This is a genomic window from Micromonospora sp. HM5-17, from assembly GCF_003762835.1.
GTDB lineage: Bacteria > Actinomycetota > Actinomycetes > Mycobacteriales > Micromonosporaceae > Plantactinospora.
The window spans coordinates 1-48,500 of the sequence record NZ_RJWA01000015.1 but is presented as its reverse complement, the minus strand read 5'-3'; the positions used below and the strand labels follow the sequence as shown (position 1 = coordinate 48,500).

44 protein-coding genes and 1 riboswitch are annotated in these 48,500 nt (G+C 73.1%); of the genes, 18 read left to right on the top strand and 26 right to left on the bottom strand.

Features of this window, described 5'->3' with window-relative positions:
- Nucleotides 1-908: 908 nt before the first annotated feature.
- Nucleotides 909-1,112, bottom strand: a complete 204-nt coding sequence (locus EF879_RS25880; protein WP_123563110.1) for a cold-shock protein — start codon at nucleotides 1,110-1,112, stop codon at nucleotides 909-911.
- A 298-nt stretch (nucleotides 1,113-1,410) separates the two neighbouring features.
- Between EF879_RS25880 and EF879_RS25875 the strand changes: the two genes are divergently transcribed.
- Nucleotides 1,411-2,013 carry a GNAT family N-acetyltransferase gene (locus EF879_RS25875; RefSeq protein ID WP_123563095.1) on the top strand — a complete coding sequence of 201 codons (603 nt, stop codon included), beginning with the start codon at nucleotides 1,411-1,413 and terminating at the stop codon, nucleotides 2,011-2,013.
- Between the two features lie 88 nt (nucleotides 2,014-2,101).
- On the opposite strand, the gene paaN is transcribed toward EF879_RS25875, so the two are convergent.
- The 4 genes from paaN to EF879_RS25855 all read right to left on the bottom strand — a co-directional run bounded on the left by paaN (nucleotide 2,102) and on the right by EF879_RS25855 (nucleotide 7,874).
- Entirely contained in the window at nucleotides 2,102-3,766 is a 1,665-nt protein-coding gene (paaN, locus tag EF879_RS25870; RefSeq protein WP_123563093.1) for a phenylacetic acid degradation protein PaaN, read from the bottom strand.
- A 94-nt stretch (nucleotides 3,767-3,860) separates the two neighbouring features.
- A complete protein-coding gene (locus EF879_RS25865) occupies nucleotides 3,861-4,874 on the bottom strand; it encodes a GNAT family N-acetyltransferase (RefSeq protein WP_123563091.1) in 1,014 nt (337 codons plus the stop codon).
- Between the two features lie 437 nt (nucleotides 4,875-5,311).
- Nucleotides 5,312-6,610, bottom strand: a complete 1,299-nt coding sequence (gene thrC / locus EF879_RS25860; protein ID WP_123563089.1) for a threonine synthase — start codon at nucleotides 6,608-6,610, stop codon at nucleotides 5,312-5,314.
- Between the two features lie 12 nt (nucleotides 6,611-6,622).
- A riboswitch (SAM riboswitch) is annotated at nucleotides 6,623-6,756 on the bottom strand.
- 35 nt (nucleotides 6,757-6,791) lie between these two features.
- Complete coding sequence (locus EF879_RS25855) at nucleotides 6,792-7,874, bottom strand: hypothetical protein (RefSeq protein WP_123563087.1); 1,083 nt, start codon at nucleotides 7,872-7,874, stop codon at nucleotides 6,792-6,794.
- A gap of 234 nt (nucleotides 7,875-8,108) precedes the next feature.
- On the opposite strand from EF879_RS25855, the gene EF879_RS25850 reads away from it, so the two are divergent.
- The 4 genes from EF879_RS25850 (at nucleotide 8,109) to EF879_RS25835 (ending at nucleotide 12,392) form a co-directional block, all read left to right on the top strand.
- A complete protein-coding gene (locus EF879_RS25850; protein ID WP_123563085.1) occupies nucleotides 8,109-8,828 on the top strand; it encodes a GntR family transcriptional regulator in 720 nt (239 codons plus the stop codon).
- A complete protein-coding gene (locus tag EF879_RS25845) occupies nucleotides 8,825-9,844 on the top strand; it encodes an ADP-ribosylglycohydrolase family protein (protein ID WP_123563109.1) in 1,020 nt (339 codons plus the stop codon). The genes EF879_RS25850 and EF879_RS25845 overlap by 4 nt, the downstream gene beginning before the upstream one ends.
- Before the next feature lie 86 nt (nucleotides 9,845-9,930).
- Nucleotides 9,931-11,451: a cytosine permease gene (locus EF879_RS25840; protein WP_123563083.1), complete on the top strand. Its 1,521-nt coding sequence runs from the start codon at nucleotides 9,931-9,933 to the stop codon at nucleotides 11,449-11,451.
- Complete coding sequence (locus tag EF879_RS25835) at nucleotides 11,448-12,392, top strand: PfkB family carbohydrate kinase (RefSeq protein ID WP_123563081.1); 945 nt, start codon at nucleotides 11,448-11,450, stop codon at nucleotides 12,390-12,392. The genes EF879_RS25840 and EF879_RS25835 overlap by 4 nt, the downstream gene beginning before the upstream one ends.
- Nucleotides 12,393-12,510: 118 nt before the next feature.
- Here the strand turns inward: EF879_RS25835 and EF879_RS25830 are convergent, their stop codons facing one another.
- From EF879_RS25830 to EF879_RS25820, 3 genes are read right to left on the bottom strand one after another with little or no spacing between them, the layout of a single operon-like run.
- Nucleotides 12,511-13,437, bottom strand: coding sequence for an aminoglycoside phosphotransferase family protein (locus EF879_RS25830; protein ID WP_123563079.1), 927 nt, complete (start codon nucleotides 13,435-13,437; stop codon nucleotides 12,511-12,513).
- A 60-nt stretch (nucleotides 13,438-13,497) separates the two neighbouring features.
- Nucleotides 13,498-14,385 (bottom strand): ABC transporter permease, encoded by an 888-nt coding sequence (locus EF879_RS25825; protein WP_233604760.1) that lies wholly within the window; start codon nucleotides 14,383-14,385, stop codon nucleotides 13,498-13,500.
- 5 nt (nucleotides 14,386-14,390) lie between these two features.
- Complete coding sequence (locus EF879_RS25820) at nucleotides 14,391-17,417, bottom strand: alpha/beta fold hydrolase (protein ID WP_123563106.1); 3,027 nt, start codon at nucleotides 17,415-17,417, stop codon at nucleotides 14,391-14,393.
- A 283-nt stretch (nucleotides 17,418-17,700) separates the two neighbouring features.
- Between EF879_RS25820 and EF879_RS25815 the strand changes: the two genes are divergently transcribed.
- Both EF879_RS25815 and EF879_RS25810 read left to right on the top strand, forming a co-directional pair.
- On the top strand, nucleotides 17,701-18,120 hold the full coding sequence (locus tag EF879_RS25815; protein WP_123563105.1) for a hypothetical protein: 420 nt from the start codon (nucleotides 17,701-17,703) through the stop codon (nucleotides 18,118-18,120).
- A gap of 37 nt (nucleotides 18,121-18,157) precedes the next feature.
- The gene (locus EF879_RS25810) at nucleotides 18,158-20,491 is read left to right on the top strand and encodes an AAA family ATPase (protein WP_123563076.1); all 2,334 of its coding nucleotides are present in this window, start codon (nucleotides 18,158-18,160) and stop codon (nucleotides 20,489-20,491) included.
- 102 nt (nucleotides 20,492-20,593) lie between these two features.
- On the opposite strand, the gene EF879_RS25805 is transcribed toward EF879_RS25810, so the two are convergent.
- From EF879_RS25805 to EF879_RS25790, 4 genes are all read right to left on the bottom strand, one after another.
- The gene (locus EF879_RS25805) at nucleotides 20,594-21,121 is read right to left on the bottom strand and encodes a GNAT family N-acetyltransferase (RefSeq protein WP_123563103.1); all 528 of its coding nucleotides are present in this window, start codon (nucleotides 21,119-21,121) and stop codon (nucleotides 20,594-20,596) included.
- A 171-nt stretch (nucleotides 21,122-21,292) separates the two neighbouring features.
- Nucleotides 21,293-21,892, bottom strand: coding sequence for a DUF4291 domain-containing protein (locus EF879_RS25800; RefSeq protein ID WP_199736613.1), 600 nt, complete (start codon nucleotides 21,890-21,892; stop codon nucleotides 21,293-21,295).
- A gap of 103 nt (nucleotides 21,893-21,995) precedes the next feature.
- Nucleotides 21,996-22,901 (bottom strand): hypothetical protein, encoded by a 906-nt coding sequence (locus EF879_RS25795; RefSeq protein ID WP_233604759.1) that lies wholly within the window; start codon nucleotides 22,899-22,901, stop codon nucleotides 21,996-21,998.
- Nucleotides 22,902-22,996: 95 nt separating this feature from the next.
- The gene (locus tag EF879_RS25790) at nucleotides 22,997-23,422 is read right to left on the bottom strand and encodes a molybdopterin-binding protein (protein ID WP_123563072.1); all 426 of its coding nucleotides are present in this window, start codon (nucleotides 23,420-23,422) and stop codon (nucleotides 22,997-22,999) included.
- Between the two features lie 204 nt (nucleotides 23,423-23,626).
- Here EF879_RS25790 and EF879_RS25785 point away from each other — a divergent pair, with 204 nt between their 5' ends.
- Nucleotides 23,627-23,839: a hypothetical protein gene (locus EF879_RS25785; RefSeq protein ID WP_123563070.1), complete on the top strand. Its 213-nt coding sequence runs from the start codon at nucleotides 23,627-23,629 to the stop codon at nucleotides 23,837-23,839.
- 92 nt (nucleotides 23,840-23,931) lie between these two features.
- Here EF879_RS25785 and EF879_RS25780 read toward each other — a convergent pair whose 3' ends face one another.
- The 4 genes from EF879_RS25780 to EF879_RS25765 all read right to left on the bottom strand — a co-directional run bounded on the left by EF879_RS25780 (nucleotide 23,932) and on the right by EF879_RS25765 (nucleotide 27,722).
- On the bottom strand, nucleotides 23,932-24,345 hold the full coding sequence (locus EF879_RS25780) for a DUF3263 domain-containing protein (RefSeq protein ID WP_123563068.1): 414 nt from the start codon (nucleotides 24,343-24,345) through the stop codon (nucleotides 23,932-23,934).
- A 254-nt stretch (nucleotides 24,346-24,599) separates the two neighbouring features.
- Nucleotides 24,600-25,613, bottom strand: a complete 1,014-nt coding sequence (locus tag EF879_RS25775; protein ID WP_123563066.1) for an ABC transporter permease subunit — start codon at nucleotides 25,611-25,613, stop codon at nucleotides 24,600-24,602.
- On the bottom strand, nucleotides 25,610-26,629 hold the full coding sequence (locus EF879_RS25770; protein WP_123563064.1) for an ABC transporter ATP-binding protein: 1,020 nt from the start codon (nucleotides 26,627-26,629) through the stop codon (nucleotides 25,610-25,612). Before EF879_RS25770 ends, EF879_RS25775 begins: the two co-directional genes overlap by 4 nt.
- A gap of 304 nt (nucleotides 26,630-26,933) precedes the next feature.
- A complete protein-coding gene (locus EF879_RS25765) occupies nucleotides 26,934-27,722 on the bottom strand; it encodes a DeoR/GlpR family DNA-binding transcription regulator (protein ID WP_123563062.1) in 789 nt (262 codons plus the stop codon).
- 174 nt (nucleotides 27,723-27,896) lie between these two features.
- Between EF879_RS25765 and EF879_RS25760 the strand changes: the two genes are divergently transcribed.
- From EF879_RS25760 to EF879_RS25745, 4 genes are all read left to right on the top strand, one after another.
- The gene (locus EF879_RS25760) at nucleotides 27,897-28,814 is read left to right on the top strand and encodes an SIS domain-containing protein (RefSeq protein WP_123563060.1); all 918 of its coding nucleotides are present in this window, start codon (nucleotides 27,897-27,899) and stop codon (nucleotides 28,812-28,814) included.
- Nucleotides 28,811-29,770, top strand: a complete 960-nt coding sequence (locus EF879_RS25755) for an ROK family protein (protein ID WP_255420939.1) — start codon at nucleotides 28,811-28,813, stop codon at nucleotides 29,768-29,770. The genes EF879_RS25760 and EF879_RS25755 overlap by 4 nt, the downstream gene beginning before the upstream one ends.
- 68 nt (nucleotides 29,771-29,838) lie before the next feature.
- Entirely contained in the window at nucleotides 29,839-30,960 is a 1,122-nt protein-coding gene (gene nagA, locus EF879_RS25750) for an N-acetylglucosamine-6-phosphate deacetylase (RefSeq protein WP_123563059.1), read from the top strand.
- Nucleotides 30,961-31,194: 234 nt separating this feature from the next.
- Nucleotides 31,195-32,202: a LuxR C-terminal-related transcriptional regulator gene (locus EF879_RS25745; protein ID WP_123563058.1), complete on the top strand. Its 1,008-nt coding sequence runs from the start codon at nucleotides 31,195-31,197 to the stop codon at nucleotides 32,200-32,202.
- Nucleotides 32,203-32,301: 99 nt separating this feature from the next.
- Here EF879_RS25745 and EF879_RS25740 read toward each other — a convergent pair whose 3' ends face one another.
- The 3 genes from EF879_RS25740 to EF879_RS25730 all read right to left on the bottom strand — a co-directional run bounded on the left by EF879_RS25740 (nucleotide 32,302) and on the right by EF879_RS25730 (nucleotide 35,589).
- On the bottom strand, nucleotides 32,302-33,933 hold the full coding sequence (locus EF879_RS25740; RefSeq protein WP_123563057.1) for an alpha/beta hydrolase: 1,632 nt from the start codon (nucleotides 33,931-33,933) through the stop codon (nucleotides 32,302-32,304).
- Entirely contained in the window at nucleotides 33,930-34,274 is a 345-nt protein-coding gene (locus EF879_RS25735) for a hypothetical protein (protein WP_148086555.1), read from the bottom strand. Before EF879_RS25735 ends, EF879_RS25740 begins: the two co-directional genes overlap by 4 nt.
- A gap of 91 nt (nucleotides 34,275-34,365) precedes the next feature.
- A complete protein-coding gene (locus tag EF879_RS25730) occupies nucleotides 34,366-35,589 on the bottom strand; it encodes an EI24 domain-containing protein (RefSeq protein WP_123563055.1) in 1,224 nt (407 codons plus the stop codon).
- A gap of 421 nt (nucleotides 35,590-36,010) precedes the next feature.
- Between EF879_RS25730 and EF879_RS25725 the strand changes: the two genes are divergently transcribed.
- Nucleotides 36,011-36,649, top strand: coding sequence for a DUF3105 domain-containing protein (locus tag EF879_RS25725; RefSeq protein WP_158624297.1), 639 nt, complete (start codon nucleotides 36,011-36,013; stop codon nucleotides 36,647-36,649).
- A 45-nt stretch (nucleotides 36,650-36,694) separates the two neighbouring features.
- Here EF879_RS25725 and EF879_RS25720 read toward each other — a convergent pair whose 3' ends face one another.
- A complete protein-coding gene (locus EF879_RS25720) occupies nucleotides 36,695-37,054 on the bottom strand; it encodes a helix-turn-helix domain-containing protein (protein WP_123563053.1) in 360 nt (119 codons plus the stop codon).
- 238 nt (nucleotides 37,055-37,292) lie between these two features.
- Between EF879_RS25720 and EF879_RS25715 the strand changes: the two genes are divergently transcribed.
- Nucleotides 37,293-38,075 (top strand): NAD(P)-dependent oxidoreductase, encoded by a 783-nt coding sequence (locus tag EF879_RS25715; protein WP_199736612.1) that lies wholly within the window; start codon nucleotides 37,293-37,295, stop codon nucleotides 38,073-38,075.
- 112 nt (nucleotides 38,076-38,187) lie between these two features.
- On the opposite strand, the gene EF879_RS25710 is transcribed toward EF879_RS25715, so the two are convergent.
- A complete protein-coding gene (locus tag EF879_RS25710) occupies nucleotides 38,188-38,952 on the bottom strand; it encodes a phosphatase PAP2 family protein (RefSeq protein ID WP_123563052.1) in 765 nt (254 codons plus the stop codon).
- A 144-nt stretch (nucleotides 38,953-39,096) separates the two neighbouring features.
- Between EF879_RS25710 and EF879_RS25705 the strand changes: the two genes are divergently transcribed.
- The gene (locus tag EF879_RS25705; protein ID WP_123563051.1) at nucleotides 39,097-40,299 is read left to right on the top strand and encodes a DUF4032 domain-containing protein; all 1,203 of its coding nucleotides are present in this window, start codon (nucleotides 39,097-39,099) and stop codon (nucleotides 40,297-40,299) included.
- Nucleotides 40,300-40,416: 117 nt separating this feature from the next.
- On the opposite strand, the gene EF879_RS25700 is transcribed toward EF879_RS25705, so the two are convergent.
- A complete protein-coding gene (locus EF879_RS25700) occupies nucleotides 40,417-42,303 on the bottom strand; it encodes a potassium channel protein (RefSeq protein WP_123563099.1) in 1,887 nt (628 codons plus the stop codon).
- 104 nt (nucleotides 42,304-42,407) lie between these two features.
- On the opposite strand from EF879_RS25700, the gene EF879_RS25695 reads away from it, so the two are divergent.
- A complete protein-coding gene (locus EF879_RS25695) occupies nucleotides 42,408-42,932 on the top strand; it encodes an MSMEG_6728 family protein (protein WP_123563050.1) in 525 nt (174 codons plus the stop codon).
- Between the two features lie 5 nt (nucleotides 42,933-42,937).
- Nucleotides 42,938-44,383 (top strand): FAD-dependent oxidoreductase, encoded by a 1,446-nt coding sequence (locus tag EF879_RS25690; protein WP_123563097.1) that lies wholly within the window; start codon nucleotides 42,938-42,940, stop codon nucleotides 44,381-44,383.
- 14 nt (nucleotides 44,384-44,397) lie between these two features.
- On the opposite strand, the gene EF879_RS25685 is transcribed toward EF879_RS25690, so the two are convergent.
- The 3 genes from EF879_RS25685 to EF879_RS25675 all read right to left on the bottom strand — a co-directional run bounded on the left by EF879_RS25685 (nucleotide 44,398) and on the right by EF879_RS25675 (nucleotide 46,556).
- The gene (locus EF879_RS25685) at nucleotides 44,398-44,634 is read right to left on the bottom strand and encodes a hypothetical protein (protein ID WP_123563048.1); all 237 of its coding nucleotides are present in this window, start codon (nucleotides 44,632-44,634) and stop codon (nucleotides 44,398-44,400) included.
- Nucleotides 44,635-44,700: 66 nt separating this feature from the next.
- On the bottom strand, nucleotides 44,701-45,888 hold the full coding sequence (lhgO, locus tag EF879_RS25680) for an L-2-hydroxyglutarate oxidase (protein ID WP_123563046.1): 1,188 nt from the start codon (nucleotides 45,886-45,888) through the stop codon (nucleotides 44,701-44,703).
- A gap of 200 nt (nucleotides 45,889-46,088) precedes the next feature.
- The gene (locus tag EF879_RS25675) at nucleotides 46,089-46,556 is read right to left on the bottom strand and encodes a helix-turn-helix domain-containing protein (protein ID WP_158624295.1); all 468 of its coding nucleotides are present in this window, start codon (nucleotides 46,554-46,556) and stop codon (nucleotides 46,089-46,091) included.
- A 195-nt stretch (nucleotides 46,557-46,751) separates the two neighbouring features.
- Between EF879_RS25675 and EF879_RS25670 the strand changes: the two genes are divergently transcribed.
- On the top strand, nucleotides 46,752-47,033 hold the full coding sequence (locus EF879_RS25670) for a RodZ family helix-turn-helix domain-containing protein (protein ID WP_123563042.1): 282 nt from the start codon (nucleotides 46,752-46,754) through the stop codon (nucleotides 47,031-47,033).
- Nucleotides 47,034-48,185: 1,152 nt separating this feature from the next.
- Here the strand turns inward: EF879_RS25670 and EF879_RS25665 are convergent.
- Nucleotides 48,186-48,416, bottom strand: coding sequence for a GntR family transcriptional regulator (locus tag EF879_RS25665; RefSeq protein ID WP_123563040.1), 231 nt, complete (start codon nucleotides 48,414-48,416; stop codon nucleotides 48,186-48,188).
- Nucleotides 48,417-48,500 lie beyond the last annotated feature (84 nt).

Below are 48,500 nucleotides of genomic sequence, written 5' to 3'. Positions count from 1 at the left end.
GATCATCTTGGCCATACGGCGTTGTCCTCCTGGACACTCACGGCCGCCAGAGTCTGTCGACTCCGACCTGCCGCCTGATTACGCACCTTCGGACGTCACTACGGCACTGGCGGACGGGGCCACCGGGCCGTCGAACCGGCCCGATCGGCTCCGTCGTCGGTGCGACGGTGGCGTCCGCTGGCCGGGCCGGACAGCCCGCGACGACCGGCCATGTGCCGCGAACCCATACGACGAACCCGCGGCCGTGGCCCTACCGCCCCGACCTCTGGCACTCACGACGCGCGAGTGCCAATGACTTGTTTAGCACTCTACCCAGGCGAGTGCAAGCGAACGGGTCGACCGAGGCCCCCGCTCCCGGTGGTTGACGAGGCCCGAAAACCCCGGTCGGGCGGACCCGACCCACCCGGATCACCCCTCCTCCGGAGGCGGTCACCGGCCGCCGGGCGACCGGCATCGGGACAACGTCGGGACAACGAACCGGCGGGCGGGGCGGCGGCCACGAGGCGGGGCACCGCGGGCCGTCAGGGGTGGGGGGAGGGGCGAGGGCCGGGCGGGATTCGGTCGGCGGCGAGCCCCGGCAACCAGGAAACGAGCCCGGGGAACCGGGAAACCGGCACGGGCGAGCCACGCACGCCGTACGCCGACGCACGAAATCGGCGTGGCCAGAGCCCGTGGGAAATCGGCCGAAGGATACGAGAGAGCCCGAATACGGACGTCAGGCACCGAGGCGGGATGAGTGACACGTGGCGGACCGCCTGATTCAGGTTGACCAGGACGGCCCGTCCGTGCTTCATCGACTCCTGACCCGGGTCGAACCGCGGGTCAGGGTCGACGGACCAAGCGGGGTGTGGGACCGCGGAACGGTTCGGACGTAGCCGGAGGACGGGGGGTTGGTGACCCGCCGGACCTCAGGCGATGACCCGAACCTTCTCCGCCTGCGGACCCTTCTGCCCCTGAGCGATTTCGAACTCGACGCGCTGACCGTCGTCAAGCGCCTTGTAGCCGTCCATCTGGATCGCGGAGAAGTGGACGAAGACGTCCTGCCCGCCGTCGACCGCGATGAAGCCGTAGCCCTTTTCGCTGTTGAACCACTTCACGGTGCCCTGCGCCACGGTGCACTTCCTTACTTCGCGCCGGGACTGACGAAGCCCGGCGTCGACGTACGCCTGCCGGGACCGCCGGATCTGCTGGTTCCCAGCGGGATCGAACAAATCAAGCGGCCGAATCCGCACCGTACACCAAGGTCGGCCAGCAGCGCACTAGTCCAAAACGGTCAGCGGACGGGGCACCGAACGGTCACGAGCCTCTGATCGACAATTGGCGCCCGTCGCTGCCCAGGTCATCGGCCTTCTGGCGTCGCCGGCGCCGACGCGACAACCCGGGAAAATCGTTGGGCCGCGACGTGCGACCATGACCGACGTGTCGGCTTCCGCCCCGGAAACCGCCGCCGGTCCGGGCGCCGGCGGCCCCACCGGCCTGCTCCCGCCGCTCTCCTCGGGCCCGCCGCGTCCCGGGCTGCCGCCGGTACGCCGAATCCGCGCCGAGGACACCGCCCGCTGGCGTGCGCTCCGGCTGGAAATGCTCGCCGACTCGCCACTGGCCTTCCTGGAGACGCTCGCCGACGCGGCCGCCCGGCCGCACTCCGAATACGCCCTCCGGACGGCGGCCATGGCGACCGGCTCCCGAACCGCCGCGTTCGTCGCCGAGGTCGGCGGCCGGTTCGTCGGACACGCGGGCGGCCAGGCGGCCCCGGGGCAACCCCACCGCACCGTCGTCTTCGCCGTCTACCTGACCCCGGCCTGGCGGGGCAGCGGGCTGCTCGCCGCGCTGGTCGAGGCGGTCGCCGCCTGGTCCCGGGCGGCCGGGCGGCCCGAGCTGATGCTCGAGGTCGTGGTCGGCAACGACCGCGCGGTCCGGGCGTACGAGCGGCTCGGCTTCGTCAGCTCGGGGGTTCGGGTGCCGCACCCGACCATTCCGGTCCTCCAGGAGCTACAGATGGTCCGGGCCGCCTGAGCGGCACCCGCCCGGCCGCCCGAGGCGGTACCCGTCGGGCGGGCCGTCCGAAGCGCCGCGTCGCTCCGGACGGCCTGGGCACTGCCGGTCAGCGACGCGACTGCACGACCCGGAACCGGCTGGCGACGTACGCACCGTCGGTGAGGGCGGCGTTCGCCGCCGGGTTGGCGCCGCTGCCGTGGAAGTCGGAGAACGCCGCCGACTGGTTGACGAAGACCCCGCCGGTGAGATTGCAGGACAGGTGCGTCCCGGTCTCGATCGCGGCGGTCTCGGCGGCCGCCAACACCGCCTCGTCGGTGGCGTAGACCGAGGCGGTCAGGGCACCGCGTTCGCCGACCGTCCGCCGGAACAGGGCCAGGCTGTGGTCGGTGGAGTCGGTCGTCACCACGAACGAGATCGGTCCGAACCACTCCCGCCCGTACGTCGCCACCGCCGCCGCGTCGAGCTTCACGATCAGCGGGGTCCGGACCACCGCTCGGGGGTAACTCGGGTGTGTGACCGTCCGGGACGGCAGCACCACCTCGCCGACACCGCCGGCCTCGTCGAGCCGGGCCAGGACGCCGTCGTTGACGATCGCGCCGGTCAGCTCGACCGCTCGAGCCGGGTCTCCGGTGAGCTTGCCGACCGCCGCGGCGATCCCCGCCACCACCTCGTCGACGCTCTTGTGCCCCTGGTCGGTCTGGATGCCGCCGGCCGGAACGAGGATGTTCTGCGGCGTGGTGCACATCTGTCCGCTGTAGAGGACCAGCGAAAACCCGATGTTGCGGCACATCCCGGCGAAGTCGTCGGTCGAGTCGATGATGACCGTGTTGACCCCGGCCTTCTCGGTGTAGACGACCGCCTGCCGGGCGTTCGCCTCCAGCCAGTCGCCGTACTCGGGGGAGCCGGTGAAGTCGACGATCCGCACCTCGGGCCGGAGCGCGAGGGTCGAGGCAAGCCCCTCCCCGGGCGCCTCGGCGGCGAGCAGCACCAGGTTCGGGTCGAAGCCCGCCTCGGCCAGCACCTCGCGGGCGTACCGGACGGTGATCGCCAGCGGGAGCACGGCGCGCGGGTGCGGCTTCACCACCACCGGGTTCCCGGTTACCAGCGACGCGAAGAGCCCGGGGTACGAGTTCCAGGTCGGGAAGGTGTTGCAGCCGATCGTCAACGCGACCCCGCGCGGCACCACGTGGAACGTCTTCGTCATCCGCAGCGGCTCGCCCTTGGCCGGCTTCTCCCAGGTCGCCGTCGCGGGATGCCGGGTCATCTCCCGGTACGCGTAGGCGAGCGCCTCCAGCGCCCTGTCCAGGGCGTGCGTGCCGCCGGCCTGGAAGGCCATCACGAAGGCCTGGCCGGTGGTCGCGTGCACCGCGTGGGCCAGTTCGAAGACGTGGGCGTGCAGCCGGGCGAGGATCTCCAGGCAGACACCCGTGCGGGTCTGCGGGCCGGCGTCCCGCCAGCCGGGCAGCGCGGTGGCGGCGGCGGCGAGCAGCGCCTCGGCGTCCGCGTGCGGGTACTGTACGCCGAGGTCGATCCCGAAGGGGCTCGCCTCGGTGGCGACCCAGTCCAGGGTGCCGGGCTGGTCGAGCGGGAACTTCCCGGCGAGGTACGACCGGAAGGCGGCCTCGCCCTCGGCGGCGGCAATCTCGCCGTACACCCGAGGGCTGGGCGATTCGGGATAGGCGGACCAGTAGCCGCGGTCGGCGATGGCGGTCAGCGCACGCTCCAGGGTGTCGGCGTGCCGGGTGAAGAGCGGGTGCGGGGTCTCCGTCATCCCGTCATCATGCCGCAGCCGTCGCCGCCGGCCCAGCCCGCGGTCCCGGGTCTCCGGCCGGCCGCGGACCAGCGACGATTGGCCCGGGGCGGCGCTACAGCGTCGCCTGCCAGCTGGTGAGGCCGGCGACCGCCCGGAACCCGATCGCCTCGTTGATCGAGATCATGTAGCTGTTCGACCTGGCGTTGTAGGTGTCGATGACCCGCAGCCCGGGCTCGTGCGCCATGACGTACCGAAGGTTCTCGATCTTGATGATCGTGCCCAGCCGGTGGCCGCGGTGCCCGGGCTCGACCAGGGTGATCTGCTGGAACGCGTGCCAGTCGTGGCTCTCGGACCGGGAGATCGTGGTCAGGGCGACGAGTCGGCCGGTGGCGTCGTGCCGGGCGCCGCAGCTGTACCAGCGCGTGCCCCACCGGGCCAGGGCCGCCTCCTCGCCCCGGATCCGCTCGGTGTCCGGCGCCGGCGGATCCCACGTGATGTCACCGAGCGGCGCGTCCGAGGCCAGCCGGCTGTCCAGGTAGGCCACGTCGGCGAGGTACTCCTCCGGGGTCGGCCCCTGCCAGGTGACCACCGAGTACCCCTCGGCGCGGCCCCGGCTCGCGGCGAGCAGGCGGTCGAGCTCCGGTTCGTCGAGCCGGGTCAGGTCGAGCCGGCGGCGGATGTCGGTGAGCGCGGCCTGCGCGCCCATCGCGGCGGCGAAGGCGGCGCCCGCGCCGCCGGCCGCCCCGGCCGGGTCCCTGGTGACCGTCTCGGCCAGAATACGCTTGCGTCCGAGCCCCCGGAGCTGCCGGACCATGTACTCGTGGAGCGCGCGGCCCACGCCCCGACGACGGCAGGCCGGACGTACCGTCAGGGTGATGCTGGCGTTCTCTCGGTTCTGCCGCTGTGGCAGCCGCAGCTGCAGGAAGCCGGCCGGGGTCCCATCGAGGTACGCCAGTGCCTGCCGCTGCTCGGTGTTGGGCATCGGGTGCCGGATCCCCCCGACGAAGCGCCGTCGGCACAACGGCACATCGGGTTGCTCGGCTGCCCAGACCTCGGCCTGAATCTCGTACGCCCGCTCGACAGCCGCGTCGTCGGCCGGGTCCAGGGCGGTGACCGCGATGTCCATACGGGCAAGGATTCCGGAGGGGCTGGTGGAACGCGAGCGAATATCCCGCCGGCACGCGTCACCCGGACCGGCTCACCGTCGTTGGATATCGCGGGCCGCCGGTCGGCGGGGGAAGCGGGTCGGCCGGGATAACCCTCACCGGCCGGAAGACATTGGTCGGGAGGGACGCCCGCACAACGCCTCCGGCGTTGGGTCGTAAGAGCTTTGAAAGTCTACGGCGGAGCGCCCTCCCGCACGGAGCATCTTGCGTCCTGCAGTTGCAGCAGTCAAGCCTTCGGCGGCGTGTTTTCATCACCTGCGGCAAAGCCGCAGCTACCCGCCGCAATCCCGGATCGGGACGCACCTGCAACCCGCAACCGCGGCGGATCGAGGGCGGGATCGACCGCGGCGCGCGGTCCGGGCGGGGCCCGGCGAGCGCGCCGACGGCTCGTGCGGAGTCAGCCGAGCAGCCCCGCGTCGCGCACCGCGCGCAGCGACGGCTTCACCCGGTACGTCGGACCGACCTGGTTTGCCACCGCATCCAGGGTCTTCAGCCCCTCACCGGTGTTGTAGACGACGGTCTCGGCCTCCGGGTTGAGCCGGCCGGTCGCCACCAGCTTCTTGAGCACCGCGACGGTGACCCCGCCGGCTGTCTCGGCGAAGATCCCGGTGGTCCGGGCCAGCAGTCGGATCCCCTCGCGGATCTCGTCGTCGTCGGCGTCATCCATCCAGCCGCCGGTCCGGCGCACCGCCTTGAGGGCGTACTGGCCGGCGGCCGGGTCGCCGATGTTGAGCGACTTGGCGATGCCGGTCGGCCGAACCGGGGTGATCACGTCGGTGCCGGCGTGGAGCGCGGCGACGATCGGGTTGCACCCGGCGGACTGGGCGCCGAAGACCTTCCAGCCGTTGACCGGCGCCTCGACCAGGCCGATCTCCACCATCTCGCTGAACGCCTTGTCGACCTTGGTCAGCAGCTCGCCGCTGGCCATCGGGATCACCACCTGCTCCGGGATCCGCCACCCAAGCTGCTCGACGACCTCGTAGCCGAGGGTCTTGGACCCCTCGGCGTAGTACGGCCGGACGTTGACGTTGACGAACGCGGTGTCCTCGAACTCGTCGGTCTCGACCAGTTCGCTGCAGAGCCGGTTGACGTCGTCGTACGAGCCGTCGATCGCGACCACGTCGCCGCCGTAGACGGCGGTGGTCACCACCTTGCCCTGCTCCAGGTCACCGGGGATGAAGACGATGGACGGCACGCCGGCCCGCGCGGCGTGCGCGGCGACCGAGTTCGCCAGGTTGCCGGTCGAGGCGCAGGCGAACCGGGTGAAGCCGAATCCACGGGCGGCGGTCAGGGCCACCGAGACGACCCGGTCCTTGAACGAGTGGGTGGGGTTGGCGCTGTCGTCCTTGATCCAGAGCGGGGCCCGGATCCCCAGCTCGGCGGCGAGCCGGTCGGCCGGGACCAGCGGGGTCATGCCGGGGTCGAGGGTGATCCGGGTCGCCGGGTCCTGGCCGGCCGGCAGCAGGGCGGCGTACCGCCAGAGGTTTCGTGGGCCGGCCTCGATGTCGGCGCGACTGACCCGGGCCAGCAGTGCCAGGTCGTAGCTGACCTCCAGCGGACCGAAACACTCGTAGCAGGCGTGTTGTGCGGCGAGCGGGTACTCGGCGCCACAGCCACGACAGACCAGGGCGCGGGCCGGGTTGGGGGGGATGGGGGTGGTCCGGGGGGTAGTCGTCGCGTCGTGGGTCGACGTCATGGCGAGGCCGTCCTCTCATCTTTCCCTACGCCGCACGATGCGACGGGGACGGAATTGGCACCTGCCGCGCCGCTACTCGCCGTCGAGACGGCGGGTGGTTGCCGGGGCGTCACCGGGCCGTGTCCCTCAGCCCCTCTGGATGAGGTATGAAGTTGTCCGCTCAGTTTACGGTTCGCCCAGTCTACGTACCCCGCCCTTCGCTGTCCCGGCTCGGGGGCTCGGTGTGAGCAATCTCCTGAGGTTCGCCGCCCGGCCCCTCCGGCGCGCCGAGACGCGGCGGGCGGCGACGGACGAGGAGCACCCCGGCCGCCACCACCCCGGGCAGCAACCCGATCCCGGGCAGCACCGCCGTGGGGGCATAGACCAGCGGCTCCAGCGGGCCACGGATCCGCGGCGGAAACCCGATATCGAACGTGTCGCCCGGACGATCGCGACAGGACAGCGACACCTCACCCGCCGAGTCGAGGTCGAAGGTGCCGAGCAGCATGGTGACGGCGCTGTCGCTGTTGTCGGTGAAGACCACCGCCGGCCTGGCCAGCGCCAGCGCGCGCCCGTCCGGGCCGGTCAGCTCGCAGGCGACCGCGGACATCGTGCCGCCGTAGCTCCGGTAGACGGCGTACCGGCCCGACGGCAGCCACACGGTCGCCCGCTCCCCACTGGCGGTGCTCGCCAGGCTGCCCCCGAACCGCGTGGTGGCGAGTTCGGCGCCCACCCGGACGAACTCGGGCGCCGTGAACAGCCCGACCGCACCGACCGCGACGACGAGCACCCACCAGCGCCACGTGCTGGCCGGCCGTCCGGCGTCCGTCGGGGCGGACCCGGTGACGCGGCGGCGTAGCAGCCCGACACCGAAGCCGAGCAGCGCGGCGAGCAGGGGGAACCCGAGGCCGGACACCACCAACCCGACCGGGGAGGTCCGGTTGTTGCGCAGGTCCGCGGGGAGCGGGACGACGTACCGGTAGAGGAGGTCGTTGGCCAGCAGGTGGAGCGCGGCCACCACCGCCGCCACGGCGAGCAGCACCGCTAGTCGCCGCGGCACGCCGGGCACGCCGCCCGGTTCCCGGGTACGGACCCCGTGGACGTACCCGAGCAGCAGCCCCGCGACGGCGGCGACCAGCGTCGCGGCGTTGATCAGCTCGGACGGATCCGGCCGGTATCCCTCGTACCTGCTCGCGTCGAGCGTGACCAGCGCCAGGGCCAGGCCCAACCCGATCCAGCCGGCGAGCAGGAAAGCGGCGCCCAGCAGGCGTACGACGCGGGCCACGGGCCAAGGCTAGGCGACCCGCCGCCGCGGTGGGAGTCGGGAACGGCGACGGGCCGGACCGCTTTTCACCGCGACCTGCCTCTCTGACCGCGGTACGTCGCATCCGTGCCGTGCAGGGCCCCGGCGGGCGAATCGACCCCGCCGGCGTGGCCCGGTCGCCGGCGACCGAGCCCGGGAAGCCCTCGGCCGAGCCAGCTGTTGTCGAACGTACAGCTCAGGGCTAGGGTGCTAGACATGTCTGGACAGGTCATCCGATTGAAACACCAGCGGATCGCCGACGAGTTGGCCGAGCAGATCCGGGCCGGCCAGTTCGCCCACGGGGCGCGACTGCCCGGGGAGCACGCGCTCGCGGCGCGGTTCGCGGTGAGCCGGACGACCGTCCGCCAGGCCCTCACCGAGCTCGGCCGGCGCGGGCTGATCTCCACCCACTCCGGCAAGGGCTCCTTCGTCACCTTCGACGGCCGGCCGCTCGACGACCGGCTCGGCTGGGCGCGGGCGCTGGCCGCGCAGGGGGTGCCGACGACCGTACGGGTGCTCCGCCTGGAGCGGGTGCACGAGCCCGAGCTGGCGGAACGGTTCGGCCTGCCCACGGCCGAGTACGTCGCCGTGGACCGGCTCCGGTCACTCGTCGACGGCCCGGCCATCTCGATCGAACGGAGCCGCATCCCGGCCACCGGCCGACTGCGCGACCTGCCCGACCGGGGCCTGACCGGCTCCCTCTACGCGGAGCTGCACGCCGCCGGCCTGGTGCCGGCGTACGGCGAGGAGTGGGTCGAGCTGACCGGGGTCGGCGAGGCCGACGCCGAGCTTCTCGGCTGCGTACCGGGCAAGCCGTACCTGCACACCCGCCGGCTCAGCCACGCCCCCAACGGCGACTTCGTCGAACACGTCGAGAGCCTGCTCGACCCTGAGCGGTTCCGGCTGCGTCTGCGGTTCGGGGAGTGGCCGGCATGAGCGCGCGGACCGGCACGTCGGTCGAGGCCCGGGCACTCGGCGCCCTCACCGGGCTCGCTGTCGGCGACGCCCTCGGCATGCCGACCCAGTCCCTGTCCCGCGACCTGATCCGCCGGCGGTACGGCCGACTCACCGGCTTCGAGCCGGGGCCGAGCGACCAGCCGATCGCCCCCGGCATGCCGGCCGGCGCGGTCACCGACGACACCGAGCAGGCAATGCTGCTGGGCCGGCTGCTGGTCGCCGGCGGTGGTCGCGTCGACGGGCACCGGCTGGCCCGGGAGCTGCTCGCCTGGGAGGAGGAGATGCGCCGCCGGGGGTCGCTGGACCTGCTCGGCCCGTCGACCCGGGCCGCGGTCGCCGCCGTGTCCGCCGGCCGCCCGATCGAGGAGGCCGGCCGCTTCGGCACCACCAACGGCGCCGCCATGCGGATCACGCCGGTCGGTGTCGCCGTACCCGTGGCCGACCTGGACCGGCTCGTGACGCGGGTCGTCGAGGCGAGCTGGGTCACCCACAACACCGGCGTCGCGCTGGCCGGGGCCGCCGCGGTCGCGGCCGCGGTCAGCGCCGGCCTGGACGGCGCCGACCCGACGACCGCGACCGGGACGGCGGTCCGCGCCGCGCGGATCGCCGCCACCCGCGGTCACTGGGTCGCCGCCGCGGACGTGGCGGACCGGATCGAGTGGGCCACCCGGCTGGTCGCCGGCCGAGCTCCGGACGAGGCCGGTGACCTGATCTACCGGCTGGTCGGCACGAGTGTGGCGACCCAGGAGTCGGTACCGGCCGCCTTCGCGGTCCTCGCCGTGCACCCCGACGACCCCTGGCAGGCGTGCCTGCTCGCCGCCGGCCTCGGCGGCGACTGCGACACCATCGCCGCGATGGTCGGCGCCATCGCCGGAGCCGGACACGGTGTCGACGGCTTCCCCGGCACCGCGCGGCACACCATCGACGCGGTGAACCACCTTCCACTGACCGAACTGGCGAACGACCTGCTCGCGCTTCGGCGGCGGTCGGGATGACGTCGAGGTCGCGGGACGCGACACCCGTAGGAGAACGCACAGGAGACACCGAGGGCAGCGCGCCCACAGGGAAAGGCAGGACAAGGATGTCCGCGACGGAACTGGCCGGAACCGCTCCGGTCGACAGCAACCGTGTCGGTGCCATCGAGACCCGAGGCATCGAGCCGGTACCTTCCGGCGAGCGCACCGGCGGGCCGGGCCAGCTCTTCTGGGTCTGGTTCGCGGCGAACATCTCCATCCTGGGGCTGCCTTTGGGCGCCACCCTGGTCGCGCTCCGTGGCATGAACATCTGGCAGGCGCTGCTCGTCGCCGCGATCGGCTCGTTCGGATCGTTCGCGCTGGTCGGGGTGATCAGCGTGGCCGGCAAGTGGGGCGGCGCGCCGAGCATGACCCTGTCCCGGGCGGTCTTCGGCCCGCGCGGCAACCACGGGCCGACGCTGGTCTCCTGGCTGTCCCGGGTGGGTTGGGAGACGGTCAACACCACGACCGCGGCGTACGCGCTGCTCGCGCTGCTCGACATCGTCGTCGGGGTACGGCCGAATCCGGTGCTGACCGTGCTCTGCCTGCTCGTCTTCGTGGTGTTGACCCTGGTGGTCTCCGGTCTGGGGCACGCCACCCTGGTCGTGGTCCAGCAGTGGGCGACGTACCTCTTCGGCGCGCTCAACGTCCTCGTCGCGGCCTTCCTGGTCACCCGGGTGGACTGGGACGCGGTGCTGCACGCCCCGGCCGCCCCGCTCAGCGTCGTCGTCGCCGGCATCGGCGTGATCGCCGCCGGCACCGGCATCGGCTGGGCGAACGCGGGCGCCGACATGGCCCGCTACCAGCGCCGACAGGTGCCGGGCGGACGGATCATCGCGGCCGCCTCGGTCGGCGCCGGCATCCCGCTGTTCCTCTTGATCGGGCTCGGCGGCCTCCTCTCGGCCGGCGACGACAGCCTCGCCTCGGCGAGCGACCCGGTCTCGGCGATCCAGGTGATGCTGCCGTCCTGGATGGCGGTGCCGTACCTGCTCGCCGCGTTCGGCGGGCTGCTGCTGTCGAACAACCTCTCGGTCTACTCCGCCGGCCTGACCATGATCACCCTCGGCATCCGGGCCCGCCGGGTGGTCGCCGTCGGGCTGGACATCGTCCTCACCCTCGTCGGCGGCATCTACTTCATGCTGATCGCCGAGAACTTCTACGGGCCGTTCATCACCTTCATCTCGCTGCTCGCCGTACCGATCACCGCCTGGGTCGCGGTCTTCCTGGTCGACATGCTGTTCCGCCGGGAGTACGACCCGCGTGGCCTGATGGACACCGGCCGGGGCAGCGTCTACTGGGCGCACGGCGGGGTCCGCTGGTCGGCGGCACTGCCCTGGCTCGCCGGTACCGTCGTCGGCCTGCTCTTCACCACGGCCTCCACCTCGGCGGACGACGTCTGGTTCGCCGGTCCGCTCGCGGACTCCTGGATGGGGCGCAACGGGCTCGGCTGGGTGGCCGCGTTCGCGGTGGCCGGCGGGCTGTACCTGCTGGCCGCCGCCGTCGACACCCGCCGGTCCGTCCCGTCGGCCCGGTCGGTCGCGGACGGCCTGGGCGGCGACGCGGTCGAACCGGCCGAGGTGCGGCCGTGACCGCGGGCCGGCTGGTGCACACCGGCAACGTCATCGTCGACGTGGTGATGTACCTGCCCCGACTGCCGGAACCCGGGGGTGACGTGCTGGCCTCGGAGAGCCACATCACCGTCGGGGGCGGGCTGAACGTGATGGTCGCCGCCGCGCGACAGGGCCTGCCGGTGTCGTACGCCGGAATGCACGGCACCGGCCCGTTCGGAGACCTGGCCCGGGCCCGGCTGGCCGAGGAGGGGATCGAGGTCGTGCAGCCCCGGCTGTCGGACCGGGACACCGGGTTCAGCGTGGTGATGGTCGAACCCAGCGGGGAGCGTACCTTCGCCACCAGCGCCGGTGCCGAGGCCGGGCTCGGCCCCGCGGACCTGGCCCGGATCGTCCCGCGCCCCGGCGACCAGGTCTACGTCACCGGCTACAGCCTCGCGTACGCGGTGAACGGGCCGGCGCTGGCCACGTGGCTCGGCATGCTCCCCCCGGAGGTCGCCGTCATCGTCGATCCCGGACCGCTGGTGGCGGAGATCCCGAGGCCGGTGCTGGACCCGGTGCTGGCCCGGGCCGACTGGTGGAGCTGCAACGAACGGGAGGCACGGCTGCTGACCGGCCTCGCCGAGCCGGCCGCCGCCGCGGCGGCGCTGGCGGCCCGGACCGGGCGGACCGGCGGCGTGGTGGTCCGGACCGGGCCGGACGGGGCGCTGCTGGCGGCGGGCGACCGGACGCCCGTGGTGGTACCGACCTTCCCGGTGGCCGTGGTGGACACCAACGGCGCGGGCGACGCGCACGTCGGCGCCTTCGCCGCCGCGCTGGCCCAGGGTCTCGATCCGGTCGCCGCGGTACGGCGGGCCAACGCCGCCGCCGCGCTCGCGGTCACCCGGCGCGGCCCGGCCACCGCCCCGACCGCGGACGAGGTCGACCGCCTGCTCGCCGCCCACGCCGACAGCCTCGGCTGAGGGACGCACCGGGCGGTGCGGGCCGGGGCGTGCGTCGTCAGCTTCGGCCGGGGTGGCGGGTGGTGAACATCGGGGCGTCGTCCTGTTCGTGGCGTCACGGCTGTTCGTGGCGTCACGGCTACTCGGGAAGCCGGGGCAGCAGCAGGTACGCGACGTCCAGCGCCCGGCTGGCCGGGGAGGGCGCGCCGGGCCGCCAGTCCTCGGCGGTCCAGACGTCCGACAGCACCGCCTGGACGAAACCCCAGGCGACGACCCGCTCGACCGGCATCGCCAGTTCGTCGGCGAGCTGCTCGACCCGGGCCGGCACCAACGCGGTCAGCGCCGGATCCCGGTCGTCCGGCTCGGGGTTGTAGAGCAGCGCCCCGACCTCGTAGCCGGGATCGCCGACGAACCCGTGCGGATCGATCGCCAGCCACGGCTCCCGGGTCGCCCGGAGGATGTTGTCGTGATGCAGGTCGCCGTGCAGCACCACGCGGGCCGGAGCCGAGGCGCAGAGTTCCCGCATCAGCCCGGCGGCCCGGACGACGAGGTCGCCCGGCAGCGGGCCGCCGTCGCCGTGGGCGGCGACGTACTGGTCCAGGCCACCGACCAGGGTCAGCAGGTCCGGCAGCGGACAGTCCGGCGGGGGCGGTACGGCGAGCTGGCGCATGATCGCCGCCGCGGCCGAGGTCGCCTCGGTGTCGTGGGTCGGCACCAGGTCGCGCAGCCGCCCGCCCGGCTCGGCCCGCTCCAGCAGCAGCGCGCCACGGTCGAGGTCGGCCCGGAGCAGGCGTACGGCGCACCGGCCGGCCCAGGCGTGCAGCGCCGGCGCCTCCGTCCGCAGCGAGTCACCGCTGGGCACCCCGAGCTTGAGGACGGCTGGAGTGCCGTCGGCGCAGGTCACCGCCGTGACGTAGTGGTACGACAGCTCGTACGCCCCGCCGTCGGGGGTCAGCTCCCAGTCCCGGACGGTCCGGGCCAGGGTCGCCGGCAGATTGGCGAGCCACCGCCGGCCGTCCTCGCCCCAGACCGTCACGACGTTCCGGGTCAGCCCGTCCAGAGCCATGGCGGCGACGATACGGCGCGGCGTGTGGGGCACGGGCGCCGGGCGCGCCTCCCGCCGTGGTCAGGAGGTGACGTCCTTGCGGGTGAAACGCCAGAAAGCGAGGCTCCAGAAGACGGTGGCGTAGCAGGTCGCCGAGATGGCCCCCTTGACGATGTCGTCGGTCTGCACCGGTGTGGACAGCAGCCCCAGCCACGCGCTGGCGTAGTGGGTCGGCAGGAGGCCGCGCAGCGCGCCGAGCGCGGTGATCTGGTCGAGGATGCTGGAGAGGATCCAGAGCAGCACGGCCCCACCGACCGCGCCGAGCGCGGCGTCGGTGGTCACCGAGAGCAGGAACGCCAGCCCGGCCACGGCCAGCAGCACCACCGCCAGGTAGCCGAGGATCCCGAGCAGCCGCAGCAGCCCCTCCCCGGGCGGGATCTGCGCGGCAACCGTGCTGCGCAGCGGCGACCAGCCGTACCGGAGGGTGCCGACCAGCAGGGCGGTGCCGGCCAGTAGCAGCAGCGCCAGCAGTGAGTACCCGAGCGCGACCACCAGTTTCACCGCCAGCAGCCGGGCCCGGGGCACCGGTACGGCCAGCAGGTACCGCAGGCTCCCCCAGCTCGCCTCACTCGCCACCGTGTCGCCGCAGAACAGCGCGACCACGACAACGAGCAGGAACGACGCGGACACGAAGATCGAGAAGAGGGCGAAGTTGAGCCCGCCCGAGGTGGCCATCTCGATCAGGCTGGCGAACTCGCCGCCGCCGTTGTCGTCGTCCCCGGCGCGGTCGAACTGGAACGCGACCAGGATGATCAGCGGCAGCAGCACCATGAACCCGAGCGCGAACCGGGTACGCCGCCGCGACGCCTGTCGACGCCACTCGGTGCCGACCGAGAGCGTCGCCCGGGGACGGTAGCCCCGCGCCCCGCCGGCCGCGTCCGGCGCGGTCTCGCGCCTGAGGTCCGTCATGGCCATCACCGGTCCCCGCTTCCCCGTGAGTTCTCGCCGACCAGGGCGAGGAACGCGTCCTCCAGGCGGCGCCGGGGCACCACCCGGTCGACCGCGATCCCGGCCCGGACCAGCTCGGCCACCACCTCGCTGCGCGCCGTGCCGTTGGTGTCCACCACCAGGGCGCCGTTGGTCCCGGGCAGCACCCGTACCCCGGACAACCGGTCCAGGACGGCCCGCGCCGCCTCCGGATCGGAGACGTCGAACTGGGTGCTCGGCGACTCGCCGACGATCTCCTCCACCGCCCCGGCGGCGACGATCTGGCCCTTGTGGACGACGACCGCGTGGGTACAGGTCTGCTCGACCTCGGCGAGCAGGTGGCTGGAGACCAGCACCGCGCGGCCGTCGGTGGCGTACCGGCGCAGCACCCGCCGCATCTCGGCGATCTGCGGCGGGTCGAGCCCGTCGGTCGGCTCGTCGAGCACCAGCAGTTCCGGGAGGCCGAGCATGGCCTGGGCGATCGCCAGCCGCTGTCGCATGCCGTGGCTGTACGTGCGAATCTTCCGGTGCACCGAGTCGCCGAGCCCGGCGATCTCCAGCGCCTCGTCGAGGTGGGCGTCCTCCCATGGCCGCCCGGTCGCCCGCCAGTACGCCCGCAGGTTCTCCAGCCCGCTCAGGTGCGGCAGGAATCCCGGCCCCTCCACCAGCGCGCCGATGCGGGAGAGCACCGGCGAGCCCGGGGTCAGCCGGTGCCCGAAGACGTAGATCTCCCCGGCGGTCGGCCGGGTCAGCCCCATCAGGACCCGCAGCGTGGTGGTCTTGCCGGCGCCGTTCGGCCCGAGCAGGCCGACCACCTGGCCCCGCCGTACCTCGAAGCCGATCCGGGAGACCGCGACGAAGCCGTCGGCGTACTCCTTGCGGAGGTCGCGGACGACCAGCGGGGTGTCGGCGTACTCGGCGACCACCGAGGTGTCCTGGCGGCGGTGCCGGCGGCGGAGGACGGCGACGAGCACGACGAGCCCGAGGACGATCGCGGCGAGCAGCCCGACCAGGACCCAGCGCCAGACCGCCGCCGAGGTGGCGATCGGCTCGCCCGCGACGGTCGGCAGCGAGACCTCGGCCCCGGTGAGCGGCGCGGGCGCCGCGGCGGCGCTGTTCCCGGGTGCGGCGCCGGCCGGCGCGGAATCACCGAGGGCGACGGTGTAGGTGACCGGCTCGGCCGGGGTGGCGTACGCCTGGTCGGCGGTGGCGACGACGATCCGCAGGCGGTGCCCGGCCTCGATCCGGCGGACGATCGCCGGCAGGGTCACCCCGACCGGCCGGGCGGCGGTGATGTCGGCGGGAAGGCCGGTGAGGCGTACCGGGGCGACCAGGCCGTTCGCGAGCGTCGCCGGCCCGTCCGGGTCGACGTCGTAGAGCTTGACGAAGAGGACGGCCTCGCCGGTCGGCGACGCGGCCCGGATCCGCACGGTCGGCGCGCCGACGACGTCGACCGCCTCGGTCAACGGCGCGGACTCGAACCGGGCGTGCTGCCCGGGCAGGTCCCCGGTCACCCGGTCGAGGAGCGCCGAGAGGTCGCCGGCGAACGGCAGCGCCGAGATCGCCGCCGGGTTGCCGTCGGGCGGGTTGGCGATCCGCTGCGCCGGGCCGGCGACCGGGACGCGGACGCGCGAGGTGCCGGTGATTCCCGGGTAGGCGGTGGTGGTGAAGCCGGAGGCGATTAGGCCCCGGTCGAGGGCGTCGAAGCCGGCGATCCGGGACCACGTGAAGCTGGTGGACGGCGCCGGGCCGGTCCCCTTGAGGTAGTGGTCGAGCCACTGGGCCGTCAGGTAGCGGATCCGGTCCTGGTCGCTCTGCGGTCCGTTGCCGCCGTCGTGCCCGCCGGTGAACCAGGCGACCCGGACCGGTGTGCCGTTCGCCGCGATCCCCCGGGCGTTGGCGTCCGCCTCGGAGAGCGGGAAGAGGGTGTCGGCCTCGCCCTGGATCAGCAGCGTCGGCGCGGTGATCCGGTCGAGGACCCCGGCCGGGCTGGAGCGCCGCAGCAGCGCCACCGCGTCGGCATCGGCCCGTCCGCTGGTCGCGATCCTGAGGTACGCCGCGCAGACGTCGGCGGCGAAGCGACCGCAGGCCGGGTCGCCGCCCGCGGCGCCGGGAGGTGTGCCGGCGCCCGGCTCCCGCTCCGCGGGGTCACCGGCCTCGGTGCCGTCCGGCCCGCTCCCGGGCCCGGTGGCGTCGCCGGGTGCGGTGAGTCCGCCGGGGCCGGTCATGCCGCCACTGCCGAAGAAGAGGCCGGCCCAACCCTTCTTGAAGACCCCGTCGACCGGGTCCCGGCCGGTCGACTCCGGCAGGAACGACCGGGCCAGGTCGTGCCAGGTGACCATGGGGACGATCGCGTCCACCCGGTGGTCGTGGGCGGCGAGCAGCAGGGCGAGACCGCCGCCGTACGAGCCGCCGACCACGCCGACCCGGGGGTCGCCGGAGGCGTCCGTCCGGATCTCCGGCCGCTGGGCGAGCCAGTCGAGCAGCCGGGAGGCGTCCCGTACCTCGTAGTCGGGATGGTCGAGGTGGATCTGCCCACCACTGCGCCCGAACCCCCGCGCGGTGTACGTCAGCACGGCGTACCCGAGGTCGGCCAGGTCCTCGGCGTCGGCGCGGACCGACTGCTTCGTACCGCCGAAGCCGTGCGCGAGCAGCACCGCCGGTACCGGATGCGCGGCGCTTGCCGCGTGTGGCAGAAAGAAGGTGGTGTCGAGCTGCACCGGTTCGGTGCCGTCTGGTCCGGAGTGGACGGTGATCACTGCGTCAGTGGCCGACCAGGAGGTCCGTTCGGGCCAGACCGCCCAGCCCACCGCCGCGGCGGCCAACCCGAGCGCGGTCGAGCCGGCGATCACCCGACGCCGGGTCAGGCGCCTTCGCCAGCGCCCGGCCCGGGCCACCGACCGCGCGCCGTCCGACCCGGCCGACGCACCCGACCCGGTGCGGACACCGTCCGGCCCACGGCCGGCGCCCGGACGCAGGGCACGGCGCAGCCGTGCCAGGAGGAGGGAGGGCATGAGCACACCGTACGACCCGGACGCTGAGGGCGGGCTGAGACCGGACTGACCGCGATGCCCCGGACGGGCCGGACCCGCCACGACCTGCCCACGGTCCGGCGGGCGCGGATCATCGGACCTCAGGTCCCGCTCGTCCCACCCAATACCCGAGATCGACTCTCGGTACGACATACCTTACTCATCGTGCTTGATCGGACGCTGGATCGCGCGATCCGACAGCGAGAGACTTGAGCCCGCGACAGTACGGCCGGGTGGCCTGCGGTTGGCCGGGAGGGTGAACGCGATGAGGGGCGAACTCGACGACGCGCTGGCCCGGATGGAGCGGCGTGAGGCGTTGCAGCGACGGCTGGCCCAGGAGGCGGCAGCCCGCACCGGATCACCCGTCGACGAGGTGACCGAGGCGGTGCAGCGCGTCGTCGCCCAGCATCCGGCGGTCGCCGTCACCATGTGGGTCGCCGACGGGCCGAAGATCTCCGCCGTGCACGTCGCCTGGGAGGACGGCGCGGTGACCGTCCGCCCGGCCGCGGAGCCGGCGTTGCCGGTCGCGGGACAACCGCCGCACTCCTGGCCGATGTCGGTGCGTACCGTGCCGGGTTGGACGGTCGCGGAGGAGCCGTCGCCCGCCGACGCCGCCGCCGCCCGGGTCGTCGAGATGATCCGGCGCGACCCGTCGCTGCTCGGCCCCGACGACGGTGGGCGGTGAGCGGGGAGCGACGAGACGGTGGCGGTACTCTCGGCCGGTGACGGCTCCGGATCTCACCCTCACCGCCAGTCTCCGGCCGGCGGCGCTGGACGCCCGCCGGGGCATCGTTCGGCTGCACCCCGAGGTGCTGGCCGCGCTCGGGCTGCGCCCGGGTGATCCGGTCCGGCTGACCGGCCGCCGGGTGACCGCCGGGATCGTCGCCCGAGCCGAGCCGACCGCGAGCCGCGCCCTGCTCTACGCCGACGATCTGATCCTCGGCAACCTGGGGGTCCGGGACGGCAGCCAGGTCGGCGTCGCCCCCGCCCCGGTGGTCGCCGCGCACCGGGTGCTGCTGACCGGCCCGGTCGAGATCGTCGCCGCCGTCTCGCCCGAGATGCTCCGGCTCGCGCTGCTCGGCAAGGTCGTGACCACGGGCGACGACGTCTCGCTGCTGCCGCAGGACGTCCTGCCGGACGCGGCGGTCCGGACCCTGGTCGAGGCGGCCCGACGCAGTCTCGCCAACACGGTCGGGTACGCCTGGACGAGCACGCTGCTCACCGTCACCGAGGCGGTTCCGGCCGACCGCCGCGAGCCGGCACCGGGCGCCGGGCCGGACGGTGGGACCCCGGGGCCGGAGGTACCCGAGCCGATCTCGGTGCTGGTCACGATGGACACGATCGTCGGCTGGCAGGGCGGCCAGGTCACCCACGGCGAGGGGCCGACCGGCGGGCTGGCGCGGACCGGGGTGGGTGAAGCGGCCGGGGTGGCGCGACCGGGCCCGGCGACCGGGCCGGCGACGGGAGCAGAGCCGACCACGGAACCCGAGCCCGCCGCCCCGACGCTGGACGACCTGCCCGGGTTGCGGACCCAGGCGGAGGAACTCACCGAACTGCTCGACCTCGGCTTCCACCACCGCGAGGTGCTCGGCCGGCTCGGTACCACGGTCTCGCTCGGCGTCCTGGTCACCGGACCGGCCGGGTCCGGCAAGTCGGCGCTGGTCCGGGCCGTCGCGGGCGCGGTCGGGGCCCGAGTGGTGGCGCTCTGGGCGCCCGAACTCGCCGCGTTGACCACCGATGCCGCCGCAGCGCGGCTCCGGGCGGCGTTCGCCTCGGTCCGGGACGGCACACCGGCCGTCCTGCTGGTCGCGGACGTCGAGGCGCTCGCCCCCCGGGACGCCCCGGGGCCGGTCACCACGGTGTTTCGGCAACTCCTCGGCACGGCCGTCCGGGCCGGTACGGCCGTGGTCTGCACCACCAGTCGCCCCGAGGCGGTGGACCCGGCACTGCGTGCCCCGGACCTGCTGTCGTTGGAGATCGCCGTACCGCTGCCGGACGCGGCGCTGCGCCGGGAGCAGTTGACGGTGCTGACCCGGGGAATGCCGCTCGCCGAGGACGTCCGGCTGGACGAGGTCGCCGCCCGGACACCGGGATTCGTCGCCGCCGACCTGGCCGCACTGGTACGCGAGGCCGGGGTACGCGCGGCGCTGCGCCAGAAGGAGGCGACGGCGCCGACCGTGGCGATGGCCGACTTCGCCGCCGCGCGGGAGGTGGTCCGGCCGACCTCGATGGCCGAGTCGTCGACGCTGGAACTGGCCGGGGTGACCCTGGACGACGTCGGGGACATGGCCGAGGTGAAGGAGGTGCTGACCGAGTCGGTCCTCTGGCCGCTGACCTATCCGGACACCTTCGCCCGACTCGGCATACAACCCCCGCGTGGGGTGCTGCTCTACGGCCCGCCCGGCTGTGGCAAGACGTACCTGGTCAGTGCGCTCGCCGGAAGTGGCCGGGCCAACGTGCTGTCGGTGAAGGGCGCCGAGTTGCTCTCCAAGTGGGTGGGCGAGAGCGAACGGGCGGTCCGGGAGCTGTTCCGGCGGGCCCGGGACGCCGCGCCGACGCTGGTGTTCCTCGACGAGGTGGACGCGCTGGCCCCGGTCCGCGGGCAGGCGACCGACGGCGGTACGACGGACCGGGTGGTCGCCGCCCTGCTGACCGAGTTGGACGGGGTGGAACCACTGCGGAACGTGGTGGTGGTCGGTGCGACGAACCGCCCGGACCTGGTGGATCCGGCGCTGCTGCGCCCGGGTCGGCTGGAACGGCTGGTGTACGTCCCACCGCCGGACGGCGCCGCGCGCGCCGAGATCCTCCGGGCGGTCGCCCGGTCGGTGCCGCTGGCCGACGAGGTGGACCTGGCGGCGCTCGGCGCCGAGTTGGAGGGCTTCTCCGCGGCCGACTGCGCGGCGCTGATCCGGGAGGCGGCGCTGGCCGCGATGCGCGAGTCGCTGGAGGCGACGACGGTACGGGCCGGGCACGTGGCGGCGGCCCGGGAGCGGGTCCGTCCGTCCCTGGACCCGGCCCAGGTCGCCTGGCTGGCCGGGTACGCCGCCCGGCACTGAGCCACGCGGGCGGCGACCCGGCAACCCGGCTGAGCCCAGCCGCTCCAACAGGCCCTCCCGGTCCCGCACGTCGGCCCGGCCCCGTCCGCGGGTTCGGCCCGCTCACCCGGCGTCGACCGCGTCCACGTCCTCGGTGACCCCGAGCCGGATCTCGGCGCGGACCGCCGCCCCGTCGGAGTCGAGCACCGCGCCGCACCGGCGCAGCAGGCTGACCGCCGGCAGGTTCTCCGACCGGGTGTCGGCGACCACCCGGCAGGCCCCGGCCTGGATCGCCTCGGCGAGCGCCAGACGCAACGCGATCAGCCCGATCCCCTGGCCCCGGGTCGACTTGCCCAGCCATAGTCCGGTCTCCAGCGTGTCGGGTTCGCCGCGCACCCGCCCCAGCCGGATCATGCCCACCACGTCGCCGTCCTGGACGATCGCGTACATCAGGTTGCCGGTCGGGCCGTCCAGCCCGCCGAAGTGCGCCCGGTAGAACTGCCGGAAGGCGTCCATCCGCGCCCGTGACCAGCCGGCGGGGGCGTCGACCGGCGGCATCACCTCATCCGGCTCGGCCTCGGCGACCGCCACCGAGAGCAGCGGTTCGAGCAGCTGCTCGTCGAGCGGCGTCAGCCGTACCTCGCGGGTCACGAGTCGATGCTTCTCGCCGGGGCCGGTCACGTCCACCGGTTCGCCCGGTCCGCTCCGTTCGGGCGACCCGGTTCGCGCCGGGCGTGCCACCGGCCGGTTGGCTGGTCGTGGCGGGCACGCCACCGGCCCGGCTGGTTTACCGCGGCAGGCGGCCGGTATCCGGGACGAACCTCAGCCAGCCGCGCCCACGGCCGCCGCCAGCTCCGCGGACAGCGGGTACGGCCGCTCGGGCGGCAGCAGGGCGGCCGCCGCCTCCCGGTCGCCGCGCTCCAGCGCGGCGTGGATCGCGTACGCGGTGGCGGTGACGTCGGTGATCGTGACGATCCACTCGTCGACGTACCGGGCGACGGCCTCGCCGCGCAGCCCCACCTGGATCGACCGGTGGTCCAACGGCCGCAGGTCCAGCGACCGTTCCGGATCCCACTGCACCCGTACCGGGCTCGTCTTGAGCCGCTCGGCCCAGGCGGACCGGCTGGGATACCGGTCCGGGTCGTAGTGGCTCAGGCAGGACCGGCCAAGGGCCCAGGCGAATCCGGCTCGGGTGATCTCGATCGCCAGCACCCGCTCCTGCCCAGGCTTACGGGCCCAGCCACAGCGGTACATCATCCAGCGGAACGACGGCTTGATCCAGGTCATTCGCTCCCGCCTGAACGGCGGCACGAACCTGCCGTGCGCGAGCGCCGCAACCGCGATCGATGGCGGGTACGCCTGATAGACCGTGATCGTCTCAGCGGTGTACGTGGCCCGGATCTGCCGGGAGGGGACGGACACGCCGCCCATCCTCGTGACCGACGTCGGCCAAGGCCACCGATTATCGCCGTACCGGGGCCGGGGCACCGGCCCTCGGCCACCCTGCGGGTCGCCGGCTGAATGGTCAGCGACCGCCACCGTCCGGCCCGACGCCGGCGACCGCCGCCGACGCGGACGGACCAGGCGGCGCGGCGCTCTCGTCGAACTCGCAGAGGACGGCGGTGGCGTCGTCATGCCGCTTGCCGCCGGCCCACCGTCGGCCGTCGTCGGCCTCGGCCAGCCGGACCCGGCGGATCAGCTCGCCCGGACCGGCGGACCCGAGCAGGTCGAGCAGACCGCGCCAGTCGAAGAGACCGAACCGCTCCACGGCCCGGGCGGCGCCGTCGGTGAGCAGCGCGGCCCGGCGTACCCGGTCCGGGCCGGTCAGCGGGCAGCTCCCGGTGAGGGCGTGTAGGGCGGCGTCGGGGTTGGCGGCGGCGACCCAGTAGCCGTGGGTCTGGTTCATCCGCGCCCGTTGCAGGGTCACCGCCCGGCGGAACCGGGTCGCCCGGTCGGCCTCCGCGCCCAGCTCCGCGTCGCTGTCCACCTGACGGCGCAGGTCGGCCATGGCCGCCGCGAGCCGGTCGTCCGAGATCACCTCGATCCGCTCGCCGAGGTCCAGCACGAGAGGACTGTCGCAGAGAACCAGGTAGTCGAGGTGGTCACCGCCGTAGCGGAGCAGGCAGACGGTGGCCGACGGGGTACCGGGATGGTCGAGGTCGCACCGCCCGCCGTGGTCGGCCCGGACCGCCAGGATGGCGGCGGCCAGGTTCCCGGTCAGCGCCGCAGCCGGCCGTTCGGCGGCGGCCATCCCGATCCGCGCGGCGAGCTGCCGGACGTACCAGGCCGGCCCGTGGACACAACCCGTGTCGAAGCCCTCGGGTACGGTCGCCCCGTCGAGGACGCCGATCAGGTCCCCGTACCGGAAGACGTGGTCCTCGTTCTCGGGGTTGCCCGGAGCGGGCGCCGAGGCCGAGCGGACACGCATCATGCCCTCTGTCTACCGTGCCGAATCGCCGCCGGGTAGCGGACCGGCTCAGTCGGTGCCCGGGAGACGGCGGCCCGGACGGCACCGCGGTCGTAGGCTCACGAACCACTCCTGGCGCGCCCCGCCACGGTGGGGGCGGCCCGTTCCACCACCACGGTCGTCGACTTGATCACCGCCACCGCCACCGAACCGACCTCCAGGCCGAGCTCGTCGACGGCCTCCCGGGTCATCAGCGACACGATCCGGAACGGCCCGGCCTGGATGTCGACCTGGGCCATGACGGTGTCCCTGGTGATCGCGGTGACGATCCCGCGCAGCCGGTTACGAGCCGAGGAGGCGTCGGACCGCTCGTCCGGCCCGGCGGCCTGGGCCCGGGCGAAGGCGGCGAGGTCGCGGCCTTCGATGACGCGGTGCCCCTGGTAGTCACGCTCGGCGGCGAGCCGGCCGGAGTCGATCCACCGCCGCACCGTGTCCGGGCTGACGCCGAGCAACTCGGCGGCCTCACCGATCCGAAACAGGCTCACCCGGAGACCATAACCCTCGCGGCTGCGCGGTGAACAGCAGAAAGGCATCGCATCTGCGTCGCGGTAGCGCTCTCAGCCTGGCAACTGCGATATGGATGGGCCGGCGGTGGGAGCCCACCGGCTCCGGTCTCGGCAAACCTGCCGGCCACAACCGGTCACGGACGGTAGCGTCGGTCGTAGGGGGTTAGCGCGAGGGGGATCGCGATGGTGGAGCACCTGCACAAGATGGGCCTGCGCGCCGAGCACATGTACCTGGCGGGAGTGGCCAGCATCGGGCTGTCGTTCCTGACCTGGCTGCTCTCGAAGCAGATGGAGAAGGCCGGCATCGACCGGGCCGACCGGTGGGGCATCTTCATCGGCGAGTGGGCGCCCACGTTCATCGCGCTCGGCAACGGGCTGCGGACGTACGAGAAGTGACCCGCACTCCGCCGGCGTGGTCCTCACCTCGCTGGGCCGGAGCAACGCGGGGCCTGCTCGGCCAGGGCGGTGCCGGGTGACCGCGAGGGTACTCAGCGGCCCCGACCGCGGCTGCGGGCCGCTCGGAGCCGACGCAGCCGGGCGACCAGCACCGGCTCGGCGGCGAGGGCGGCCGGATTGTCGAGGAGACCGTTGAGGATCTGGTAGTAGCGGGTCGCCGAGATGTCGAAGGCGTCCCGGATGGCCTGCTCCTTGGCCCCGGCATGGCGCCACCAGCGTCGCTCGAACGCCAGGATCTCCCGCTCCCGGTCGGTCAGCGTCGGCCCGGGACCCGCCGCCGACCGCCCCGGCTCGGAAGCCGACGCCTCGGGCAGGTCCGCCGGATCGCCCGGATCCGCTGGCGCGGCCGGCTCCGGCTCGGTGCGCGGCTGCGGGACGCGGATCGGCCGCTCCCGTCCGGCGGCATCGCCGGCCTCGTCGCCGGCGGGCGCGTCGGCATACCTCATGCGCTCCTCCGGGCGGGACACACACGACCTACGGACAGCTCCCCAGGGTAGCCATCACCGGTCGCCACCGCACCGGCCGCCGCGCCCCTACCCGGACGGCAGGGTCGGCCCGGGACCGCGCGGCGCGGCCCGGGCCGCGGGCTCGGCCCGGCGTACGGGGCTGGCTCGGGTGGCGGCCGCCGGGGCGGGACGGGCGGGACGCACCCCCCGGTCGTCCCACCTGTCCCGCCCCACCCCCGATCGGTCCGGGCTCGTCAGGTGATGTCCCGTTGGCGCATCGCCCAGGTCGCGCCGCCCAGCACCAGCACCACGGCGACGGCGAACAGGATCGCCGAGCGCTGCCAGGTGATGTCGAAGGTTTCCGGCTGGCACTCCCCGCCGTACGACACCTGGCAGACCTGCCAGTTCAGCAGCGTGACCTTCTTCTCCATCCAGGCCCGCACGTACGTCGGCAGCAGCCACGCATCGACGAATCTCGTACCCGCCAACGACAGCACCAGGGCCAGGCCGAACTGGCCCACCACCATCGCCCCGAGCGCCCCGCCGAGGGCGAGGGCGGTGTGCCGGCCCAGCGACGCGAGCCCGAAGCCGAGCGTCCCGGCGACCAGGACCAGCACCAATCCGCGCAGCTCGGTCAGGCCGAACGACTGCCAGGCGCCCGAGGTCATGTTCTCGGTCGTACCCCGGTAGGTGCCGATCGCCCAGAACGCCACCGTCCAGAGCGCGCTGGCGACCACCGCCAGCCCGGCCAACGCGGAGAGCAGCGCGGCCAGCTTGGTGAAGAGCACCCGGATCCGTTGCGGTCGCCAGAGCAGCAGGTTCATCATCCCGCCGCTGCTCCACTCCGCCCCGACGAAGGAGGCCCCGGCGATGAAGGCGACCAGGGCGAGCACGGCGGTGAGGGTGGTGAGGGTGACGCCGAACTCGTTACGGAAGTCGAACGTCGACGGCAGGAACCCCTCCGGATCGAACGACTCCCGGGACGCCGGTTCGATCTCCGCGCAGTCCTCGGGGAACTCGTCTCCCGCGGTCCCCGCCGCCCTGGCCGTCTCGCACTGGGCGCGGTACTGCTCGGTGAATGCGACGTGCTGCCGCCACTCCTGCTCCGCACGGCGCTCCGCCGCGGCGATCTGCTTCGGCCCGATCTTCTGGTTGGTGAGGAACATCCCGACCGTCACCGCAGCCAGCACCAGGAGTCCGCCGAGGGCCAGGTACCGGATGAAGCGGCGCTTACGCAGCCGACGCAGCTCGGTCCTGTAGAGGCTCACTCTCCCCACCCCCGAGCGGTCTGGTCGGACACGGCGGCACCGGCCTGGCCGCCGACCACGACGGACTGGTCGACCTGTCGGTGCCGCCCCGGAACCGGCGCGGTGGCGGTCAGCTCCAGGAAGACGCTCTCCAGGTCGGCCGTGACCGGGGCGAGTTCGCTGACGTACAGGTCGGCCTCGGCGAGGGCGCGGGTGACCGTGGCCGGCTTGTCGACGCCGAAGACCATCAGGTGGTCGTCGGCCGGGGTGACCTGGACACCGGCCCGCGTGAGCAGGTCGGCGGCGGTGGGCAGGTCGGTGACCGCCTCCAGCCGTACCCGCAGACCGCTGTTGGAGTGCTGGGCCAGCACCTCGGCGACCGGTCCGGCGGCGACCCGCCGGCCCAGCGAGATGATGGTGACCGAGTCGCAGATCTGCTGCACCTCGGCGAGGATGTGGCTGGAGAACACCACGGTCATTCCGCCGGACGCGAGGGTGCGGACCAGGGTCCGCATCTCCCGGATACCGCCCGGGTCGAGCCCGTTGGCCGGCTCGTCGAGGATCAGCAGCTTCGGGTCCTTCAGCAGGGCGGAGGCGACGGCGAGCCGCTGCTTCATGCCGAGCGAGTACGTCTTGACCCGCTCCCTGGCCCGCTCACGCAGACCGACCAGCTCCAGCACCTCCATCACCCGCCGCTGCGGCACCCCGCCGGCCCCGGCCAGCAGCGACAGCGTGTCCTCGGCCGAGAAGTGCGGGAAGAACTGCGGGCTCTCCACGATCGCGCCAACCTGGCGGGCGACCGTCGGTAGGGCCGCGGGCACCTCCTGGCCGAGGATCGCCATCCGGCCACCGTCGGGCCGAATCAGCCCGAGCAGCGTCCGCAGGGTGGTCGTCTTCCCCGAGCCGTTCGGACCGAGGAAGCCGTGCACCTGGCCCTCCTCGACCACCATGTCGAAACCGTCCAGGGCACGCCGCTCACCGCGGCGTCTACTCCGGTAGGTCTTTCGCAGACCCTCGATCTCCAGTACGGGAGCCATTGTGGCCTCTCTGCCGACGCCTGATGTCGATGTCGGAAACACCGTACCATCGCTTTGCGTACTACCCTGCTATGCGGGGTACCGGCGCGCCGCGAACCACCGGCGGACACGGGGCCGGAATGCCGGAGCAGGCACCGGAGCGCGCATGGCAACGACCGCCGGTGCGGGACGACCAGGGCGGCGAGCGTCGCGACGCCGGCGCCGTCGGGCGCGTTGTTCTTGTGGATGGCGTGCCCGCTGAACGATGGCCCGGCACCATCAGGCGGGATGGCCCGGCACCGTCAGGCGCGAACGACGCCAGTCGTCAGGCGCAGATGACCTGCACGCCGGCGTCCTGGAAGGACCGGACCGTCGCCGGGTCGGCGCCCGAGTCGGTGACCAGGGTCTCGATCCGCTCCACGGGGCAGATCCGGGCGAAGGCGTGGCCGCCCAGCTTGGACGAGTCGGCGATGATCACAACCCGCTTGGCCCGTGCCACCATGAGGTTGTTCATCGACGCCTCGCCCTCGTGGTGCGCCGCCGCCCCGAGCTGGACGTCGATGGCGTCCACCCCGAGCAGCGCGATGTCGAGGGTGACCTCCCGCAGCAGCGCCCCACCCAGCGGGCCGACCAGCTCGAACGACTGCGGCCGGACCACCCCGCCGGCCACCACGATCTTCATCCGGGATCGGACCAGCAGCTCGTTCGCGATGTTCAGGGCGTTCGTCACCACGGTGAGCTGGGCGCCGTCCGCGCTGCTGCTGTTCAGGTCGGGGCGGACGGCGAGGGCCCGGGCGACCTCGGTGGTGGTGGTGCCGCCGTTGAGCCCGACCACCATGCCGGGGGCGACGAGCGCGGCCGCGGCCGCGCCGATCCGCTGCTTCTCGGCGGAGTGCTTGGCCGTCTTGTAGCGCAGCGGCAGGTCGTACGAGACGCCGTTGGCGACCGCCCCACCCCGGGTACGCGTGATCATCTGCTGCTGCGCGAGCTGGTCGAAGTCGCGCCGGATGGTCGCCTGCGAGACCCCGAGCCGGGTGGCCGCGTCCTCGACCGTGACGCGACCGCTCTCGGTCAGCAGTTCGAGGAGCGCGTTCCACCTCGCGTAGCGGTCCACCGTGAACCTCCGGCTGCGTACGGCGTGACGACTGCGTGCACGATAGTGCGCGAAAGATGCGCCCGCAAAACCAAGTCTTGCGCGAAACTGCACGTGGTTGCGACCAACGAGAACCTTCGCGCAGAATGACGCTCGAAATACCAATGAACCGAGCCGTATTGCGCAGGAGCTGTCATGGGCCACGTCGATGCGGAGATCAACAGCCAGCCCGAGTGCTGGCGACAGGCCGCGGCCCTGGCCGCCAGCTCCGCCGCCGCGCTGCCCCGCCCCGGAGAGCGGGTCGCGGTGGTCGGCTGCGGCACCTCGTGGTTCATGGCCATGGCCTACGCCGTGCTGCGGGAACGGGCCGGGCACGGCGAGACCGACGCCTTCCAGGCCTCCGAGTTCCCCCTCGACCGGCCGTACGACCGGGTGGTCGCGATCACCCGGTCCGGCACCACCACCGAGGTCCTCAACGTCCTGACCGCGCTACGCGGGCGGCGGCCGACCACGGTGCTCGTCGGTGACCCCGGCTCCCCCGCCGTCGACCTCGCCGCCGACACGGTGGCGCTCCCCTTCGCCGACGAGCGCTCGGTGGTGCAGACCCGCTTCGCCACCAGCGCCCTCGCCCTGCTCCGGGCGCATCTCGGCACCGATGTTCCCGCGTTGGCCGCCGACGCCGAGGTCGCGGTCCGCGCCCCGCTGCCGTTCGACCCCGCCCGGGTCGAGCAGATCACCTTCCTCGGCCGCGGCTGGACGGTCGGTATCGCGTACGAGGCGGCGCTGAAGTGCCGGGAGGCGGCCACCTGCTGGGCCGAGGCGTACCCGGCGATGGACTACCGACACGGGCCGATCTCGATCGCCGCCCCCGGCCGCCTGGTCTGGGCCTTCGGCGAGGTCCCGGCCGGACTCGCCGAGGACATCGCCGCCACCGGCGCGGCGTTCATCCACAGCCGGACCAACGGTGCGTACGCGGTGGTCGGTGGCCGGCCGCCGCTGGACCCGATGGCGGACCTGATCCTCGCCCAGCGCTTCGCGGTCGCCATGGCGACCGGGCGCGGGCTCAACCCGGACACGCCCCGGCACCTCACCCGGTCCGTGGTGCTCACGTGACCGGCCCGGCCACCCCGGCGCCGTACCGGCCCACCGACGTCGTCGTCGCACTGGACGTCGGTGGCACCGGGATGAAGTGCGCCCTGGTCCGGCCCGATGGTGGCACCGTGCACGCCGAGCGGCACCGCACCGGAGCCGAGCGTGGGCCCTCCGCCGTGGTGGCGAGCATCCTCGACGTCGCCGAGGGCCTCGCCGCCAAGGCCCGGGCCGACGGCCTCACCCCGCTCGCGCTGGGCGTCGTGGTGCCCGGAGTGGTCGACGAGGCCACCGGTACGGCGGTCTGGTCAGCCAACCTCGGCTTCCGGGACGTACCCCTGCGCGCCCTGCTCGGCACGCGACTCGGCCTGCCCACCGCGCTCGGCCACGACGTCCGGGCCGGCGGGATCGCCGAGGCGCGGCTCGGTGCGGGGCGCGGTACCCGGCACGTGCTCTTCGTTGCCATCGGCACCGGCATCGCCGCCGCCCACGTGGTCGACGGGTCGGCCTTCGCCGGCGCACACGGCGCCGCCGGGGAGCTGGGCCACATCGTGGTACGCCCCGGCGGGCCGCGCTGCGGCTGCGGGGCGCTCGGCTGCCTGGAGGCGGTCGCCTCGGCCGCCGCGGTCGGCCGACGCTACACGGCCCTGACCGGTGCCGCGGCGACCGCCGCCGACGTGGTCGACCGGGCGGTCGGTGGCGAGGAGGCCGCCCGACAGGTGTGGCGGGAGACGGTCGAGGCCCTGGCCGACGGCCTGGCCATCGCCCAGGCGCTGTACGACGCCGAGGTCGTCGTCCTGGGCGGCGGGCTCGCCGAGGCCGGCGCCGACCTGCTCGACCCGCTCGGGACCGCGCTGCGACGACGACTCACCTTCCAGACGGTGCCCCGGTTGCGACGCGCGGCCCTCGGCGACGAGGCGGGCTGCCTGGGTGCCGCCCTGCTCGCCCTCGACGCCCTCGAAACCCTAGAAACCCGGTGACCGGGCGCGGCGGGGTCATCGGTCGACCCGCCCGGTACCGGCGACAACGAGCAAAGCGAGGAGACAACGTGACCGTCCGGGTCAGTGGCAAGGTGGTGACCCCGACCGGCGTCATCCGGCAGGGCTGTGTGGAACTCGACGGCGACCGGATCACCGCGGTCGCGGAGTACCCGTCGATCCGGGACGGGCACTGGATCGTCCCCGGCTTCGTGGACATCCACACCCACGGCGGCGGCGGGCACACCTTCACCACCGGAGACCCCGACTCGGCCCGGAGCGCGGCGGCGTTCCACCTGGCGCACGGCACCACCACGCTGCTGGCCAGCCTGGTCAGCTCGCCGTACGAACTGATGCGGGACGCCACCGCGGCCTTCGCGCCGCTGGTGGCCGAGGGGGTGCTGGCCGGCATCCACTACGAGGGGCCGTACGTGTCGACGGTACGGTGCGGCGCGCAGAACCCCGCCTTCCTCCGCGACCCGTCGCTCAGCGAACTCACCGACCTGCTCGACCTCGGCGGCGGGGCGGTCCGGATGGTCACCCTCGCCCCGGAGCTGCCGGGCGCGCTGGCCGCGATCGAGCTGTTGGTCTCCCGCCGGGTGGTGGCGGCGGTCGGGCACACCGACGCCACCTACGAGCAGACCGGCGCGGCGATCATCGCCGGGGCGACCGTCGCCACCCACCTGTTCAACGGGATGCGCGGACCACACCACCGCGAGCCCGGCCCGGTCTTCGCGCTGCTCGGCTCGCCGAACGTGGTCTGCGAGCTGATCGCGGACGGCATACACCTGCACCAGGGGACGCTCGCCTTCGCCGCCGGGGTCGCCGGCCCGGACCGCGCCGCGCTGGTCACCGACGCGATGGAGGCGGCCGGGATGCCGGACGGCACGTACGAGCTCGGCGGGCAGCCCGTCGTCGTCGCCGAGGGGACGGCCCGGCTGGCCACGTCCGACGGCACGCCGGGAGCGATCGCCGGCAGTGTCCTGACGATGGACGCGGCGCTACGCCAGGTGGTCGCGGCCGGGATCTCGATGGTCGACGCCTGCCGGATGGCCGCCACCACCCCGGCGCGGGCGATCGGGCTCGGCGAGCGGGTCGGAGCCCTGATGCCGGGGCTGCGCGCCGACCTGGTGGTGCTGGACGACAATCTGAACGTCGTCCGGGTGATGCGCGGCGGCACCTGGGTCGACTGAGCCGACCTCGTCGATCCGAAGGGCCACCCGACCCGGGACGCCATCACCCCTCGTCGGATCCATCCCCACCCGGCGACCCGTCCGGCGGTCCGGTTCGATCGGCGCCGGTCCGCTCCCGCCCGGGGTCGTACCGGGCCGAGCCGGGACGCTTGCTCCCCTATGCTGGGGGCCACGCCGAGATCGCAGGGCGACATGCCGGAGACGGCATTGGCTCGCTGGGATGGTGTGACACGAGTGCTCTCGGACCTGGGCATCGATCCCGCCGACGAGATCCTGTACCGGCTCCTGTTGCGCGAACCGCGCACGCAGGTGGCGGAGCTCGCCGCGCGGCTCGCGGAACCCGAGTCACAGATCGGCCAGCGGCTGGAGCGCATGGTGACGTTGGGCCTGCTGCGCCGGTCCCTACAGGACCAGAACCGCTTCGTCCCGGTGTCACCGGGCCGCGCGCTCGGGCCGCTGCTCGCCCGGGCCCGCGCCGAACTGCTGGCGCACCAGCAGCGCGTCGAGCGGGGCAGGGCCGCCGTCGACGCGCTGGCCGCCGAGTTTCCCGGCCTCGGCTCGTGGGAGGCGGACAACGTACAGCTGCATGAGGGCCCGGACGCCGCCTGGGCCTGTCTGGAACACATCGCGGTCACCGCCCGGATCTCGGTGCAGGTACTCGGCGCGTCGGGCGCACCGCCGGGGCTGGCAGACGACACCGACTACCGCCCGGCGGAGGAACTCGCGGTGCAGGTCGCCCGGCGGGGTGCCGCGGTACGACTGGTGCTGTTGGACAGCATCACCTTCCGCAAGCCCCTGCTCGACGGCGCGCGTCAGATGTGGGACCACGGCGTGCAGATCCGGACGGTGCCGGCGCTGCCGGTCTGGCTGTTCGTGGTCGACGACGACTATGTGGTGATCGCGCTCGACCCGGCCGACAACCGGGCCGGCGTGTTACAGGTCCGCAGCGCCGGTGCGGTGGCGGCCGCGCGCGACCTCTTCGACCGGTACTGGCGGGTGGCGACGCCGCTGGTCGACGCGGGAACGGCCGGGGACCGCGGTGAGCTGACGCCGATGCAGCGGCAGTTGCTGGCCCTGCTCGCCGACGGCGCGACCGACGCGGCGGCGGCGAAGAAGCTGAGCTGCTCGGAGCGGACGGTGGGCCGGATGGTCGCCGCCCTGCAGAACCAGGCGGGCGTCAAGAGCCGGCTGCAGCTCGGGGTACGCGCCGTCCAGCTCGGCTGGCTCGACCCGGACGAATAGCCCGGCGGCCAACCCACCCCGGAGCCCGGCGGCCGACCGCGGACCGTCCCGCTGGCGGGGTATCCAGGTACCCCGCCAGCGGGTCCCCCGCCCCCGGGGTCAGCGGACCATGCCCTGCTTCTTCATGGCGTCGCCGATGGTCGACTCCGTCTTGACCTTCTCGTCATGGCCGGCGACGAGGTTTCCGACGTTGGTGAGGAACTCCTCGCTCTGCCAGTACGTGCTGTGGCCGGATCCGTCGTAGCCGATGTCGATCGTCTTCACCCCTGGCAGGTACTCGACACCCGTGCCGTGGACGCCGGGCAGTCCGGCGGAGATCGTCGCATTGTCGGGGTGGGTGTAGGCGGCCTTGATCGGGTCGAGGTTCCCGACCATCGAGTAGATGTCGCCGTTGATCCGCAGCTTGTCGGGCGGCGGCATGTGCTTGTCGGGCGCCATGTCCACCCCGAACCCCGGGCCGGCGACCGAGATGACGTCGGCGTCCATGCCGGGCTTGATCAGCGCTGCCTCGCCGATGACCCGGGTGCCGTACGAGTGCCCGATCAGGGTGGTGTGCGGTGCGCCCCCCTGGTGGGTGACCGAGAGCCCGTCGACGAACGCCCGCAGTTCCGGCGCCCCCTGCTTGGCGTAGGACGGGCTCGCCGGGGTGTCGAGCCAGTTCGGCGCGTCGTAGTCGAGCCAGAGGATGGAGGCGACGCTCTCGTTGGTCTTGGCGGTGGCGACCTCGTGGTGTGCCTGGGTGCGGTACAGGTCCTCGTTGATGTTCCACAGCTCCGAGGTGGTCCCGGGCACGTAGACGGAGACGTGCTTCGCCGTGTCGGGGTTGCCCACGGAAAGGATGACCCTGCCGTCGCCGCTGCCGTCGAAGCCGAGCAGGTACAGCGGCGCCTCGCCGTTCGACCAGGAGGCGTACATCCGGTTCTTCAGTGAGTCGAGCGCCTCGAGCTTCTTGGTGATCTCGGCGATCTCCTTGCTCAGCTCGATCTGTTGCACCGCGGTCGGCTTGGCTCCTTCGAGCAGCTTCTTCTGCTCGATCAGCTTCTCCGACTGCAGCTCGAGGAGGATGAGGTTCGCGCGGTGTCGGGCGTCCGCCGGGATCCCGTCCAGCCCGCCGATCAGCTCGGGCCGCCACTGGACGAGCATCGACCGCTCGGCGTCGGTCAGGCTGTTCCACCACGCCAGTACCGTGCTCGCGGATGCCTTCGGGCCGGGCATGCCCTTCACCAGGGTGGAGAGTCCGGCCGGGGGCTGCAGGCCTGCCTGGCCGTGCTGCGACAGCGCGCGCTGCAGGTCCCCGTCGATGGTCTCGGCCTCGGCCAGCGCCGCCTTCGCCGCCGCGGTGAGCTCGGCGACGTCCCGGGGTGTTCCGGTGGCTCCGGCGGCCGGCGTGACGGTGCCGTCCGGGGCGAGCCGCAGCCCGAGGTCGGCGGCTTGCGTCTTCACCCGCCGCACCTTGCCCTGCACGACACGCCACCGGTTGCTGGCGTCGGTGAGCGCCCTGCTGATCGCCTCCGCGGCGTCCGCCGCGCGCTGCAGCGCCGACCGGTGACCGGCGAGCTCTGCCTGGGCGAAGTCGCTGGCGGTACCGCGCCAGGCCTCGGCAATCGGATCGATCGCCCGCTTGTTGAGTTCGATCGCGCAGTCCTCCAGTGCCTCCGCGATCGCCTGCCATGCCTTGGCGTCGGTCGCCATCGCCTCGGCATCGGGCTTGAGCACCAGGTCGACGTTCACTTGACCCCCACCTTCGACCAGTCCACGTCGCCGGTCTTGCCCAGGCTGGACAGCATCTGCCGGAAGCCGTTCGCGCTGGTGTTGTCGCTGGTGTCGTACGCCTCCGCCGCCTGCAGGATCCGAATGCCGTCCGACCGCACCAGTGCCGCAAACCGTTCGACCTGCTGCTCCCAACGCTGGGCCGCCGCGGTCAACGCGGGACCGGAGGCCAGCCCACCCAGGGAGGCGGCCGACGTGGCGAGTGCCTTTCCGCCTCCGACCGTGCTCGACAGCACGTGCCCGGCAGCCAGTGTGTGCGCCCCCGCCTGGCGAAGAGCAGCGGTGTCTACGGAAAGCTTCACTCCGCGTTCCTCCTTCGGTCGACGGAGAAACGCTAGAGCGCCGGCACCCGCCCGAGCCACGAATCGGGCTGTCCAGGAACAGCCATGGCGACTACCGGTCAGGCGGGGACCCGTCGGACACGCCGGCCGGAGGCAGCGCCGGCGCTCCGGTGACGCCGGCCGGCGACGGCGGAGCCGCGCCCGGAGCCGGTGCGGTGACCGCCGCGCCGGCCCGGGCCGCGTCGAGCCGGCGCATCCGGTGGTGCAGCAGGACGGCACCGGTGAAGACGACCGGTGCGACGATCGCGCGCAGCGGCGTGACCGGGAGACTGAGCAGAAGGGCACTGATCGCGCCGAACCCGATCACGCTGGCCCGGTGCCGCCAGACGGCCGACACCTGCGCCCGCGCCGACGTGACCCCGTGGTGGTGCAGCGGGATCGCCAGCATCAGCAGCCCGACGAGGAAGCCGTTGAACAGCGTCACCGCGCCGAGCGCCATGACCACGTTCAGTCCGGGGATCAGCAGGAGCGGAACGAGCAGCAGCCACCCGAACTGCACCACGAGTGTGACCAGGATCGCCTGCCGGACCGCGACGAGCCAGGAGCGCCACAGCGGCGGTGGGGCGACGGAGGGTGCCCCTCCGTCGGCGAGCGTTCGCTCCACCCGTCGGGCGAGCAGGACGTAGCAGGGCGCGGCGAGTACGACGCTCAGTGGCAGGACCAGATAGCCGAGGAGGATGTGGACGGCGAGTCGTACGCCCCAGAGCAGAATCCCGCCGAGCAGGTCGTGAATCCACCGTGGCCAACCGTCGGCGAACGACGTGGCCCAGCCGACGACCGCCGCGCCGGCCGCCTCCATACCGTGCGCGAGGCCGTACAGGGCCAACCCGAGCAGGACGAGCGGTGCGACGGCGTACGGCCACAGGACGGGGCTGGTCAGGAACCGCCACAGTCCACGAAGGAAGCAGCCGATCCCGGCGGCGAGGTTCACGATCGGTCGGGTGGCCCCGTGCGCGGCGGCGCGGGCGCCCCGGGTCGCGCCGGCCGCCGCCGCCCGCCCGACCTCCGCCGCGTGGGTGACCAGGACCCGCCCGGCCGCCCGGACCGGCTCGGCGTCCGGCGCGGACCGCTGTCGGGGCCACCGCCAGCGCGCCGGGGCGGCCGGCGGCACCGGTGCCACCGTTGGTGTGACCTGGCCCGGCACCGGTGGCGGCGTGACCTCCGGCGGCATCGGGGTCGGCCCGGCGGACGGGACGAACCCGGGGTGCCCGAACGACCGGGCCGGGTCGGGAGCGACGGTGGTCTCGCGGACAGTTTCCGGATCCGGCCTGGGCATCGGCGGTGATGACCTTTCCGTCTACGGAGCAGGCCCGACCGGGCGCGGGAACGGCCGGACCGACAGGGATGTGCCGGCACCGAGGGAGTGTAGTTCCACCGACGCCGATGCGTGGGGCGGCTTGGTGGGGGTGTCGATTTCGGTGCCGTCCGGTCCCGCGCCGGCGCGTCGGGGGTACGGCGTGGTCACCCGGATCGTGGCCGCCGTACTACGATCGGGTGTCTTACCCGTGCAGACAGGGCGAGGGCAGATGGCTTACCCGGATCCGCCGTACCAGCAGCCGCCCGGCCCGGCGTCGGGAGTTCCGTCGGCCCCCGGGCCCGTACCACCCCAACCCGGGTCCGCCCCGTCGCCGGCACCCACCCCGCCCGGGTACGGGCCACCGCCAACCGGGTACCCGCCCACCGGCTATCCCGCTCCGGTGCCGGGCTCCGGGCCGCCGGGGCAGCCGTACCCGGGTCATCCGGCGCCACCAGTCCCGGCGAAGGGCAACCGGACCGGCCCGCTGCTCGCGCTCGGGGGTGGGGTTCTCGCGCTGGTCCTCCTCGCCGTCTGCGGGATCGGCGGATTCGTCTGGTACCGGCACCGGGCCAACGAGGCCGACCTGTCGGCGCTGGTCAACTACCGTGAACAGGCACCGGGGGTACTCACCCAGGAGCACCGGGAAGGGAAGATCACCTACCCCATGACCCCGCCGGCCGGCGGTCCCCACCATCCCCGTTGGCAGAACTGCAACGGGGACGTCTACCCGGCGCCGATCGCCGACGGCAACGCCGTACACAGCCTGGAGCACGGCGCCGTCTGGATCACGTACCGGCCGGACCTCGCCGCGTCCGAGGTGGACAAGCTCGCTGCCCGGGTACGCGGCCAGGAGTACCTGATGCTCAGCCCGTACCCGGCCCAGAACGCGCCGATCTCGCTGCAGGCCTGGGGCTACCAGCTCGCGGTCCAGACCGCCGATGACCCGGCGATCGACGAGTTCGTCAGGCGCTACCGCATCACCGCGTCGCTCGAGCCCGGCGCGCCCTGCGGCGGCGGGGTCACCACGACGGTCGGCTGAACCGCGGGGGCCCGCGGCGCACCCGTGCCCGCGGTCGGCGGGCCGCTAGTCGGACACGAGCTGCCCCTCGGCGGCGAGGCGCGCGCGCCGTTGGCTGCCCCACTCGCCCAGCGGACGGAGCGCCTCGTTGAGCGACCTGCCGTGCACGGTGAGCGAGTACTCCACCCGGGGCGGGACCTCCCGGTACACCTCGCGGTGGACCAGGCCGTCCTCTTCCATCTCGCGGAGGTGCTGGATAAGCATCTTCTCGCTCACGCCGGGCAGGCCCCGCTTCAGCTCGCCGAACCTGCGCGTGCCGTGGGTGTCCAGTTCCCAGAGGATCAACGACTTCCACTTTCCCGACACCACGTCCATCGCGGCGTCAATGCCGCAGATGTACGGGCCGCGCCTGGCACTCGACGGCATCGCCGACCTCCCACTCGACCATGTCAACGCCAATACTTACCAAGTAGTAAGTATTGAACAAAATGGTGGGTACTTGTCAACAGGAAGGCACGTACCCAGGATGGTGCTCGGGCGCCCAACCACGTCCTTCTCAGCAACGGCAAGGAAGAGCGATGACCAGCACCACCACGTTTCTGGGACTCGGAGCGATGGGCAGCGCGCTCGCCGCGGCCGCGCTCGCCGCCGGGCGAGCACGGTCGTGTGGAACCGGACCCCGAACCGGGCGCAGCCCTTCGCCGCGCGCGGCGCCACGGTTGCCGGCAGCGTCGAGGAGGCGGTCGCCGACGCCGACGCGATCGTCGTCTGCCTGTTCGACCACCAGTCGGTGCACACCGTGCTCGACCCGATCGCGGTCCGGTTGTCCGGGCGAACCGTGATCAATCTGACCACCACGACCCCGAACGAGTCGCGCGAACTCGCCACCTGGGCCGCCGAGCACGGCATCACGTACCTCGACGGCGCGATCATGGCCGTCCCGGAGATGATCGGCGGCCCGGGTGCGGCGGTGTTCTACAGCGGCTCGGCCACCGCCTACGAGGAGCAGCGGACGCTGCGGGACCTGTGGGGCGAGAGCAGCTACTTCGGGTCGGACGCCGGCATGGCCTCGCTCTACGACATGGCGATGCTCGTCGGCATGTACACGATGTTCGCCGGCTTCATGCACGGCGCGGCGCTGGTCGGCTCCGGAGGCGTCTCGGCGACCGAGTTCGCGGCACGGCAGGCACCGTTCCTCGCCGCCATGACCAACGGCCTGGCCGGCTACGCCGCCACCATCGACGCCAAGGACTACACCGGCGAGGGCCAGCAGAGTCTCCGGTTCACCGAAGCCGCGCTCTCGTCGCTGATGCGGGCCAGCACGGAGCAGGGGGTCAACGTCGAGGTGCTGAAGCCCGTGTACGACATCGTCCGCCGACAGATCGCCGCCGGGTTCGGCGCGCAGGGCACCGCGCGGATCTTCGAGGAGCTGCGGAGCACCAGGTGAGCGCCACGGTGCTGGTGACGGCGTCGTAGGCCGGCCCAAGTGCGGCTCGACGGCCGGTCGCATGCCGAGGCGGCCGACCGCGAGCGCCGGGCGACCCCTCGTCGCCGCGGCGTCAGGCGTCGCCGCCGTGGACTCCCCGGCGGTCCGCTCCGCCGGGGAGCCGGGGCAGCGGCAGGTCGTCCCAGGGCACCCGGTCCAGCAGCCGACCGAGGAGCAGACCGAGGAACAGGCCGGCGATCGAGTCGGTGATCCAGTGCCAGCCGAGGTAGGTCGTGGTGCAGAAGACGATCGCCGGCGGTCCGACCCGGATCACCCGGTACAGCCCCGGCGGGGCGTCCGGCCGGCCGAGCGTCCGCAGCAGCGCGGCGACCAGCACCGCGATCGCCGCGTACCAGACGATCGAGTTCGCCACGTGACCCGACGGGTACGACATGTCGAACTCGCCGGGGGGCAGCGTGGCGAAGAGCCGTACCGACTCCTCGGGCGGCAGCGTGGAGCTCGGTGCCGCCCGGTCGGTCCAGAGTTTCACCGGGCCGATCACGAACGAGGTGAGGACGAAGGCCCCGACCCCGACCAGGAGCGGCCGGACCGATCGGGTCCGGTACGCGACCACCGCCCCCAGCCCGAACGTGATCGGCATCAGGAACCAGCCACCCTGGCCGAGCGAGTTGAGAATCCGGGCGACCCAGTACGCCGGCTCCGGCCGGTGCGCGTTGACCCACGACCGGACCGCGAGGTCGAGGTCGAGAAGCTGGTCGGCGGCCAGCGCGGTGGTCAACGCGGCCACCGCGGCGAGCAGCAGCCCGTCGAACCACCAGCCGGCCGGGTTGACCGGACGCGGTCGTACCGGCCGTCGTACCGTCGTGGTTTCCCGCATCCGACCACGCTACCGCCGACCCGCGACCCGAACCCGCCGCAGATCAGTGGAGGCGATGCCGCCGCCGGACCGGGCAGCGGCGGCGGTGTGTGTCCAACCACGTCGGGAGGCGACGGACGACACGGAGCGGCATGCTTGATACCCGTGCGGATCACTTCGGCCCTTGTCGACCCGGCGTTGCTCGACCTTCCCTGGTCGACCCCGCTGGAGCAGTGGCCCGCTGACCAGTTGGTGGCGCTGCCCCAGGGTATTTCCCGGCACGTCGTCCGGTTCGTACGGCTCGCCGGCACCGTCTACGCGGTCAAGGAGACCGCCGAACGGGTCGCCGAGCGCGAGTACGACCTGCTCCGCGCCCTCGAACGGATCGACTTCCCCGCCGTGCAGGCGGTGGCGATCGTCGCCGACCGGCAGACCCGGGACGGCGAACCCCTCGAACCGGTGCTGATCACGCGGCACCTCCAGTTCTCCCTCCCCTACCGGGCGCTCTTCTCGCACACGCTGCGGCCGGAGACGATGAACCGGCTGCTCGACGCGCTGGCCGCGCTGCTGGTCCGGATGCACCTGACCGGCTTCTTCTGGGGTGACTGCTCGCTGTCGAACACCCTGTTCCGCCGGGACGCCGGGGCCTTCGCGGCGTACCTGGTCGACGCCGAGACCGGCGCCCTGCACCGGCAGCTCTCCTCCGGGCAACGGGACGAGGATCTGGAGATCGCCCGGGTCAACATCTTCGGCGAGGCGCTGGACCTCCAGGCGGCGGGGCTGCTGCACGAGTCGATCGACCCCGAGGTGGTCTGCGAGGAGGTCGTCCAGCGCTACGAGCGGCTCTGGCACGAGATCACGTACGAGCAGCAGGTCGAGCGGGGGGAACGACACGACATCGAGCGCCGCATCCGCCGGCTCAACGAGCTCGGCTTCGACGTCGCCGAGGTGTCGATGTCGGTCGTGGACGGTGGGCGGTACCTGGTCCGGCCGAAGGTGGTCGACGCCGGCTACCACACCCGCCGGCTGCTCCGGCTCACCGGGCTGGACGCCGAGGAGAACCAGGCGCGGCGACTCCTCAACGACCTGGACACCTACCGGGCGGAGAGCGACCTCACCGACGAGCAGCAGGCGGCGCACCGGTGGCTGACCGAGGTCTTCGAGCCCGTGGTCCGGGCCGTGCCGACCCACCTGCGCGGCAAACTCGAACCGACCGAGCTGTTCGTGCAGATCATCGAGCACCGCTGGCGGCTCTCCGAGCAGGCCGGCCGGGACGTCGGCCTGGCGCCGGCCGTCCAGTCCTTCCTCTCCGACATCCTCGTGCACCGGCCGGACGAGCAGGCCGTCCTCGGCGTCACGGTCGGCTGATCCCGGGTCGCCGGCCGACGGTCGGGCGGGTCGGGTCGACGGACGCCGCTCCGCCGCGGCGGGCTCGACACCACGTCGACCAGCGGAAACACCCGCCCAACCCGGGCGCTGCGACGCTCAGCCGGACGGGTCGGCGCGGCGGACCGGCGCGGCGGGCGGCGTACGGCGGATGGTCCGGCGCGGCTCCGGCCGGCGAGTCTGTCGCGGTGTGCCACCCGAAACGGCCGGCGGAGGCGGTGCGGGCGGCGGAGGTGCACTCGCCTCGCGGAGCAGCCGGTTGAGCCCGGCGCGGCGGACCACCACGGTCAACCGGTCGCCGGGACGGAGCCGGTGATCCGGCCGGAACGACCACTCGATCCGAACCTGCCCGACCTGGGTCAGCGCGATCACCCGGATCCCCGGGGTCTCGTCGACCGAACGGAGTTCCCGGCCGGCGAGCGCCGAGCCGGCCGCGACCGGTACCTCCGCCACCAGCAGCGCGTGCCGGTCGACCGGAATCGTCGCGATCACCGCCCGGTTCAGCAACGCCGCGGCGAAGGAGGGCGCGGCGAGGTACGACACGCTGCGGGAGACGGCGATAGCGAAGGTCTTCTGGATCCGCTCGGCGAAGTCGCCGTCGTAGAGCCGGAGCACCACCCGCAGGTCGCCGTTGAGGGACCGGGCGTTCAGCGCCGCCTGGAGATTGCTGACGTCGTCGGTGGAGACCACCACCAGGGCCTGACAGCTCCCCACCGCCGCCGCCTCCAGGGTCTCCTCGCGGGCCGCGTCCCCGACGATCAGCGGTACGTTGAGCCGGCGGGCGAGCGCGGCGCCGCGCGCCTCCGGATCCTTGTCGATGGCGACCACCTCGACCCCGAGGTCGTGCAGCTGCCCCATCACCCGGGTGCCAACGTTGCCGAGGCCGACCACCACCACGTGCCCGCTCCGGTCGTCCGGGAGCAGGCCGGCGTCGAGGGCGAGCCGAGCCTTGACGATCCCGTCCACCACCGCGGCGGTGATCAGCGGGATCAACGCGAGTCCGGCGATGTTCAGCACCACCTGGAGGATCTGCGCCGCCGCGCTCTTCTCCACGTCCGGGTCGGCGCCGACCACGGTGGTCACCAGGGTCACGTAGAGCGCGTTGCCGATGCTCTGGTGCTCGATGTACCGGAGCAGGAAGCCGAGGACCAGGATCACTCCGAGAACGGTGAGGGTGGCGATCCCGATCTTGCGGGTGGCGAACGAGCGTACCGCCCGGAGCAGGACGGCGGCACGGCGCCGCCGCCGGCGCCGTGCCCGCCGCGACCGGTTCCGGTCGGCCAGGTCGGTGCTGCTCTGGCCGACCGCGGCGGCCAGCACGAGATCGGCGATGGCCGGGTCGGCCGGGGGCGCCGCCGGGTGGCTGGGATCGTACACGTCGGCCAACTCGCAGAGCACCTGGCTGGGGTGGACCTCCGCACGCGGGGCGACGTACAGGGTCCGACCGCCGTACCGGAAGTAGGTCGGGGCGACCTCGCCGAGCGCCGCCGCGACGAACGAGGGAGCCGCCATCGAGGCGTCGGAGAGGACCGCGGCGTCCGGGAAGAGCTGCCGGATCTTGTTGCCGAGGCCGGTGTTGAACATCCGCAGCACCAGCCGGAGGTTGGGCTCGACCTCCTGCGCGCAGAGCGCGGCGTCGATGTTGCCCACGTCGTCCTGGTGCAGCAGCGCCAGACCACTCGCCCCGACCAGCCCGGCGGCCCGGAAGGTCTCCTCGTCGAGCCGGTCCGCCCGGATCAGTCGTACGCCCCGCAGGGCGCGGATGTCCGGCCCGGCGTCGCGGCGGCGCTGGTAGGGCACGATCACCGTGACCCGGACCTGCGCGCCCTGCGGGTCGTTACCGAGCAGCTCCTGAACGAGCCGGACCGCGAGAGCGTCCTGACCACAGACGACGTAGTGCGGCCGGCTGTCTCCGTTCGACCGCAGACCGTCCCGGAGCCGGGTTTCGAACGCCCGCCGGGCCTTTGTCCGCCAGAGCTCCGCCATGTCCGGATCGTAGTCAACGAGATCACCGCTGGTGGCCCCGCGCCGGGCGGCGGAGACGCCGTCGCCGCCGGACATGGTGGCGGTCGGTGCGGGTAGTCCCTCGGGTGCAGACCTTCCTGCCGTACCCGGACTTTCGGCGCACCGCCCGGTGCCTGGACCAGCGGCGACTCGGCAAGCAACGGGTCGAGGCGCTGCAGGTGCTGCGCGCGCTGATCCGCCCCGGATACGGCTGGCGGCACCACCCGGCGGTGCGGATGTGGGCCGGGTACGAGGAGGCGCTGGTCCGCTACGGTCTCGACATCTGCGCCGAGTGGTGTGCGACCGGCCGGGCGGACACCTGCGCCGGCACCCTCGTCGCCGACCTCGCCGCCGGCTGCGGCGTGACCCGGGTACGGAGCCAGGACGACCTCGCCGAGGCCGGCGAGTTGCCGCCCTGGCTCGGCCGGGAGGACCTGCACCGGAGTCACCGCTCGTCGCTGCTACGCAAGGATCCGGCCCACTACGGGCCAATCTTCGGCGACGTGCCGCCCGACCTGCCGTACGTCTGGCCCGGCTCGGACCGGCCGCCGCGCTGCCGACCGGACGAGGCGGCGACGAACGCACCGTCCCCACCCCCGCCGCCGGAGTGACGCGGATGCCCGACGTGACGGTGCTCGTGGTGGGCGGCGGGGTCGCCGGGGTTTGCGCGGCGGTGGTACTCGCCGAACGCGGCGTGCCCGTCACCGTCCTGGAGGGACGGTCGACGCTCGGCGGCCGGCTCAACACCCGGGCCGTCACCCTGACCGATGGCAGCATCCAGCCGGTCGACCACGGCTTCCACGCGTTCTTCCGCCAGTACCACAACCTCCGGGCGGTGCTGCGCCGGATCGACCCGGCGCTCGACCTGCTCCGCCCGGTTCCCGGCTATCCGGTGCTGCACCGCGACTGGCCGGCCGAGGATTTCGGGCGGCTCCCGGCCGCCGCGCCGTGGAACCTGCTGGCCCTGCTGTTGCGCAGCCCGAGTATCCGGCTGCGGGACCTGCGCCGGATGGACGGCCGGGCGGCGCTACCGCTGCTCGCGTACCACCCGGAGCGGACGTACGCCGAGCTGGACGGCGTGACGGCGGCCGAGTTGCTCGACGCGCTACGGCTGCCGGACCGGGCCCGGGCCATGCTCTTCGAGGTCTTCTCCCACTCGTTCTTCAACCACGAGGCCGAGCTCTCCGCCGCCGAGCTGGTCGCCAACTTTCACTTCTACTTCCTCGGCAACGCGGAAGGGCTCGCGTTCGACGCGCCGACGGCGGACTACGAGTCGGCGATCTGGCGACCACTCGCCGGCTACCTGCGGCGACGCGGCGCGGAGATTCGATGCGGACGGACGGCGGCGTCGGTGGCTCCGGAGGGGGGCGGCTGGCGGGTGGAGACGGGCTCCGGCGCCGACCACCGTGCCCGGTACCTGGTGCTCGCCGTCGACCCGCCGGCCCTGGCGTCGCTGGTCCGGGCCTCACCGAGGCTGGCGGCCGCGGCGCCGGTCCTCGCCCGCCGGGTGGCCCGGTCCGGCACCGGCCCGCCGTACGCGGTCGCCCGGTACTGGTTGGCCGGGGACGTGGCGGCGCGGCGGCCGGTCTTCAGCGGAGTGTCCCGGCAGCCGACCCTGGACTCGGTGACCCTCTACCACCGGCTGGAGACGGCGGCCCGCTGCTGGGCCGGGCGCACCGGCGGGGCGGTGCTGGAGCTGCACGCGTACGCCTGTCCGGAGGGCGTGCCCGGGCCGGAGCTGGCCGAACGGATGCGCGCCGAGTTGGCCGGGCTCTGGCCCGAGGTAGCGGAGCTGCCGGTACGCGACCTGCACGCCCGGGTGGAACGGCAGGCCCCGGCGTTCCGTCCCGGCGACCACGCCGACCGGCCCGGCGTGGCGACCGACGCGGACGGGCTTTGGCTTGCCGGGGACGGGATCGGCACCGAGGTGCCGAGCGCGCTGCTGGAGCGGGCGGCAGTCACCGGGATCCAGGCCGCGAACCACATCCTGCGGCGAATCGGCGCGGCCCCCGAACCGGTCCGGGCGATCCGTCGGTACGGCCTGCTCGCCCGCCGTCGCTGACCGGTCGCCCCGCACTACCGGTCGCTGGCCGCGGCCCAACCCACGGCGGCGAGGCAGAGCAGCAGCACGATCCCACCCCGGCTGGTGGCGATCCGGGTCATCGCCCAAGCCGCGTCGCGCAGTCCCGGGAGGCTGGTCCGGGCCTTGTGGTAGTCGGCCCAGGCCCGGCGGGCGACCGCGTACGAGATGCCCGCGACGATACCGAGAGTCACCCCGAGTAGCAGGGCGGCGACAGGAAAGGGGCGTTCCACCAGGTCAGTGTCGTCCGAGCAGGCCGGCGATCACCATCACCCGATGTAGTGACGTAGCGGCATGGCTCACCGGGTCGGCAGCCGGGCGACGATGTGCCGGGCGATCTCGAACGCGCTGGTCGCCGCCGGGGACGGCGCGTTCAGGACGTGCACCTGCCGCTCCGCCTCGACGACGAGGAAGTCGTCCACCAGGCTGCCGTCCGGCCGGACCGCCTGGGCGCGTACCCCGGCGCCGGCCGGCGTGATGTCGGCCTGGGTCAGCGCGGGAACCAGCCGGGCGAGGCTGGCCGCGAACCGTGTCCGGGAGAGCGACCGGGCCACCTCGGTCAGGCCGTACCGGTGATGGCGGCGGGCGAGCGCCCACAGTCCCGGGTAGCGGAGCTGCTCCCAGACGTCGCGCGGGGCGAATCGTCGCCACGAGTAGCCCTCGCGGGCGGTGGCGAGGACGGCGTTCGGCCCGGCGTGCACGCTGCCGTCGATCATCCGGGTCAGGTGTACGCCGAGGAACGGGAACCGCGGGTCGGGAACGGGGTAGATCAGTCCCCGGACCAGGTTGCGGCGTTCCGGCACCAGCTCGTAGTACTCGCCCCTGAACGGCACGATCCGGGCCGGCGGCACGACCCCGGCCAGCCGGGCGACCCGGTCGGCGTGCAGTCCGGCGCAGTTGATCAGGACGTCCGCCGCCAGCTCGCCGGTGGTGGTCTCCACCCGCACCTCACCGCCGGCCATCCGCACCGCGGTGACCCGGGTGTCCAGCCGCAGCTCGGCGCCGCCCTCGGCGAGCAGCTCCGCCAGGCGACGGCAGACCGCGGCGAAGTCGACGATGCCGGTCGAGTCGACCCGCAGCGCGGCGACGGCGGCGACGTGCGGCTCGTACTCGGTCGCCTCGGCCGCGTCGAGCAGGCGGACCGGCAGCCCGTTGGCGACGGCCCGGCGATGCAGCTCGTGCAGCCGGGGCAGTTCGGCGTCCCCGGCGGCGACGATGAGCTTGCCGCAGATCTGGTACGGCAGTCCCTGCTCCTCGCAGAACCGGACCATCGAGGCGCTGCCGGCCCGACACAGGGCCGCCTTGAGGCTCCCCGGACGGTAGTAGACCCCGGCGTGGATCACCCCGGAGTTGTGTCCGGTCTGGTGCGCCGCCCAGCCGGACTCCTTCTCCAGCACGGTCACCTGGTCGCCGGGTCGGTCGGTCCGCAGCCGGTGCGCCACCGCCAGTCCGACGATGCCGCCGCCCACGACCACGAATCTGGTCACCCGCCACCCCTGCCATCGATGTCGGTCGGCGTCGATGGTAGTGCGTGCCGCGGGTCGGGCCGCTCGCCCGCCAACGCGCCGGTGCCGCCGTGCCGCCCGCTCCCTGATCCGGGTGTTGCGGCACGACGCCTCGTCGCGGGCGGACGTCCGCTGGTACGTCGACGCGCCGGTGACCGGTCAGGGACGGCCACACCCCGGATTCACGGCTGACCGGACGGTCGCGTCGCCTGGCCCTGCCGCAGGGTCTCGATCGCCGCCAGTTTCTCCTCCGACGACGCCGAGCTGTGCAGCACCGCATCGATCGGGTCACCACCCTGACGCAGCGCCCGGATGATGATGACCTTGAGGCTGTCCGGCCGGTCGAGCCCCAGCACCCAGTCGATGAGTTCGTCGGTCCGCCGCGACGGCGAGGGCTCCTCACCGGTCGCCAGGAAATGCTCGACCGCGCCCGGGTACCACCCGAGCGCCCTCTCGACCTTGCCGAGCGAAAACGACTTCACCCGGACGCCCGCCTCGACGTTGCGCCAGGTGACCGGACTCATTCCCGCGCGGGCTGCCGCCTCGTCGATCGTCTCCCCGGTCTGACGTCGCGCCAGCCGGACGAGTTGACCCAGGCGGCTCCGGCGGGTCGCCTCGTCGTCGGCCACTGACTCCTCGTTCCGTCCCATCCGCATCGATCCCGGTCGCCCAAGGCTACCCAAGAGCATTCGGTCAGGAACAGCAGGGAACAACGACTCTGAAGGTCCCACCGACTTTTACATCTAGAGATACAGATATATTCCAGATCTTGCCACCCCCTCGGAACACCATTTCCGGGATGTTGCTGTTGCTAGCTGTCGTCAGATGTCTCTAGACTGCGGAGCATGGCCAAGCCCAGAGCCCGGCCCGGCACCACGGTGCCGATCGACGGGGCCGAGTTGCGTCGCGCCCGGATCGACCGCGGGCTCGAGGTCGCCGACCTCGCCCGTCGGCTCCGCATCTCGCGGGCGTACCTGACAAAGCTGGAGCTGGGGCACTCCCCGCGCGCCAGCGTCACCGTCTACGCCGGCCTCGTCCGGCTCCTCCAACCCGCCGACGCCAATGCGTTTCGAGCCGACCGTGACGCATCAGCGGCTGACCGGGCGGACGTACGGCCACCGCACTGACTGATCCGTTGGTCAGAAACTGTCGTCTCCCCGACACATTCCGACACCGAACCCGCGCGGACCAGAGCCGCCCGACGACGAACAGGGTGAATGAGTGGCGCGGGGGCACCTCTCACCCGTTACCAATGGACGCCCCGACAGTTGCAGACAAAGATAGAGGACGTCGGCGACAGATCACGTCGCCCGATGACGACGCGGGCGACGTCCACGGGGGGCGTGAGGTGTCCTGGGGGCCCGTCTTTACACGGGCCCCCAGGACTGGGTCGGCTACCGCTCGCCGTTCCTTCCCGAGATGAAGATCGCGGCGAGTTGTAGCAGGTGAGCGATGGTCCTGGCTGCCAAAGCAGGACCATCGCGCTCACCCCTCTCCAGGATGTCCCCGATCAGGCTGAACGCGATGGCTGCCGCATTGGCCCGCCCCTCCCACGATGACGCCGCTGGCCGCGACGGCTGGTCGGGACTTTTTCCTTCGTCGGGGGGCTCTGCCCCTTTGTTATCAACCACGCGTGAGTCGACAACGCCGGTGCGCGCGTGCCCCGCCGAGCACAACGGTCAAGGGCTCGGCAGGAAACGTGCTCCGACCAAGAAGATGTGAACCCTGGTCCTGATACGGCGTGGTGCGTCGCAACTTCCACCGAACGATGCCCGGACAGGAACGTGCGACATCGCGGACGACCGGGGACACGCTGATCGGGAACGGCGGCCGACGATCGGGAACACCGCATTGTCCCGCCACCGCCACGGCGTGTACTCATGATCGACAATGGGTCTCGGCGCCCGTCGCCCACCCGCCCTCGTCGCGTACGGGGCTCGCCCGGCGTCGACGTCCGGTCGTTCGCCTCGTGCCGCCTCGCCGACTGGCTGCGCCCCCTCGAGGCCGATCACCCCGGGTCGGGTGGGGAGGAGTGAGAGCCCCCGGCCGGGCTCGAACCGGCGACATCTCGCTTACAAGGACTGTGCACCCTGTCCGGTGGTGCCTATCCCCGTACGTGACCTGGGGTGACGATCCGTACTTGGGCGCTGGTGGCTGTCGTCGTCCGGCCTGGTTGCTGTCGGCGTTGCTGTCGACAGCAACTGCCTAGCGCGGGCTACCCGCGCCGGACGATGGTCGCTATATGCGGACGGCTCGGCCCTCTGGGGCCTGCCGTCCGCTTAGCGTGCCTTGACGTAGGTGCCCTTCCCCGGCACCACGTAGACCAGACCCTCATCTACCAGCACCCGAATCGTGTGCAGGACGGTGCCACGCGCTAGGCCGTATTCCTGTTGGAGCCGGGCCACGCTCGGGATCGGCCGGTCAGGCGGCAGCTCCCCACGCTCGATCTGCCCGCGCAGGATCGCCGCTAGCTGCTCGTAGAGCGGCACTGGCCCTTCGGGGTCGATCACGTCTCGACCGTATGCGCATAGGGACGGCGCTGGTCAGGCTTGGCAGACCATGGACGACCATGTACCGGTTGGGGTACGGTGCGT

What these genes read in the sequence shown, in the direction of transcription:
- EF879_RS25875 (WP_123563095.1), top strand. Translation starts at nt 1,411, where the DNA reads ATGACCGACGTGTCGGCTTCCGCCCCGGAAACCGCCGCCGGTCCGGGC.
- paaN (WP_123563093.1), bottom strand. Translation starts at nt 3,766, where the DNA reads ATGACGGAGACCCCGCACCCGCTCTTCACCCGGCACGCCGACACCCTG.
- EF879_RS25865 (WP_123563091.1), bottom strand. Translation starts at nt 4,874, where the DNA reads ATGGACATCGCGGTCACCGCCCTGGACCCGGCCGACGACGCGGCTGTC.
- thrC (WP_123563089.1), bottom strand. Translation starts at nt 6,610, where the DNA reads ATGACGTCGACCCACGACGCGACGACTACCCCCCGGACCACCCCCATC.
- EF879_RS25850 (WP_123563085.1), top strand. Translation starts at nt 8,109, where the DNA reads ATGTCTGGACAGGTCATCCGATTGAAACACCAGCGGATCGCCGACGAG.
- EF879_RS25845 (WP_123563109.1), top strand. Translation starts at nt 8,825, where the DNA reads ATGAGCGCGCGGACCGGCACGTCGGTCGAGGCCCGGGCACTCGGCGCC.
- EF879_RS25840 (WP_123563083.1), top strand. Translation starts at nt 9,931, where the DNA reads ATGTCCGCGACGGAACTGGCCGGAACCGCTCCGGTCGACAGCAACCGT.
- EF879_RS25830 (WP_123563079.1), bottom strand. Translation starts at nt 13,437, where the DNA reads ATGGCTCTGGACGGGCTGACCCGGAACGTCGTGACGGTCTGGGGCGAG.
- EF879_RS25825 (WP_233604760.1), bottom strand. Translation starts at nt 14,385, where the DNA reads ATGACGGACCTCAGGCGCGAGACCGCGCCGGACGCGGCCGGCGGGGCG.
- EF879_RS25820 (WP_123563106.1), bottom strand. Translation starts at nt 17,417, where the DNA reads ATGCCCTCCCTCCTCCTGGCACGGCTGCGCCGTGCCCTGCGTCCGGGC.
- EF879_RS25815 (WP_123563105.1), top strand. Translation starts at nt 17,701, where the DNA reads ATGAGGGGCGAACTCGACGACGCGCTGGCCCGGATGGAGCGGCGTGAG.
- EF879_RS25795 (WP_233604759.1), bottom strand. Translation starts at nt 22,901, where the DNA reads ATGATGCGTGTCCGCTCGGCCTCGGCGCCCGCTCCGGGCAACCCCGAG.
- EF879_RS25785 (WP_123563070.1), top strand. Translation starts at nt 23,627, where the DNA reads ATGGTGGAGCACCTGCACAAGATGGGCCTGCGCGCCGAGCACATGTAC.
- EF879_RS25780 (WP_123563068.1), bottom strand. Translation starts at nt 24,345, where the DNA reads ATGAGGTATGCCGACGCGCCCGCCGGCGACGAGGCCGGCGATGCCGCC.
- EF879_RS25770 (WP_123563064.1), bottom strand. Translation starts at nt 26,629, where the DNA reads ATGGCTCCCGTACTGGAGATCGAGGGTCTGCGAAAGACCTACCGGAGT.
- EF879_RS25760 (WP_123563060.1), top strand. Translation starts at nt 27,897, where the DNA reads ATGGGCCACGTCGATGCGGAGATCAACAGCCAGCCCGAGTGCTGGCGA.
- EF879_RS25730 (WP_123563055.1), bottom strand. Translation starts at nt 35,589, where the DNA reads ATGCCCAGGCCGGATCCGGAAACTGTCCGCGAGACCACCGTCGCTCCC.
- EF879_RS25720 (WP_123563053.1), bottom strand. Translation starts at nt 37,054, where the DNA reads ATGCCGTCGAGTGCCAGGCGCGGCCCGTACATCTGCGGCATTGACGCC.
- EF879_RS25710 (WP_123563052.1), bottom strand. Translation starts at nt 38,952, where the DNA reads ATGCGGGAAACCACGACGGTACGACGGCCGGTACGACCGCGTCCGGTC.
- EF879_RS25700 (WP_123563099.1), bottom strand. Translation starts at nt 42,303, where the DNA reads ATGGCGGAGCTCTGGCGGACAAAGGCCCGGCGGGCGTTCGAAACCCGG.
- EF879_RS25690 (WP_123563097.1), top strand. Translation starts at nt 42,938, where the DNA reads ATGCCCGACGTGACGGTGCTCGTGGTGGGCGGCGGGGTCGCCGGGGTT.
- EF879_RS25675 (WP_158624295.1), bottom strand. Translation starts at nt 46,556, where the DNA reads ATGGGACGGAACGAGGAGTCAGTGGCCGACGACGAGGCGACCCGCCGG.
- EF879_RS25670 (WP_123563042.1), top strand. Translation starts at nt 46,752, where the DNA reads ATGGCCAAGCCCAGAGCCCGGCCCGGCACCACGGTGCCGATCGACGGG.